Annotated in this window: 68 protein-coding genes and 2 pseudogenes (1 of these 70 running past the window's edge); 33 read left to right on the top strand and 37 right to left on the bottom strand. The window is 63.4% G+C overall.

The window, feature by feature from the left end:
* A protein-coding gene (locus ABIB95_RS26560; RefSeq protein ID WP_354243521.1) for a haloacid dehalogenase type II crosses the window boundary here: on the top strand, nt 1-215 show its 3' portion. 505 nt of this gene lie to the left of the window's left edge; only the last 215 of its 720 coding nucleotides appear in the window; its start codon lies off the left edge, out of view; it ends in the stop codon at nt 213-215.
* A 73-nt stretch (nt 216-288) separates the two neighbouring features.
* Nucleotides 289-1,182: a LysR family transcriptional regulator gene (locus ABIB95_RS26565; RefSeq protein WP_039149060.1), complete on the top strand. Its 894-nt coding sequence runs from the start codon at nt 289-291 to the stop codon at nt 1,180-1,182.
* Between the two features lie 18 nt (nt 1,183-1,200).
* Here ABIB95_RS26565 and ABIB95_RS26570 read toward each other — a convergent pair whose 3' ends face one another.
* From ABIB95_RS26570 to ABIB95_RS26600, 7 genes are all read right to left on the bottom strand, one after another.
* A complete protein-coding gene (locus ABIB95_RS26570) occupies nt 1,201-1,410 on the bottom strand; it encodes a hypothetical protein (protein ID WP_354243524.1) in 210 nt (69 codons plus the stop codon).
* A gap of 7 nt (nt 1,411-1,417) precedes the next feature.
* On the bottom strand, nt 1,418-1,543 hold the full coding sequence (locus ABIB95_RS26575; RefSeq protein WP_014495518.1) for an MFS transporter small subunit: 126 nt from the start codon (nt 1,541-1,543) through the stop codon (nt 1,418-1,420).
* A 4-nt stretch (nt 1,544-1,547) separates the two neighbouring features.
* Nucleotides 1,548-1,706, bottom strand: coding sequence for a hypothetical protein (locus ABIB95_RS26580; RefSeq protein WP_354243527.1), 159 nt, complete (start codon nt 1,704-1,706; stop codon nt 1,548-1,550).
* Nucleotides 1,707-1,733: 27 nt separating this feature from the next.
* Nucleotides 1,734-3,155: an L-lactate MFS transporter gene (locus ABIB95_RS26585; protein WP_354243530.1), complete on the bottom strand. Its 1,422-nt coding sequence runs from the start codon at nt 3,153-3,155 to the stop codon at nt 1,734-1,736.
* A gap of 266 nt (nt 3,156-3,421) precedes the next feature.
* The gene (locus ABIB95_RS26590; RefSeq protein WP_212094622.1) at nt 3,422-4,108 is read right to left on the bottom strand and encodes an alpha/beta fold hydrolase; all 687 of its coding nucleotides are present in this window, start codon (nt 4,106-4,108) and stop codon (nt 3,422-3,424) included.
* Between the two features lie 276 nt (nt 4,109-4,384).
* Complete coding sequence (locus ABIB95_RS26595) at nt 4,385-4,867, bottom strand: bleomycin resistance protein (protein ID WP_354243533.1); 483 nt, start codon at nt 4,865-4,867, stop codon at nt 4,385-4,387.
* A 110-nt stretch (nt 4,868-4,977) separates the two neighbouring features.
* Nucleotides 4,978-5,469 (bottom strand): GntR family transcriptional regulator, encoded by a 492-nt coding sequence (locus ABIB95_RS26600; RefSeq protein WP_354243536.1) that lies wholly within the window; start codon nt 5,467-5,469, stop codon nt 4,978-4,980.
* Here ABIB95_RS26600 and ABIB95_RS26605 point away from each other — a divergent pair.
* Nucleotides 5,417-5,554 (top strand): annotated as a pseudogene (locus ABIB95_RS26605) (4-hydroxythreonine-4-phosphate dehydrogenase PdxA); the annotation flags it as partial. The gene ABIB95_RS26600 and the pseudogene ABIB95_RS26605 sit on opposite strands and share 53 nt — an antisense overlap.
* 10 nt (nt 5,555-5,564) lie before the next feature.
* Here the strand turns inward: ABIB95_RS26605 and ABIB95_RS26610 are convergent.
* Entirely contained in the window at nt 5,565-5,978 is a 414-nt protein-coding gene (locus tag ABIB95_RS26610) for a cupin domain-containing protein (RefSeq protein ID WP_071914269.1), read from the bottom strand.
* Nucleotides 5,979-6,028: 50 nt separating this feature from the next.
* Nucleotides 6,029-6,772 (bottom strand): SDR family oxidoreductase, encoded by a 744-nt coding sequence (locus tag ABIB95_RS26615; protein WP_354243540.1) that lies wholly within the window; start codon nt 6,770-6,772, stop codon nt 6,029-6,031.
* 369 nt (nt 6,773-7,141) lie between these two features.
* Here ABIB95_RS26615 and ABIB95_RS26620 point away from each other — a divergent pair, with 369 nt between their 5' ends.
* Entirely contained in the window at nt 7,142-7,315 is a 174-nt protein-coding gene (locus ABIB95_RS26620) for a hypothetical protein (RefSeq protein ID WP_354243543.1), read from the top strand.
* Between the two features lie 74 nt (nt 7,316-7,389).
* Nucleotides 7,390-8,148 (top strand): sulfite exporter TauE/SafE family protein, encoded by a 759-nt coding sequence (locus tag ABIB95_RS26625; protein ID WP_354243546.1) that lies wholly within the window; start codon nt 7,390-7,392, stop codon nt 8,146-8,148.
* Between the two features lie 80 nt (nt 8,149-8,228).
* On the opposite strand, the gene ABIB95_RS26630 is transcribed toward ABIB95_RS26625, so the two are convergent.
* Nucleotides 8,229-9,305: a methyl-accepting chemotaxis protein gene (locus ABIB95_RS26630; protein WP_354243549.1), complete on the bottom strand. Its 1,077-nt coding sequence runs from the start codon at nt 9,303-9,305 to the stop codon at nt 8,229-8,231.
* A gap of 286 nt (nt 9,306-9,591) precedes the next feature.
* Here ABIB95_RS26630 and recJ point away from each other — a divergent pair, with 286 nt between their 5' ends.
* The 3 genes from recJ to ABIB95_RS26645 all read left to right on the top strand — a co-directional run bounded on the left by recJ (nt 9,592) and on the right by ABIB95_RS26645 (nt 13,240).
* Complete coding sequence (gene recJ / locus ABIB95_RS26635) at nt 9,592-11,433, top strand: single-stranded-DNA-specific exonuclease RecJ (protein WP_354243551.1); 1,842 nt, start codon at nt 9,592-9,594, stop codon at nt 11,431-11,433.
* 91 nt (nt 11,434-11,524) lie between these two features.
* Nucleotides 11,525-12,334, top strand: a complete 810-nt coding sequence (locus tag ABIB95_RS26640) for an SDR family NAD(P)-dependent oxidoreductase (RefSeq protein WP_063983487.1) — start codon at nt 11,525-11,527, stop codon at nt 12,332-12,334.
* A gap of 108 nt (nt 12,335-12,442) precedes the next feature.
* Nucleotides 12,443-13,240, top strand: coding sequence for an aldolase (locus ABIB95_RS26645; protein ID WP_166341112.1), 798 nt, complete (start codon nt 12,443-12,445; stop codon nt 13,238-13,240).
* A gap of 107 nt (nt 13,241-13,347) precedes the next feature.
* On the opposite strand, the gene ABIB95_RS26650 is transcribed toward ABIB95_RS26645, so the two are convergent.
* A complete protein-coding gene (locus ABIB95_RS26650; protein ID WP_354243555.1) occupies nt 13,348-14,577 on the bottom strand; it encodes a lytic murein transglycosylase in 1,230 nt (409 codons plus the stop codon).
* Nucleotides 14,578-14,710: 133 nt separating this feature from the next.
* On the opposite strand from ABIB95_RS26650, the gene ABIB95_RS26655 reads away from it, so the two are divergent.
* From ABIB95_RS26655 to ABIB95_RS26665, 3 genes are all read left to right on the top strand, one after another.
* Nucleotides 14,711-14,971, top strand: coding sequence for a hypothetical protein (locus ABIB95_RS26655; RefSeq protein WP_028151025.1), 261 nt, complete (start codon nt 14,711-14,713; stop codon nt 14,969-14,971).
* 73 nt (nt 14,972-15,044) lie between these two features.
* Nucleotides 15,045-15,296, top strand: coding sequence for a hypothetical protein (locus ABIB95_RS26660; RefSeq protein WP_354243558.1), 252 nt, complete (start codon nt 15,045-15,047; stop codon nt 15,294-15,296).
* A gap of 84 nt (nt 15,297-15,380) precedes the next feature.
* Nucleotides 15,381-15,569, top strand: a complete 189-nt coding sequence (locus ABIB95_RS26665) for a hypothetical protein (protein ID WP_038936126.1) — start codon at nt 15,381-15,383, stop codon at nt 15,567-15,569.
* 6 nt (nt 15,570-15,575) lie between these two features.
* Here ABIB95_RS26665 and ABIB95_RS26670 read toward each other — a convergent pair whose 3' ends face one another.
* Nucleotides 15,576-16,106: a MarR family winged helix-turn-helix transcriptional regulator gene (locus ABIB95_RS26670; RefSeq protein ID WP_354243562.1), complete on the bottom strand. Its 531-nt coding sequence runs from the start codon at nt 16,104-16,106 to the stop codon at nt 15,576-15,578.
* Nucleotides 16,107-16,159: 53 nt separating this feature from the next.
* On the opposite strand from ABIB95_RS26670, the gene ABIB95_RS26675 reads away from it, so the two are divergent.
* Complete coding sequence (locus ABIB95_RS26675; protein WP_354243566.1) at nt 16,160-16,639, top strand: carboxymuconolactone decarboxylase family protein; 480 nt, start codon at nt 16,160-16,162, stop codon at nt 16,637-16,639.
* 32 nt (nt 16,640-16,671) lie between these two features.
* Entirely contained in the window at nt 16,672-17,175 is a 504-nt protein-coding gene (locus tag ABIB95_RS26680; protein WP_354243569.1) for a cupin domain-containing protein, read from the top strand.
* A 30-nt stretch (nt 17,176-17,205) separates the two neighbouring features.
* Here the strand turns inward: ABIB95_RS26680 and ABIB95_RS26685 are convergent, their stop codons facing one another.
* Nucleotides 17,206-18,828 (bottom strand): M23 family peptidase, encoded by a 1,623-nt coding sequence (locus tag ABIB95_RS26685; protein ID WP_354243572.1) that lies wholly within the window; start codon nt 18,826-18,828, stop codon nt 17,206-17,208.
* Nucleotides 18,829-18,845: 17 nt separating this feature from the next.
* Complete coding sequence (gene efp / locus ABIB95_RS26690) at nt 18,846-19,412, bottom strand: elongation factor P (protein WP_063983478.1); 567 nt, start codon at nt 19,410-19,412, stop codon at nt 18,846-18,848.
* 162 nt (nt 19,413-19,574) lie between these two features.
* Here efp and epmA point away from each other — a divergent pair, with 162 nt between their 5' ends.
* The 3 genes from epmA to ABIB95_RS26705 are packed head-to-tail and all read left to right on the top strand — an operon-like array spanning nt 19,575 to nt 22,031.
* Nucleotides 19,575-20,639: an EF-P lysine aminoacylase EpmA gene (gene epmA / locus ABIB95_RS26695; RefSeq protein WP_354243574.1), complete on the top strand. Its 1,065-nt coding sequence runs from the start codon at nt 19,575-19,577 to the stop codon at nt 20,637-20,639.
* Nucleotides 20,636-21,730 carry a lysine-2,3-aminomutase-like protein gene (locus tag ABIB95_RS26700; RefSeq protein ID WP_354243577.1) on the top strand — a complete coding sequence of 365 codons (1,095 nt, stop codon included), beginning with the start codon at nt 20,636-20,638 and terminating at the stop codon, nt 21,728-21,730. Before epmA ends, ABIB95_RS26700 begins: the two co-directional genes overlap by 4 nt.
* A 43-nt stretch (nt 21,731-21,773) precedes the next feature.
* A complete protein-coding gene (locus ABIB95_RS26705; RefSeq protein WP_063983475.1) occupies nt 21,774-22,031 on the top strand; it encodes a hypothetical protein in 258 nt (85 codons plus the stop codon).
* Between the two features lie 58 nt (nt 22,032-22,089).
* Here ABIB95_RS26705 and ABIB95_RS26710 read toward each other — a convergent pair whose 3' ends face one another.
* The 8 genes from ABIB95_RS26710 to ABIB95_RS26745 all read right to left on the bottom strand — a co-directional run bounded on the left by ABIB95_RS26710 (nt 22,090) and on the right by ABIB95_RS26745 (nt 30,081).
* Nucleotides 22,090-23,175: a 3-deoxy-7-phosphoheptulonate synthase gene (locus ABIB95_RS26710; RefSeq protein WP_063986391.1), complete on the bottom strand. Its 1,086-nt coding sequence runs from the start codon at nt 23,173-23,175 to the stop codon at nt 22,090-22,092.
* Between the two features lie 232 nt (nt 23,176-23,407).
* Nucleotides 23,408-23,986 carry an HdeD family acid-resistance protein gene (locus ABIB95_RS26715; RefSeq protein WP_063983474.1) on the bottom strand — a complete coding sequence of 193 codons (579 nt, stop codon included), beginning with the start codon at nt 23,984-23,986 and terminating at the stop codon, nt 23,408-23,410.
* A 69-nt stretch (nt 23,987-24,055) separates the two neighbouring features.
* Nucleotides 24,056-25,096, bottom strand: coding sequence for a PrsW family intramembrane metalloprotease (locus ABIB95_RS26720; protein ID WP_354243580.1), 1,041 nt, complete (start codon nt 25,094-25,096; stop codon nt 24,056-24,058).
* A gap of 578 nt (nt 25,097-25,674) precedes the next feature.
* Nucleotides 25,675-25,932, bottom strand: a complete 258-nt coding sequence (locus ABIB95_RS26725) for a hypothetical protein (RefSeq protein ID WP_354243582.1) — start codon at nt 25,930-25,932, stop codon at nt 25,675-25,677.
* Nucleotides 25,933-26,069: 137 nt separating this feature from the next.
* Entirely contained in the window at nt 26,070-27,077 is a 1,008-nt protein-coding gene (locus tag ABIB95_RS26730; protein ID WP_354096872.1) for an acyl-CoA desaturase, read from the bottom strand.
* 122 nt (nt 27,078-27,199) lie between these two features.
* Nucleotides 27,200-27,826 carry a PilZ domain-containing protein gene (locus ABIB95_RS26735; RefSeq protein WP_071917472.1) on the bottom strand — a complete coding sequence of 209 codons (627 nt, stop codon included), beginning with the start codon at nt 27,824-27,826 and terminating at the stop codon, nt 27,200-27,202.
* A 141-nt stretch (nt 27,827-27,967) separates the two neighbouring features.
* Nucleotides 27,968-28,627 (bottom strand): hypothetical protein, encoded by a 660-nt coding sequence (locus ABIB95_RS26740; RefSeq protein WP_354243586.1) that lies wholly within the window; start codon nt 28,625-28,627, stop codon nt 27,968-27,970.
* A 1,223-nt stretch (nt 28,628-29,850) separates the two neighbouring features.
* Entirely contained in the window at nt 29,851-30,081 is a 231-nt protein-coding gene (locus ABIB95_RS26745; RefSeq protein WP_081369264.1) for a photosystem reaction center subunit H, read from the bottom strand.
* A gap of 1,411 nt (nt 30,082-31,492) precedes the next feature.
* Between ABIB95_RS26745 and ABIB95_RS26750 the strand changes: the two genes are divergently transcribed.
* The 8 genes from ABIB95_RS26750 (at nt 31,493) to ABIB95_RS26785 (ending at nt 36,229) form a co-directional block, all read left to right on the top strand.
* The gene (locus ABIB95_RS26750) at nt 31,493-31,693 is read left to right on the top strand and encodes a hypothetical protein (protein ID WP_354243589.1); all 201 of its coding nucleotides are present in this window, start codon (nt 31,493-31,495) and stop codon (nt 31,691-31,693) included.
* A complete protein-coding gene (locus ABIB95_RS26755) occupies nt 31,690-31,941 on the top strand; it encodes a hypothetical protein (protein WP_354243592.1) in 252 nt (83 codons plus the stop codon). The genes ABIB95_RS26750 and ABIB95_RS26755 overlap by 4 nt, the downstream gene beginning before the upstream one ends.
* Nucleotides 31,925-32,530, top strand: coding sequence for a bifunctional DNA primase/polymerase (locus ABIB95_RS26760; protein ID WP_354243594.1), 606 nt, complete (start codon nt 31,925-31,927; stop codon nt 32,528-32,530). Before ABIB95_RS26755 ends, ABIB95_RS26760 begins: the two co-directional genes overlap by 17 nt.
* Nucleotides 32,515-33,441: a hypothetical protein gene (locus ABIB95_RS26765; RefSeq protein ID WP_354243597.1), complete on the top strand. Its 927-nt coding sequence runs from the start codon at nt 32,515-32,517 to the stop codon at nt 33,439-33,441. Before ABIB95_RS26760 ends, ABIB95_RS26765 begins: the two co-directional genes overlap by 16 nt.
* Nucleotides 33,434-34,210, top strand: a complete 777-nt coding sequence (locus tag ABIB95_RS26770; protein ID WP_354243600.1) for a DUF3987 domain-containing protein — start codon at nt 33,434-33,436, stop codon at nt 34,208-34,210. Before ABIB95_RS26765 ends, ABIB95_RS26770 begins: the two co-directional genes overlap by 8 nt.
* Before the next feature lie 246 nt (nt 34,211-34,456).
* Nucleotides 34,457-34,621 (top strand): hypothetical protein, encoded by a 165-nt coding sequence (locus ABIB95_RS26775; RefSeq protein WP_354243603.1) that lies wholly within the window; start codon nt 34,457-34,459, stop codon nt 34,619-34,621.
* Nucleotides 34,622-35,074: 453 nt separating this feature from the next.
* Nucleotides 35,075-35,920 carry a hypothetical protein gene (locus ABIB95_RS26780; protein ID WP_354243605.1) on the top strand — a complete coding sequence of 282 codons (846 nt, stop codon included), beginning with the start codon at nt 35,075-35,077 and terminating at the stop codon, nt 35,918-35,920.
* A 78-nt stretch (nt 35,921-35,998) separates the two neighbouring features.
* Nucleotides 35,999-36,229 carry a hypothetical protein gene (locus tag ABIB95_RS26785; protein WP_354243608.1) on the top strand — a complete coding sequence of 77 codons (231 nt, stop codon included), beginning with the start codon at nt 35,999-36,001 and terminating at the stop codon, nt 36,227-36,229.
* Between the two features lie 571 nt (nt 36,230-36,800).
* Here ABIB95_RS26785 and ABIB95_RS26790 read toward each other — a convergent pair.
* From ABIB95_RS26790 to ABIB95_RS26825, 8 genes are all read right to left on the bottom strand, one after another.
* On the bottom strand, nt 36,801-37,118 hold the full coding sequence (locus ABIB95_RS26790) for a hypothetical protein (RefSeq protein ID WP_354243611.1): 318 nt from the start codon (nt 37,116-37,118) through the stop codon (nt 36,801-36,803).
* A gap of 193 nt (nt 37,119-37,311) precedes the next feature.
* On the bottom strand, nt 37,312-37,815 hold the full coding sequence (locus ABIB95_RS26795; RefSeq protein ID WP_354243614.1) for a YciE/YciF ferroxidase family protein: 504 nt from the start codon (nt 37,813-37,815) through the stop codon (nt 37,312-37,314).
* Nucleotides 37,816-37,870: 55 nt separating this feature from the next.
* A complete protein-coding gene (locus ABIB95_RS26800) occupies nt 37,871-38,176 on the bottom strand; it encodes a hypothetical protein (RefSeq protein ID WP_245285652.1) in 306 nt (101 codons plus the stop codon).
* Nucleotides 38,177-38,190: 14 nt separating this feature from the next.
* Nucleotides 38,191-38,826, bottom strand: coding sequence for a cysteine hydrolase family protein (locus ABIB95_RS26805; RefSeq protein ID WP_354243618.1), 636 nt, complete (start codon nt 38,824-38,826; stop codon nt 38,191-38,193).
* 63 nt (nt 38,827-38,889) lie between these two features.
* Nucleotides 38,890-39,441 (bottom strand): MOSC domain-containing protein, encoded by a 552-nt coding sequence (locus ABIB95_RS26810; RefSeq protein ID WP_354243620.1) that lies wholly within the window; start codon nt 39,439-39,441, stop codon nt 38,890-38,892.
* The gene (locus ABIB95_RS26815) at nt 39,438-40,586 is read right to left on the bottom strand and encodes a YihY/virulence factor BrkB family protein (RefSeq protein ID WP_354243623.1); all 1,149 of its coding nucleotides are present in this window, start codon (nt 40,584-40,586) and stop codon (nt 39,438-39,440) included. Before ABIB95_RS26815 ends, ABIB95_RS26810 begins: the two co-directional genes overlap by 4 nt.
* 119 nt (nt 40,587-40,705) lie before the next feature.
* Entirely contained in the window at nt 40,706-41,155 is a 450-nt protein-coding gene (locus ABIB95_RS26820; protein WP_038959795.1) for a hypothetical protein, read from the bottom strand.
* A gap of 11 nt (nt 41,156-41,166) precedes the next feature.
* Nucleotides 41,167-41,568: a hypothetical protein gene (locus ABIB95_RS26825; RefSeq protein WP_354243627.1), complete on the bottom strand. Its 402-nt coding sequence runs from the start codon at nt 41,566-41,568 to the stop codon at nt 41,167-41,169.
* 136 nt (nt 41,569-41,704) lie between these two features.
* On the opposite strand from ABIB95_RS26825, the gene ku reads away from it, so the two are divergent.
* The 3 genes and pseudogenes from ku to ABIB95_RS26840 all read left to right on the top strand — a co-directional run bounded on the left by ku (nt 41,705) and on the right by ABIB95_RS26840 (nt 43,559).
* Nucleotides 41,705-42,631 (top strand): non-homologous end joining protein Ku, encoded by a 927-nt coding sequence (gene ku / locus ABIB95_RS26830; RefSeq protein ID WP_354243630.1) that lies wholly within the window; start codon nt 41,705-41,707, stop codon nt 42,629-42,631.
* A gap of 80 nt (nt 42,632-42,711) precedes the next feature.
* On the top strand, nt 42,712-42,939 hold the full coding sequence (locus tag ABIB95_RS26835; RefSeq protein ID WP_071911122.1) for a hypothetical protein: 228 nt from the start codon (nt 42,712-42,714) through the stop codon (nt 42,937-42,939).
* A gap of 15 nt (nt 42,940-42,954) precedes the next feature.
* A pseudogene (locus tag ABIB95_RS26840) lies at nt 42,955-43,559 on the top strand (cell envelope biogenesis protein TolA).
* Nucleotides 43,560-43,577: 18 nt separating this feature from the next.
* Here the strand turns inward: ABIB95_RS26840 and ABIB95_RS26845 are convergent.
* The 3 genes from ABIB95_RS26845 to ABIB95_RS26855 form a co-directional block, all read right to left on the bottom strand.
* Entirely contained in the window at nt 43,578-43,841 is a 264-nt protein-coding gene (locus tag ABIB95_RS26845) for a hypothetical protein (RefSeq protein WP_038959800.1), read from the bottom strand.
* A 404-nt stretch (nt 43,842-44,245) separates the two neighbouring features.
* Nucleotides 44,246-44,596 (bottom strand): hypothetical protein, encoded by a 351-nt coding sequence (locus ABIB95_RS26850; RefSeq protein WP_354243634.1) that lies wholly within the window; start codon nt 44,594-44,596, stop codon nt 44,246-44,248.
* A gap of 77 nt (nt 44,597-44,673) precedes the next feature.
* Nucleotides 44,674-45,135 carry an Hsp20 family protein gene (locus ABIB95_RS26855; protein WP_354243637.1) on the bottom strand — a complete coding sequence of 154 codons (462 nt, stop codon included), beginning with the start codon at nt 45,133-45,135 and terminating at the stop codon, nt 44,674-44,676.
* 333 nt (nt 45,136-45,468) lie between these two features.
* Between ABIB95_RS26855 and ABIB95_RS26860 the strand changes: the two genes are divergently transcribed.
* The 4 genes from ABIB95_RS26860 to ABIB95_RS26875 are packed head-to-tail and all read left to right on the top strand — an operon-like array spanning nt 45,469 to nt 47,011.
* Entirely contained in the window at nt 45,469-45,690 is a 222-nt protein-coding gene (locus ABIB95_RS26860) for a hypothetical protein (protein WP_304489694.1), read from the top strand.
* Nucleotides 45,687-45,866, top strand: a complete 180-nt coding sequence (locus ABIB95_RS26865; protein WP_247302631.1) for a hypothetical protein — start codon at nt 45,687-45,689, stop codon at nt 45,864-45,866. The genes ABIB95_RS26860 and ABIB95_RS26865 overlap by 4 nt, the downstream gene beginning before the upstream one ends.
* Entirely contained in the window at nt 45,863-46,096 is a 234-nt protein-coding gene (locus ABIB95_RS26870; RefSeq protein WP_354243641.1) for a hypothetical protein, read from the top strand. Before ABIB95_RS26865 ends, ABIB95_RS26870 begins: the two co-directional genes overlap by 4 nt.
* 57 nt (nt 46,097-46,153) lie before the next feature.
* Nucleotides 46,154-47,011 carry a glucose 1-dehydrogenase gene (locus ABIB95_RS26875; RefSeq protein ID WP_354243644.1) on the top strand — a complete coding sequence of 286 codons (858 nt, stop codon included), beginning with the start codon at nt 46,154-46,156 and terminating at the stop codon, nt 47,009-47,011.
* 310 nt (nt 47,012-47,321) lie between these two features.
* On the opposite strand, the gene ABIB95_RS26880 is transcribed toward ABIB95_RS26875, so the two are convergent.
* From ABIB95_RS26880 to ABIB95_RS26890, 3 genes are read right to left on the bottom strand one after another with little or no spacing between them, the layout of a single operon-like run.
* Nucleotides 47,322-48,425, bottom strand: coding sequence for a DNA topoisomerase IB (locus tag ABIB95_RS26880; protein WP_354243647.1), 1,104 nt, complete (start codon nt 48,423-48,425; stop codon nt 47,322-47,324).
* Between the two features lie 44 nt (nt 48,426-48,469).
* Nucleotides 48,470-49,441, bottom strand: coding sequence for a non-homologous end-joining DNA ligase (ligD, locus tag ABIB95_RS26885; protein WP_354243650.1), 972 nt, complete (start codon nt 49,439-49,441; stop codon nt 48,470-48,472).
* A 3-nt stretch (nt 49,442-49,444) separates the two neighbouring features.
* Nucleotides 49,445-49,795 carry a hypothetical protein gene (locus ABIB95_RS26890; protein ID WP_354243653.1) on the bottom strand — a complete coding sequence of 117 codons (351 nt, stop codon included), beginning with the start codon at nt 49,793-49,795 and terminating at the stop codon, nt 49,445-49,447.
* Between the two features lie 116 nt (nt 49,796-49,911).
* Here ABIB95_RS26890 and ABIB95_RS26895 point away from each other — a divergent pair, with 116 nt between their 5' ends.
* Nucleotides 49,912-50,136 (top strand): hypothetical protein, encoded by a 225-nt coding sequence (locus tag ABIB95_RS26895; protein WP_354243655.1) that lies wholly within the window; start codon nt 49,912-49,914, stop codon nt 50,134-50,136.
* 58 nt (nt 50,137-50,194) lie between these two features.
* On the opposite strand, the gene ABIB95_RS26900 is transcribed toward ABIB95_RS26895, so the two are convergent.
* Nucleotides 50,195-50,347 carry a hypothetical protein gene (locus ABIB95_RS26900; RefSeq protein ID WP_155794997.1) on the bottom strand — a complete coding sequence of 51 codons (153 nt, stop codon included), beginning with the start codon at nt 50,345-50,347 and terminating at the stop codon, nt 50,195-50,197.
* A 253-nt stretch (nt 50,348-50,600) separates the two neighbouring features.
* Between ABIB95_RS26900 and ABIB95_RS26905 the strand changes: the two genes are divergently transcribed.
* Nucleotides 50,601-50,822, top strand: a complete 222-nt coding sequence (locus ABIB95_RS26905; RefSeq protein ID WP_141378549.1) for a hypothetical protein — start codon at nt 50,601-50,603, stop codon at nt 50,820-50,822.
* Nucleotides 50,823-51,291: the final 469 nt, after the last annotated feature.

A 51,291-nucleotide genomic window follows, 5' to 3' on the forward strand; every position in this document is an offset into this window, starting at 1 on the left:
CCGCGCGCCTGCTCGGCCTCAAGCCGGAGCAGGTGATGATGGTCGCCGCCCACAACGGCGATCTCGCCGCCGCCCAGAAGAACGGGCTGAAGACCGCGTTCGTGGCGCGGCCGACCGAATACGGCCCGCTCCAGAAGGTCGATTTCGAGGCGACCGGCAACTGGGACATCGTCGCTAAGGATTTTGGCGGGGTCGCCGACAAGCTCGGCTGCTGAGCGGCACTGCTTCTGTTTGACATCCTTCAAGGCAGCGCCCTTCATATCGACAATATCGATGTGAGGGGCGCCCGTGGATACCGAGCTCGCGCGTACATTCCTGACGGTGGTTGCCACCGGCAATTTCATCACCGCCGCCGACCGGCTTCACGTCAGCCAGTCCACCGTCAGCACGCGGATCCACTCGCTCGAGGAGCTGCTCGGCTGCACGCTGTTCGTGCGCAACAAGGCAGGCGCGACGCTTACGGTGGCGGGGCGGCAATTTCAACGCCATGCCTCGACGCTTGTTCGCACCGTCGAGCAGGCCCGCCACGACGTCGGCCTCCCCAAGGGCTTTAGCGGCGCGCTGGTGGTCGGCGGCCGCATCGGCCTGTGGGAGGAGTTCCTGCTGCTTTGGGTACCGCGCATGCAGGAGGCCAATCCGCAGATCTCCATCCGGGCCGAGAGTGCCCTTGAGCCCGAACTGATGCAGGGGCTGGTCGAGGGACGCATCGACATCGGCGTGATGTACACCCCGCAAAGCCGCCCCGGCCTCAAGGTCGAGTTGCTGATCGAGGAGCAGCTCGTGCTGGTGTCGACCAATCCCAGGAGCGATCCGGAGCCGCAGGATGGCTACGTCTATGTCGACTGGGGGCCCGAATTCTACGCCCGCCACAGTGCCGTCTTTCCCAATTTCGCGGGGCCTGCGCTGACCGCCAACATCGGCTGGCTCGGGCTGCAGCACGTTCTCGCCAACGGCGGCTCCGGCTATTTTGCGCACCGGATCGTCGAGCCGCTGCTGAAGGCGCGGCGGCTTCACCTGGTGGTGGGAGCGCCGAAATTCTCGATGCCGGCCTATGTCGTCTATTCGGTCGACCAGCCCGACGACCACGTGCAGAGCGCGATAGCGATCATGCGCGACCTCGCCGCCGAGCAGACCCGGCGCGTGACGGAAACGCCGGCGCGTGGCGCGCGCAAGCGCCGCTGACGGCCCGTTTGACTGGATCTATCCGCGCCGGTGCAGGCGGGTCTCGGCCAGCGCCGTCACCGCGCCAAGTGCGAGCGTCGCGACAACGATGTCCGCAGTCGCGTCGAAGCCGACGGCGAGAACTGCAGCGGCGATCACCGCGGCCAGCACGGTGATGGCGAAGCCTTCGTCGGTTATCAACCGTCGCGCGCCGCCGAGAAGCGTTGCACGCTTGTTCGTGGGACGCATTCGCCGCCTACTGAAACAGCTTCATGGCGTTAAGCAGGGTCTGGATCACGCCCGCGAGCAGGGGGATGCCCGCAAAGCTCCAGGCCAGCGCTAATTGCAGCGGGGTGGTCTTTGCCGTCTGAGCGGTCTGCATGATGTCAGGCCCCCGAGGGATTGTTGCTCGCCGCGGCTGCGGCCGCGATCTCGGTGGCTCGATGCACCGGCCGCATCGCCGCCATCGTCCGGGATACCCGCCAGGCGATCCAGCTCAGCAGCGATTGGGAGAATGACGCTTCGCTCGGTGATGTCGTGGTCATGGTCGCCTCCTTGTGTTCGTCCGGACGTCAGGCAGCACGCGCCGCCTCGAGACCTGAATTGTCCTCGTCCTGCATGTGATGACGCTTGTCGACGGCACGGACGCAGAGGTTGGCGAGGAAGCCGACCACGAGCAGTCCGGCCATGATGTACATGGTCGTGTTGTAGGCCTGCGCCTTCGGCACACCATGCGTGACGTTGTATTCGCGGATGTAGTTGATCAGCACAGGCCCGGCGATTCCGGCCATCGACCAGGCCGTCAGCAGGATGCCGTGGATGGCGCCGACATAGCGCGTGCCGAACATGTCGCGCAGATAGGCCGGCACGGTGGAAAAGCCGCCGCCATACATGCTGACGATGATCAGGAAGCACAGCACGAACAGCACGACATTGCCGCTCGCGCCGGCATAGGGCACGGTCACGTAGAGGGCGATTCCGAGCACCATGTAGACGAAATAGGTGCTCTTGCGTCCGATGAAGTCGGATAGCGAGGCCCAGCTGAAACGTCCGCCCATGTTGAACAGGCTCATCAGGCCGACGAGACCTGCGGCCGCCACCGCGGTGATATGGCCGGGGAACATCTCCTGGCTCATCGCTGAGGCCTGGCCGAGCACGCCGATGCCGGCGGTGGTGTTGCAGAACAGCACGATCCAGATCAGCCAGAACTGCGGCGTCTTGACCGCCTGGTAGACGAACACGTCGTTCCTGGTCATCAGCTTGGTGGCGGCCGCAGGCGGCACATAACCCTCCGGCTTCCAGCCCTGCGCCGGCACGCGCACGATGGCGGAGCCGACCATCATGAAGACGAAGTAGACACAGCCGAGCGTGATGAAGGCGCCGAGCACGCCGACGTCGCTCGTGGTCGCAAACTTGCTCATCAGCCAGACGGAGAGGGGGGAGGCGATCAGCGCGCCGCCGCCAAAGCCCATGATCGCCATGCCGGTGGCCATGCCCGGCCGGTCGGGAAACCACTTCATGAGCGTCGAAACCGGGGAGATGTAGCCGATGCCGAGCGCGCAGCCGCCGATCACGCCGTAGCCGAGATAGATGATCCAGAGATTGTGGAGATAGACGCCGAGGGCCGAGATCAGGAACGCACTCGCCCAGGCAACGCCGGCGGTGAACATCGCCTTGCGCGGGCCGCCTTCCTCGACCCAGCGTCCGAACACTGCGGCCGACAGTCCGAGGAACACCATCGCGATGGAGAAAATCCAGCCGAGCTCGGTGAGCTTCCAGTCGCCGGATGCCGATTGGGTGACGCCGATCAGCTTGGTCATCGGCAGGTTGAAGACGCTGAAGGCGTAGGCCTGCCCGATGCACAAATGCACGCAAAGCGCCGCGGGCGGCACCATCCATCGGCTGTAGCCCGGCCTTGCGATCGTGTGCTCGCGATCAAGGAAGGGCAGCTGCGAACGTGCAGGCATTCCCGATGCGTCGAGCGTCGTCGTCATCCAATCCTCCGGTGCCTCGCTGTTCTCGGGGGGCGGCCTTTACGGGCAGCCGGGCGATGGCGCGGGATCAGGCTACGCAGAAGGAGGATTTTGACAAACGAATAATATGCGCTGTTACAATCGGATTATTCGATATTAGAAAAAGCAGAAATCGGCATGGCGTTTTCGCGATGGACAAAAGGTCCGGGCGGTCTCGCGCCGCCCGGACCTGATCCGAAGAATGACAACGTCATCTGCCTTGGTTCGGTATGGTATGTCAGCCGATGCTACTTCGCTGTGACCGCATTCGCAGCCTTTCGGATCACATCCAGCACCACATCCGGCTTCGACAGCATGGGGACGTGGGACGAAGGCACTTCGGTCACGGTGGCGTTCATGCGCTTCGAGACGAAGTGTTGCAGATCGGGGTGAACCGTCTGGTCCTTGCTGGCGAGGATGTACCAGCTCGGCTTCGAGGTCCACGCTGTGCCATCGACCTTCTGGGTCAGGAGATCCGCAACCGGCGCCCCTTGCGTTGCGTAGACCAGCTTTTGCTCGGCTTCGGGCAGGTCGCCGGCAAAGTGCGTCAGGCCGCTTGGCTTGAGCCAGACACGGCCCGCCGGCGCGTCGATGTGGCCGAACACCTGCGTCGTCGGAAATTTTGCAATCTGGCTCTGCGAAGTTTCGTCGGCAGCGGGCGCGAGCGCGGCGATGTAGACCAGCGCGGCGACCCGCGGATCGGTTCCGGCATGCGTGATCAGTGTGCCGCCATAGGAGTGGCCGACGAGGACCACGGGTCCGGGAACACGGCCAAAGCACGCCGTCACGCAGGCGACGTCGGTTGCGAGTGAATCGAGCCCGTGCTGGCTCGCCAGGACCTCGTGGCCTTCGGCTTGCAGCGTCGGGATCAGCTTGCCGAAGCACGATCCGTCAGCCCAGAGGCCGTGCGCGAAAACGATGCTTGGTTTGGTCATGAGATGGTCTCCGTTGGCTGCGCAACGGCGAGCCGAGGTGCTCGCGGAGCGTGAAGCGGGGGAGCTTCACGTCTAACGCGCGACCACGTCAGCTGACAGAGGGTCGCAAGGATAATCGGGCGAATGCGAAATTGAGCAAGTTCGGCTCGTGAGCCGAATGCAGCTTACGTCCCACACGACAGAGAGCGTGCATCAGTTCAATGGTCCGGGCAGCGTGCACCGTCGCGATTGTGTCTCCTGATTGCGCGATGCGGCAGGACTGGACGAATCTTTGCGTCAGGATGGCGTGCGCATGCCCAGGCGTTCGACGAAGCGCACGAGGTAACCGTCCGGATCCTGGACGAGGAATTCGCGCTGGCCGAATTCCTGGTCGCCGACCCGATACCAGGCTTCGTTCGGCTGCTCGTAGAGCGGCCAGTTGGCATCGCCGAGAGCCCTCAGCATGGGATCAATGCGATCGACGACCATCTGGAAATTGACGCCGCGTCCGAATGGCCGCTGCATCTCGGCCGTCTCCCAGCGTCCATTCAATTCGCAGAGCATGACCTGCAAACGCCCCCTGACGAGATACGCAAATCGCGCATCGGGGCGATCGTAGGCGAGCTCGAAGCCGAGCAAGTCGCGCCAGAACGGCAGGCTGGCTTGAATGCTGGAAACGCCGAGTTCGGGAACGAGATCGGCAAAGCCGCCTTGCGGCGCGCTTCCCGTGCTGTCGGAGGTCGCACGCGCGGCGGGGTCTGAGGGCAGCGGTTTGTTCATTGCGGCGTCGCCTGATCTTATGACCGATCTTCGGGGCGGTTATCGCAGCGAAGCGGCGCGAAGGCCAGACGCGGAATGGGGCGAACGAGTGCTCGCCGGGCACGGCCGCCTCACGCGATCCGCAGCGCGAGGTCGTTTCCTTCCGTCTCGGCAAAGCCCGCCTGCAAAACCTCTTCGCGCTTGTGGCGCAGATGCGCACGCAGGATGTGGGAGAGGCCGGCGCCATCGCGCCGCTGCAGCGCGTTCAGGATCGCCTCGTGCTCCTTCACGGCGAACGCCCAGCGCTGCGGCGTCATCGGCGTGACATAACGCGCGCGGCGAATGCGCGCGGTCACGGAAGCATAGAGCCCGGTCAGCGCGGGATTTTCGGCTGCTGCGACAATGGCCTCGTGAATGGCGCGGTTGCCGCGATAATACTGGATCAAATCGCCCTCGCGATAATGCCGAACCATGTCGTCATGTGCGGCGGCGATTTCGCCGATCCCGGCGTCGCTGATGCGCTCGCAGGCGAGCTCGCCGGCGAGCGCCTCGAGACCCTGGCAGACCTTCGGTGGCTTCCCATTCCCGATCTGCACGCCAGCGCACGGCACCGCGTACGACATCGCAGGGCAAGGCAACGCGTCGATCGGCGCCAGCCGCGCCGCGTTGCTGCTGGCCGCTGAGATGGCCGCGCGCCGCGCTGCGTGACGAGGCGGCGCTACTTCGTGATCGGCGTGACCAGCTCCTTGTCTGCCGAATCCACGACGAAGACGGCCAGCAGCTTCGCAGGTTCGGTATCGCTGGCATTCGCGCTTATGGCGTGACGGTCGCCGGGCTTTTCGAAGAAATTCTCTCCTTTGCGATAGACCTTGGCGGGCTCGTCATTGACCTGACTGCGGATCGCTCCTTCCAGGATGGTCGCATAGATGAATGCGGAGCGCGGATGCATGTGGGCCGGCGAGGAGCCTCCGGGACCATACTCGACCAGCACGCCCTTCATGCTCTTGCCCGGGACGTTCGGCAGCGCCTGGTCGAACACGACCGTCACTTTGGCCAGAGGTGCCGGTTCGGCCGCATGGCCCGTCAGGACTGATGCGGCATAAACCGCCGTTGCGATCAGCAATCTGCGCATGGGATTTCCTTCATTGCAGTGGTTGTCGTGATGGAAGGTCTGGCGGATCCTCAGAGCCTTGCGAGCCACGTCGCGAGCGGCGTTTTTCCAAGCCGCGCCTCGCCGAGCGGGTTCAGTGATGTGTCGTCAATGGGGGCGCCGTAGTACGGTGCATTCGGGTCTCCCACCACCGGTCGGGTGTCGCCGGACGCCTTGAGGCGCCGCGCAATGAATTCATTGAAGGGGGCCTTCTCGGGTCCTGCGATATCAATGGTGCCGTTGAGCGGCCGGCCCATGGCGACCTCCGCGAGGCGATCAGCTACGTCTTCGGCGGCGATCGGCTGAAACAGTGCGGACGGGACGACGATCTTTCCTTCGACCACAGCCGTTTCGGCAATGGCGCCGAGGAATTCGAAGAACTGGGTGGCACGAACGATGGAGTAGGGGACCGAAGAGGATTTGATGATGGTCTCCTGGGCGAGCTTGGCCCGAAAATAGGAATTGTCAGGCGACCGTTCGGTCCCCACGATCGACAGCGTTACGTGATGCTTCACGCCCGCGACCGCCTCTGCCGCGACGAGGTTTGTGCTCGAGCGCTGGAAGAAATCGAGCACGGCGGCGGGCTCCCAGGACGGTGCGTTGGCAACGTCGACGACGACATCCGCCCCAGCCAGCGCTGCTGCGAGGCCTTCCCCGGTCACGGCGTTCACGCCTGATTTCGGCGAGGCTGCAACGGCCTCGTGGCCGTGTTGTTTCAACTTTGTCACGAGCTTGGATCCGATCAATCCGGTCCCGCCGATCACGACGATCTTCATGGCATGTCTCCTCGGCATGTGACGAGCGTGAGTGATCCCAATCCGTGGGCCGATCACGTCACGTCCGCCCAACGTGATGCGAAGCGCAGCGTAGTCGAGCAATGCGGCAAGCTCTTGCCTGTAACCGGCCTGCCTTGCCGGAAAATGCCAAGAAGACTCGTTGCGACGGGGTGGGCGCCGCGCCTGCCGCGGTCGGATTGAAGCCCAAGGCAAGAAGTTTGCTGCATCTGCTCTGCTCGCGCGGAGGCGGCAAAATTGCACCGAGATCAATGTTCTTATTGTACTGAGTAATGTACCGGTTCATATTGCGCCGCATCGACCCTCAAATGCACCGAGAGGTGGTCGCGCCCGACAAAGCGGAGCAACAGAATGAGCGTGAGTTATCTTGATGTGTTTCTGGCATTCCTCGGAATGACTTTTGGCCTGCCGTCAGTGCTGCCCGGTCTCTTTTTCCAGCCGAAGGCCGCGCCGCCTCGAACCTCGCAAGCGGCGTCGACCGACGCCGGCCCAACGGCAACCGATGACGACGTCACGGCGACCTGAGCCCGAGTCTCGCCCGCGATGTTTCGGCGTGACGCGAGCCGAGGCGCGAGCGTGCCGGTCATGGAGATGCGCAGATGGATTTGACTGTCGCCACGGTGATCATCGCCTTTTCCGGCGTCTTCCTGATCTGCTTCATGAAGGGCGCATTCGGCGGCGGCTTCGCCATCGTCGGCATTCCGTTGCTGTCGTGCGTGATGGATCCGGTCACGGCGGGCGGCCTGCTCGCGCCGCTCTTCATCGCCATGGACCTGTTCGCGTTGCGCTACTGGAAGCCCTCGACATGGTCGAAGCCGGACCTGGTGCTGCTGTTGCCCGGGCTCGTGATCGGCATTGCCCTCGGCTATCTCTTGTTCCGTGTATTGGACCATCGCGCCGTCGCGATCGTGATGGCGGTCGTGACGTTGAGCTTCGTTGGCATATGGCTCGTGAGTGACCCGAAGGTGGTCATTCGTCCGCGCTCCTCGCCGAAGGCGGTTGCTGCCGGTCTTGCCTCGGGTGTCACGACCATGGTCGCGCATTCCGGCGGACCGCCGCTGGCGATGTACCTCCTGCCGCTTGGCCTCAGCAAGGAGGTCTACGCGGGAACAACGAGCCTGTTCTTCACCGTCGGCAACGCGATCAAGGCGGTACCTTGGCTGCTGCTCGTGCGGCCGGCGGGCAACGTCTGGATCGTGATGGCGGCGTGCCTCTTTGCCATTCCCAGCGGCGTCTGGCTCGGCTGGCGGCTGCACGGAAAGCTGGACCAGCGGCAGATCTACCGGGCGTGCCATGGCTTGCTGGCCGTGACGGCGTTGAAGCTGTTGTGGGACGGCGTGTCTGGCTATCTCGGATAGGCTGCAAGTTGCGCCGCATCACGGCGCGACCATCGTTCGACGGTCACGCTGCCGCGCTCACAGATCACGCGATGATGTCGTCACGCCCCGCAGACGATCACGCCGTACCAGCCGAGGCCGCGATAGGTCTCGTAGCCTGGGGTCGCATGGAACGCGACCAGCGCGCCCGTGCGGTCGTGATAGAATCCGGACCGCTGGCCGTTCAGCGAGATCGAGATGCGCTCGCTCAAAATACCCTGGCCGTCGGAAGCTGCGATGACACGCAGATTGGAGTCGACCAGCAGCACGCGCGCCTTGTCGCCGTCGCCGACGCGCACGCCCTGCACGATGGCGCGGGCCTGCGCCTCCCAGTCGAAATGGATGGCGAGCACGCCGATCGGCGCGCCGTTGGCCTGGCCGCCGGCGCGGACGCTGGCACAATAGGTCGCGACCTGCGCATTGCCGAGCAGCGGCTGGTTCTCGACGTCACCGGCGACATAGTCGTCGCCGGAGCGCAAGGTTCGCGCCTCGCGAAACCACTTTGTGTGCGCGACGTTCTGGCCGACGACGCGAAAGCGGTCGCCGCGGCCATTGGCGATGACATTGCCGTCGAGGTCGCAGAGCCAGAGGTCGAGATAGACGGTGTAGGCGCCGAGGATCACGCCGAGGCGCTGCGAGGCATGGGAGACGGCTGCGGCGTTGGGCGAGGCCGCGCAATCGACCACGGCGGAATCGGTCGCCCACCAGCGCACGTCGCAGGTGCGTTCATAGAGGTTGCGATCGATCAGCTCGATGGCGTTGAGCGACAGGTCGACCATCCGCTCGCCGCGCGAGCGCTGGCTCATGCGGTCGATCGAGGCGACGAGATCGCCGGTGCGCTTCGTCAGCTGGGTTTCGAGCTCGCGCGCGATGGTTTCGACCTGCTGGCCGACGCCGCGCACCTCCTGCGCCACCACCGCGAAGCCGGCGCCTTGCGCGCCGGCGCGCGAGCTCTCGATCAGCGCGTTCAGCGCCAGCATCTTCATCTGGTTGGTGATCTGCTGAATCGCCTTGGTCTTGTCGACTGCGATCTGGTTGACCTCCGCGGTCAAGCGATTGATCAGTGCGGAGATATCGGAATCGTCATCAGCGGGTTCGGTGGCGATCGGCTTGGCTTTCAGACCCAGCGCAGCAGACATCGGGGAGCTTCCCTTGGCAATGAGGCGGCCTGATCTGCAACGAACCCGGAACAACTAATTACAGATCGAGTACGAGTCTTTTTCGAAGATTCCGCCTAACGCCCGCTTAATTTGCTGTTCCACGGAATGCCCAAATGATAGTCAGTCCGCGCAGCAAAGCGGCAATCCACCGCTTTGTGCGGCGTGGACATTGCAAATCCCGGGGGATTCCAGGTCAATCGTCATTGTCGGCCGATCGCCGCAACGCCCGGTTCGATTCCCGGGTTCCTCAAGCCAGTCTCGACTCATGACGCCGCCCGCAACCGCCTTGCCCGTCGAAGTGCCCCAGGCGTTTATGGGCGTCGCGCGCTCGCTCACCGACAAGCTCTGGCTCGACCGGCTGGATGCGCGCGGGGCTGCCAAGGCGCTCGCCATCGTGCAGCGGCACCAGCTGCCGGAGTTGCTGGCGCGGGTGCTGGCGGGCCGCGGCATCGACATCGATGGCGTCAGCGACTTCCTCGATCCGACCATCCGCAAGCTGTTGCCGGACCCGTACACTGTGACCGAGATGGAGGCCGCCGCGAAGCGGATCGCGGATGCGGCGATGCGCGGCGAGAAGGTCGCGATCTTCGGCGACTACGATGTCGATGGCGCGACCTCTGCGGCGCTGCTCGCCTGGCATCTGCGCCATTGCGGGCTCGATCCGCTGATCCATATTCCCGACCGGATTTTCGAAGGCTACGGCCCGAACATCGAAGCGATCCGCGCGCTGGCCGCGAAGGGCGCCACGCTGCTCGTCACGGTCGATTGCGGCACCACCAGCATCGAGCCGCTCGCTGAAGCCAAGCGCCTCGGCATGTCCGTGGTCGTGATCGATCATCACCAAGCCGGCACGGAGCTGCCGGAGGTCGATGCGCTGGTCAATCCGAACCGGCTCGACGATCTCTCGGGCCTCGGCCATCTCGCCGCCGTCGGTCTCGTGCTGGTGACGCTGGTCGCGGTCAACCGCGAGCTGCGCCAGCGCGGCTTCTGGACCAGCGAGATGCCCGAGCCCGATCTGCTCGGCATGCTGCACCACGTCGCGCTCGGCACGGTTGCGGATGTCGCGCCGCTGATCGGGCTCAATCGTGCCTTCGTCGCAAAAGGCCTGATCGCGATGCGGCGGCGCGACCATGTCGGCCACACCGCGCTGATGGACGTGGCGCGGCTCAACGGCCCGCCGGAGGCCTGGCATCTCGGCTTCATGCTGGGGCCGCGCGTCAATGCCGGCGGCCGGATCGGCCGGGCCGATCTCGGCGTGCGGCTCTTGCTCGAAGGCGACAGCGTCGAGGCGGCGCGGATTGCGGCCGAGCTCGATCGCCTCAACAGTGAGCGCCGCGTCATCGAGCAGGCGGCGGAAGCGCAGGCCGAAGCCGAGGCGCTGGCCTCGATCGGGCTCGAGGACAAGATTGGCGTGATCGTCACGGCCTCCGAAGGCTGGCATCCCGGCGTGGTCGGCCTCGTCGCGTCCCGCCTGAAGGAGAAATTTTCACGACCGGCCTTTGCGATTGCGCTGGAGCCCGGCGGCATCGGCACCGGCTCGGGCCGCTCCATCGCCGGCGTCGATCTCGGTAAGGCGGTGCGGCAGGCGGTGACCGACGGCATCTTGCTGAAGGGCGGCGGCCACGCGATGGCCGCGGGCGTAACGTTGCGGAAGGAGAAGCTCGCCGAATTCCGCGCCTATCTCGAAAATGCGCTGGCGCGGGACGTTGCCGAGGCGCGCCATGTCAACGAGCTCTATGTCGACGGCGCGGTGTCCGCGCGCGCCGTGACGACGGAGCTTGCAACCACGCTCAACCGCGCCGGTCCCTTCGGCAGCGGCAATCCGGAAGTCGTGCTGGCGCTGCCGTCGCATCAGCTCGTCTATGCCGATGAGGTCGGACAGGCGCATTTGAGGCTACGCTTCAAGTCGGGCGACGGCTCGATCGTCAACGGCATTGCGTTCCGTTCGGTCGGCCAGAAGCTCGGCAATGCACTTCTCGCCAATCGCGGTCAGCAATTGCATGTCGCGGGATCGTTGTCGGTCGACCGGTACCAGGGCGCCGAGCGCGTGCAATTCCGCGTCGTCGACGTCGCGCTACCGGACCAGGGGCCATCCGTGATTAGATGACGCAAGATCCCTCGCGACAAACGCGGTACGCGTTTGCGCGGAGATCATGCGTCAAAAATAAGCCGCTCAAACAACAAAAAAGGGAGTGAACATGGCAGGGCAGGTTGAGGGCAAGGTCGCGCTGGTGACGGGCGGCGCCTCGGGCATTGGCGAGGCTATCGTCGAATTGTTCGCGCGCGAAGGCGCTACCGTCGTCATCACCGACATCGACGAGCTGCGAGGCCCGGAGCTCGTCAAGCGCGTGACAAAAGCCGGCGGCAAGGCGATTTTCCTGGAGCAGGACGTCACCAGCGAGGAGCGCTGGATCGAGATCGTAGCCGAGATCGCCAAGCGCCATGGCCGGCTCGACATCATGGTCTCCAATGCCGGCATCGGCATTGCGGTACCCTCGATCGTCGATATGACGCTCGCTGACTGGCACAAGCAGAACGCGATCAACCTCGACGGCGTGTTTCTGTCCGTGAAGCATTGCCTGCCGCTGATGCGCAAGACGGGCGGCAGCTCGATCGTGATGATGTCCTCGCTCGCGGGCTTGCGCGGTGCGCCCGGCCTCTCGGCCTATTCGCTGACCAAAGGCGGCGTGCGGCTGTTCGCCAAATCGATCGCGATGGAGTGCGCGGCCGCCGGCGACGGCATCCGCGTCAACTCCGTTCACCCCGGCATCATCGATACCCCGATCTGGGGCAAGATTCCGACGGGGGCAACGGGCGCCGGCCAGAACGCCCCGATCGACCCCGAGGAGCGAGCCAAGGTCGCAACCCCGCTCGGCCGCGCCGGGCAGGCCGCGGAGATCGCTTCCGGTGTGCTGTATCTGGCCTCCGATGCCTCGCGCTACGTCACCGGCAGCGAGCTCGTCATCGACGGCGGCATGAACGCCGGCGGCGTGCCGCGGCGGCAATAAGCCGCCGCGCAAGACGCGAAGGGCAGGGTGGCGCCCGCAGGGGCTGACGCAGAGGCGTCGGCCCTGTACAACGCGGGCCTCTTCCGACCGAAAGAGGTTTCCTTCGCCATGGCGCACAGCCTTCAATCTTCCTCATCCGCACCTGCGCCGTTCCGCTCGAACCGGCCTGATCTCGCCACCGACGCGATCCGCACCGCGCGCGAGGATCTTGCGGCCTGCTTCCGCATGGCCGCGCGCAATGGTTTTGAGGAGGGCATCTGCAACCATTTCTCGGCCGTGGTGCCTGGCCATGACGATCTCTTCCTGGTCAATCCATATGGCTACGCCTTCCGCGAGCTGACGGCGTCAAAGCTGCTGATCTGCGATTTCCACGGCAACGTCCTCGACGGCGAGGGCGCGCCCGAGGCAACCGCGTTCTACATCCACGCCGAGATGCACAGGCTGCTGCCGCGCGCGAAGGTCGCCTTCCACACCCACATGCCCTACGCCACGGCTTTGTCGATGACCGAGGGTGATCCCCTGATCTGGGCCGGCCAGACCGCGCTGAAATTCTACGGCCGCACCGCAGTGGACCGCGATTACAACGGCCTCGCACTCGACAACCGCGAAGGCGCGCGGATCGCATCCGCCGTCGGCGATGCCGACATCGTCTTCATGAAGCATCATGGCGTGATGGTGCTGGCGCCGACCATCGCGGAGGCCTGGGACGATCTCTATTATCTCGAGCGCGCCGCCGAGGTGCAGGTGCTGGCGATGTCGACGGGACGAAAGGTGCTGCCGGTCGATCCCGCGATCGCGGCGGAAACCTACAGGCAGATGCGCGAAGGCGATTCCGAATCCGCGCGATTGCATCTCGCCGCGATCCGGCGCCAGCTGGATGCGGAAGAGCCGCAGTACCGGCACTAGGGTTGTTGCCGTAGCCCGGATGGAGCGAAGCGCAATCCGGGGCCGTCAACCACGGATGCGGCGTTCCCGGATTGCGCTGCGCTCCATCCGGGCTACGGGCTCGCGGCCTATGCCCCCTGCCGCAGCTTCGCCAGCACCTTCAGCCCGCCATAGCCGTCCGCGGGCGTGATCCCCGCGCGCTGCTGAAAATCCTTGATCGCCTTCATGGTGTCGTTGCCGACACGGCCGTCGGTGCCGCCGGTGTCGAACCCGGCCTTGGTCAGGCGCGTCTGCATCTCCTGCACCTCGGCGAGCGTCAGCGCGCGCTCTGAGCCGGGGAAGGGCTGGATGAAGGGCGGCGCGCCGAGGCAGCGGTCGCCCAGATGGCAGATTGCGAGCGCATAGTTCATCGAGGGATTGTAGCTCTTCACCGAATAGAAATTCGGTCCCAGCAGGAATGTCGGCCCGCCCGCAACCGGCGTCCACATCTGCGCGGATGCATTCGGTTGCGGAAACGGCTGGCCGTCGGCGCGGGTGACGCCGGCCGCCTGCCACGCCGCATAGGTCCGGTTGCCGCTCGCCTCGCCGGATGCGCGCACCTCGTAGCCCCAGTGTTCGCCACGGCGCCACTTGCCGCGATTGACGAGGTATTTTGCCGTCGAGCCTAGTGCATCGTCGGGCTTGCCGAACGGCGACACCTTGCCGTCGCCGTCATAGTCGATGCCGACATTGAGCCAGACTTCCGGCATCCATTGCGAATGTCCCATCGCGCCGGCCCAGGAGCCCTGCATCTGCTCCGGCGTGCTCCAGCCCTTGTCGACGATGCGCAGCGCGTTGATCAGCTCGGTTTCCCAATAGGCTTTGCGGCGCGGCTCGTTCCAGGCGAGCGCGGCGAGTGAGGGGAATACCGGCGTCATGTGGTTCTGCTGTACCAGCGGATCGCCATAGGCGGACTCCACGCCCCACAGCGCCAGCAGCGTACCGCGCTCGACGCCGAAATCGCGCTCGATGCGCGCGAGCAGCGCCTCGTTGTTCTTCAGCGCGATCTTGCCGTTGATGATGCGCCAGTCCGAGACGCGGCGGTTGATGTATTGCCAGACCTGCTCGTGGAATTCGGGCTGGTTGCGCATCTGCTTGAACACGCTCATGTCGGGCTCGACCCGCGCCATCGCGCGTTGCCAGGTCGCGGCCGAAATGCCCTTCGCCATGGCGCGCGCACGAAAACCCTCGCGCCATTCGTCGAAGCCCGGAGGCGCGGCGAGAAGCTGCGTGGGGAATGTGATGAAGGCGGCTGCGCCGAGCGTGGATCGAAGCAGGGCGCGGCGGCTGTGATTGGCCGAGGAATCAGCTTGTTTCATGGACCCATTCTAGCGGGAATCACGGCTGCTGTGGGCCGGTTCCTGGAACACCGGGAACAGGCCATCGCGCCGCGTTCCGCCGGAACAAAGTGTCGCAGTCCCGCATTCCCTCCGCATACACTGGAGGATGAAGATGAAAAGATATCTGTTTGCCGCCGCCATGGTCACGGCCATCGCCGCCCCTGCATTCGCCGACGAAGTCGGCGTTCACGTCGGCCCGGTCGGTGCCGGCGTGACGGTCGGACAGTCCCACGAATATCGTGAGCGGGACCGCGATCGCGACCGCACCACGGTCATCAGGGAGCGCGAGCCTGCCAACCGCACCACGGTGATCAAGAAGGAAGATGAATTCGGCAATCGCAGCAAGACCGTGATTCATCACGACAACGACTGACGGAGCAGGGCCCCGGCCGAGCGCCGGGGCCCGCCGTCTGCACGTAGTCTGCTCATCGAGAATTCGGGGTGGAATGAAGATACGGGCACATGCGGAAAGCCATGTCGTCGAACTCGACGACGGATCGCAATGGCGGATCTATCCCGGCGATCTCGCGACCACGTTGAGCTGGAAGCCCGAAACCGATTTGCGTATCGAGCCGAGCGGTGATCGGACGAGTTCGCATGTGCTGGTGAATGCCGCCGATCAGAGCCGTGTGCGCGTGAGCGCGGCGGGCGATGCCTGGCCCGACGGCGAGGTTAAGAAAGCGTTGAAAGGCGGCTGAGCGTTCTTGCGGCTGCCCGGATATCCCCAATTTCAAGCCTGTCGCTTTACGGTCGGTTTGCTTCCGTCTGCACAGAATGCGTGCATGCGGGAGCTGTTCGACATCATCCGTAGCAATCCCTGGCCGTTCGGCGCCGGACTGTTTGTCGTGATCCTGATGATCATCGCCGAGAACTTTGGCCGTGGCATTCAGGGCGACGGCGCCGTCAGCGATTTCTCGGATGCCGATGGAGGCGACGGCGGCTGCGGTGGTGACGGGGGCGGCGGCGACTAAAGCCGGTTAGTCCTCCTGCAAATCGGCGGCGATGCCGGCGAGCCAGCGCCGGATCGCGGTCTCTGCCTTGGCGTCCAGACTTGCGGCAAGGCGCTTCTCCAACGCGATCACGCGCTCCCTGCACGCCTTCAACAGCGTCGTGCCCCGCTGCGTCAGCGTCCATTGCTGGATCCGGCCGTGGACCGGATGAGGCGTCATCATGATCGCACCGTCGCGATCGAGGTTGCGAATGATCACGCCCACCGTCTGCGGGGTCAGGAAGGTGAGCCGGGCGACGTCGGCGCCGGAGAGGCCTGGATAGGCGTTCAGCATGGTCAGCACGGCAAATTGCGGCGACGTCACGCCGAGGTCGGCAAGCGTCCGTTCCATCGTCAGGCGGACCGCGGCATGGGCCTGTCGCAGCAGATAGCCGAGATAACCTTGCTCGCCGCGCTTGCCTTCTCCGGGCGCGGGCACGCGAACGGCAGCGATTTCGGCAGGCGCGGCCGGCTTCCGCAAAGCCTTCGATTTCGTGATGGCAGCGGTCTTGCGTGTCATATAAGAGCTCTTATAAGATGTAAGCAGTCTTACAATACACGAGGTGAACGCCAATGTCACACGCCCGCAGCGAGTACGAGGATTTCAAGAAGATCGCGCCCGATGCGTATGAGCTGGTGCTGGCGCTCGGCCAGGTGGCGGCCAAGGCGGGCCTCGACAAGCAGCTGCTCGAGCTGGTCAAGCTGCGCGCCTCGCAGATCAACGGCTGCGCCTTCTGCGTGCAGCACCACGTTCTGTTGTCGGAGCGGATCGGCGTGCCCGTGGACAAGCTCAATCTGGTCGCGGTCTGGCGCGAGGCGCCGGTCTTTTCCGCACGCGAGCGGGCCGCGCTGGCCTGGGCGGAGGCGCTGACCTTCCTGCCCGATGGCGTCAGTGAAGAGGTCTATGCGGAGACTTCCCGCGAATTCTCCGAGACCGAGCTGATGTACCTGACCTCGGCGGTCGCCTCGATCAACGTCTGGAACCGCTTTGGCGCCGCGTATCGCTGGACGCCGGCGAAGCGGCCGGTCGCAGCGAGCGCCGCGGTATCTTGATTGCAACAACGATAAAACAAGGGGAGGTTATCATGACTGCAATGAGTTTGACCCATGCTCAGCGTCCGGTGCCATCGCGCTCGATGGCGCTGGCCGTCGTCGGCGGGCTCGCCTGCGCGCTTGCGATCGGCAAGGCGTTGCCCGTGACGATGGATGCGGTATCCGGCGCGTTGGCGCCGCTCTGCGCGACCGCGGCGGAGAGCTCGCCGCTCGACAAGGTCGAACCGATCGGCTCCTACGCGCTGCCGAACGTCCCGGGCAAGCGCGTCACCATCGTGCGTGTGTTCTACGGTCCCGGCGGATTCTCGCGGCCGCATCGTCACGCGGGTTCGGTAACCGCCTACATCACCAAGGGTGAAATCCGTTCCCAGCTCGGCGGCGGTCCTGTCGAGACGTTTGGTGTCGGCCAGTCCTTCTTCGAGCCGCCGGGATCGACGCATCTGGTCTCGGCCAATGCCAGCGCGACCGAGCCGGCGGAATTGATCGCGGTATTCGTGGCGGACGAGGGCGCGCAGCTGACGACGCTGTTGGAGTAGTCCGTAGCGGCCGCATGAGCGAACTCGCCCTCAATTCTCCTCGCCGCTCGATCCCTCGCGCAGGTCCGGCTTGATCACGTCCTCCGGCAACGCATGCGCCACCGGCTGCGGCGTGCCGGCGATCTCGGGGCCGACTTCGCGGCCGCGGGCGTGGATCAGGCGTTCATAAGCCGAGACCAGCGTGACGTAAGGACTGACCCAGATCCAGCCGTCGCGAGTAAATACCTGCACGTCGAAATGCAAATGCATCGATGTGCCGGCGGGATGGTCGAGATAGTTGGAGACCACGCCGATCTTCTCGCCTTCGGTGACGATGCGGCCGTTGAGCATGCCGTCGCCGGTCAGCGCCTGCGGGTTCATGTGCATATAGCGGAAGCGAATATGCTCGGTGCGGCTGTTGACCTCGAGCGTCGCGGCCTGATCCTTGGCGCCGCGGATCACGATGGCGTCGCGCACCGCGACGACGCCGCGCTGCTTGCGATCGCAAGGTTCGTGGCCTTCGCCGGGCGGTGGGCATTCGGCGGCGCGGATGTCCTCGCCCTGGTGGCCATAACCGCCGCCGCACTGCCAGACCTCGAAACTGCGGGACTCGCAGAAATTGTCGCGCCAGGGATAGGCCGTCGGGCCGTCGCTCTTGTCGCGCTTGCCGTAGGATTGCGAACGCACGAAGGCGGGCGCCTTTTCGAGCGGAAAACGGATCTGCGCATAGGCCATCACATCCGGATGGCCGGCCTTGTTGCGATAGCCGGTGTTCGGGATGATATCGCCGCTCGGTCGGTAGGTGAAATCCGGCGACCGCGCTGAAGGACGATCGATGATGCTGGAGGCCATGTCCGTCAGCGGCCGCATGCGCTGGCCGCCGGCGATGCGGAGCCCTTTCAGGAAGCGCTCAGCAACCGGATAGGCTTCCTTGCAGGCGAGCCTCCGCGGCTTTGCGATGCTGTCCAGGCACTGGATGGAGACGACATAGGCAACGCCGAAGCGGGTGAAGGCGTAGCGCACATAGCCTTCCCGGATGAACCTGCGCAGGTCCGGATAAGTTGCCGCAAGCGGCTTGACCTGCTCGCCCTTGCCGCCGGCGGGATCGGCGACGTCGTAAACGAGTGCCGAGCCCGTGATCTGCACCTCGACCGGCCTTGTGTAGACGCGGCTCGGCATGCCGTCGCCGGCACCGGGTTCGAGCGAGAAGCTGGCACTGTAACCTGAGGGGCCGGCATCAAACATGTCGACGGGATTGAAATCGGCCTGATAGTGCGAGAGCGCGAGTGTCCCCGGCGCGCGATTGCGCTGCGCCTCGAGATAGGCGGCAGCATCGAACGGCAGCAGCACGGGCACGGAGCTGCGGGCGATACCGGTGAAGAATTGCGATGAGACCGCGTTGAGCTGCACCAGCGCAGGCATCGCGCGCGGATCGTAGCGTGGCACCGAACGGCGGGGTGCGAAGATGAAGTCGCCCGCGATCTGGGGACGACTGTTGACCTCGGTGCGGAACTGGTCGAGCGCTGCGCGCCAATCGACGCGTAGCGCCGTGAGCGAAGGGCTGCGGATTTCGTCCGCAGCGAGCGGAGTGGCGGTGAGGAGCGAAAGCGCCGCCAGAAACAGCGAGACGAAGCGGAAACTTTTCCCAACCACTGCCTCGGCCCCCGGCGGCACCTGCTCTGATTCCTCGCTTAGTCCTTGGCGCGCTCGGAGTAGGAGCCGTCTTCGGTCATCACCACGATACGGGTGCCGACGGCGATGTGCGGCGGCACAGTAGTGCGCAGGCCGTTGGAGAGCACCGCAGGCTTGTAGGAGGAGGAGGCGGTCTGGCCCTTGGTCACGGGCTCGGTCTCGACCACTTCCAGCGTCACGCGCTGCGGCAACGCGATCGACACCACGTTGACGTCATGCGTCGACAGCTTGACCGTCATACTCTCCTGGAGATAAGCGGCCGCATCGCCGATGACGTCCTTGGACACCTGGACCTGGTCATAGGTTTCCGGGTTCATGAAATGGAAGCCGTCGCCATCTTCATAGAGGAAGGTGAAGTTGCGCTCTTCGATCGTGGCCTTCTCGACCTGGTCGGTGGTCTTGTAGCGCTCGGAGATCTTTACCCCGTCCGAGATTCGGCGCATTTCGATCTGGCTGACCGGAGTGCCCTTGCCGGGATGGATGTTCTCGGCGGTCACAACGACATAAAGCTTGCCGTCTTGCTCGATCACGTTGCCCTTGCGAATAGAACTGGCGATGACTCTCAAAGCTATATTTCCTGCTTGCTTGGCCCGGCTCCGGCCAGGACGTGGTCAAATTGATGGGGGACCTGGGGCCTCAAATCAGACCGCGGCACCCGTTTCGGGCCGCAACATACGCATTTTGTCGTTGAATGCCAGCATTTTGCTGGCCTGCGGGGCGGCCGGTTGATGGTTGGGGACAAGCCGATTTCGCCGTTCTGGTCCCCCTCGCGGCACCTCGACCGGCGGCCGTTCCTCCAGGCCAGGGGGGCCATTACCGGGTCTCTCAGGGGCTTTTTCGCCGAGCAGGGGTTCCTTGAGGTCGAAACCTCGGTCCTCCAGGTCTCCCCGGGCAACGAAACCCATCTGCACGCCCCCCGGACCGAGATCATGCGGCCCGATGGCAGCCGTGCCAGCCGGTACTTGCGGACCTCGCCGGAATTCGCCTGCAAGAAGCTGCTGGCGGCGGGCGAGGAGCGGATTTTCGAATTCGCACGGGTGTTCCGCGACCGTGAGCGCGGCGACCTGCATCTGCCCGAATTCACCATGCTGGAATGGTACCGGGCCAGCGCCCCCTATGATGCCATTATGGCGGACACCGTCGTCGTCATCGCCCGCGCGGCGCAGGCGACCGGGATCGGGACGTTCTCCTTCCGCGGCCGGACCGCCGACCCCTTCGCTGAGCCGGAGCTGGTGACGGTCGCCGGCGCCTTCGAGCGGTTTGCAGGGATCGACCTGCTGTCGACAATCTCGGGCGGCGAGGGTAACCGTGCCGCGCTCGCGCAGGCGGCCGGCGCGAAGGTCCGCGTGGCGGAGGACGACACTTGGTCCGACATCTTCAGCAAGGTCCTGGTCGAGCATGTCGAGCCGCATCTGGGGCAGGGGCGTTTGACCATTCTGTTCGAATACCCATCTCCAGAGGCGGCGCTGGCGCGCGTGAAAGCCGATGACCCGCGGGTCGCCGAGCGGTTCGAGGTCTATGCCTGCGGCGTCGAACTCGCCAACGGCTTTGGCGAGTTGACCGACGCCGAGGAACAGCGCAAGCGCTTCACGGAGTCGATGGCGGAGAAGCAGCGCCGCTATGGCGAGGCCTATCCGCTGGACGAGGATTTTCTGGCCGCGGTCGCCCAAATGCCGGAGGCGAGCGGCGTCGCGCTCGGCTTCGACCGGCTGGTGATGCTGGCGAGCGGCGCAGCGCGGATCGATCAGGTGGTGTGGACACCGCCTCCAAATGAAACGTTAAGTGAGACATGACGAAGATCAACCTTGCACGCACCCTGCGTGAGCCGGCCGAGCTTGTGGCCGCGCAGCTTGCACCGGCCGAAGCGCTGCCCGCGCTTGAGCGTGTCGCCGCGCGCTACGCGGTGGCGATCACGCCGGCGCTGGTCGAGCTGATCGACACGTCCGATCCCGACGATCCGATCGCGCGGCAATTCGTTCCGACCGCCGCAGAACTGGAGATGCAGCCGGGCGAGAGCGCCGATCCGATCGGCGATCACCCGCACTCGCCGGTGCAGGGCATCGTGCATCGCTATCCCGACCGCGTGCTGTTCAAGCTCGTTCACGTCTGCGCGGTCTATTGCCGCTTCTGCTTCCGCCGCGAGATGGTCGGGCCCGGCAAGGAGAACGCGCTCTCGGACGGCGCATATCGCGCGGCGATCGACTACATCCGTTCGCACAGCGAGATCTGGGAGGTGATCCTGACCGGCGGCGACCCCTTGATGCTATCGCCGCGCCGGATGAGCGAGATCATGGCCGATCTCGCGGGAATCGATCACGTCAAGATCATCCGCCTTCACACCCGCGTGCCGGTAGCCGATCCCGCGCGGATCAGCGACGAGATGGTGGCTGCGTTGAAGGTCGAGGGCGCGACCACCTGGGTCGCGGTGCATGCCAACCATGCGCGCGAGTTGACGGGGCCTGCGCGCGCGGCCTGCGCACGGCTTGCCGATGCCGGAATTCCCATGGTGAGCCAGTCCGTGCTTTTGCGCGGCGTCAACGACAGCATTGCCGCTTTGTCGGATTTGATGCGAGCTTTCGTCGAATGCCGGATCAAGCCCTACTATCTGCATCACGGCGATCTCGCGCCGGGCACCGTGCATTTGCGAACGACGCTGGCCCAGGGGCAGGATTTGATGCGGCAGTTGCGCGGACGGGTGTCAGGACTGTGTCAGCCCGATTATGTCATCGACATTCCCGGCGGCGCCGGCAAATCGCCGGTGGGGCCGAATTATGTGTTGGCGGTGCAAAATACCGCAGCCGACGCGCGTGAAGCGGAAACGGAAACGCGCTATCGTATCGTGGATTATTGCGGCGACGTTCATCTCTATCCGCCCGAGACGTGAGCGGCGATGCAGAGAACGTGGGTTTGAGAATGGAGGAACGGACATGAAGAAGATCATGGTGGTGGCAGCGTCGCTCGTGGTCTTGCTTGGCGGCGCGGCGGTTGCACAGCCCAGCGGCTCCAAGGGGGCGACATCCGGCGGCGCGACGTCCGGGTCGGTGCCGCAGGCACCCATCGGTCATCGCCAGCCGCGCGCCGGCGATGTGCCGAACGAGAAGAATCTGAGCGATCCGAATAATCCCGTGAACAAGGAAGACGCGGCGCTCGACAAGAAGATCAAGAGCATCTGCCGCGGCTGTTAGCTTGTGGCTAGCGGCGGGCAGGGCGCGACAGCTCGCCCCGCCCGCGTTGGCTTTGGCCTTACGCCGAGCGTTCGTGCAGCCCCGCGCGCTTCGTGTTGCGCCGGATCTCGACCGCGTCAGCGAGTTGCTCGAGCGCGGTTGCCGTGGTCGCCCAGTCGATGCATCCGTCCGTGATGCTCTGGCCGTAGGTCAGCGGCTTGCCCGGCACCACGTCCTGGCGGCCGGCAACGAGATTGCTCTCGATCATCACACCCATGATACGGTTCTCGCCACCTGAGATCTGGCCGGCGATGTCGGCCATGACCAGCGGCTGGTTTTCCGGCTTCTTGCTCGAATTGGCGTGGCTTGCATCCACCATCACCAGCGGCGCGACGCCGGATTTGGCCAGATCGTTGCAGGCCGCCGCGACGCTTGCCGCATCGTAATTCGGCTTGCTGCCGCCGCGCAGGATGATGTGGCAATCCTCGTTGCCCGCGGTCGAAGCGATCGCCGAACGGCCGAGCTTGGTCACTGCCATGAAATGATGCGGATGCGAGGCCGACTTCACCGCGTCCGCAGCGATGCGCACATTGCCGTCGGTGCCGTTCTTGAACCCGACCGGGCAGGACAACCCCGAGGCCAGCTCGCGATGGATCTGGCTCTCGGTCGTGCGCGCGCCGATCGCGGCCCAGGACACGAGGTCCGCAATGTATTGCGGCGTCGTCATGTCCAGAAATTCTGCGCCGGCGGGCAGGCCGAGATTGTTTACCGCGGACAGCACGTTGCGCGCCAGCCGCAGGCCCTTGTTGATGTCGAAGCTGCCGTCCAGGTCAGGATCGTTGATCAGGCCCTTCCAGCCGACGGTGGTGCGCGGCTTCTCGAAATAGACCCGCATCACGATCTCGAGCTGGTCGGCCAGCTCTTCGCGCAAGCTCGCGAGGCGCTCGGCATATTCGAGCGCGGCCTTGGGATCGTGCACCGAGCAGGGGCCGACCACGACCAGCAGGCGGTCGTCCTGGCCGTTGAGGATGGCATGGATGGCGTTGCGCGCCGCCATCACCACACGCGTTGCGGTGAGCGTGCGCGGGACTTCCCGCATCACCTCTTCCGGTGTGCTCAGCTCTTTCAGTTCGCGGATACGAAGATCGTCGGTCGTGCTCAGCACGGCAGGCTCCTGTTTGTTTGAACCTGCCGGCAATAAAAAAAGCCGCCAGGTCTGGCGGCTTGTTCGGACGTTTGCTTCAATATTCAGATTGAGCGCGATCCTCCTGCCGCCAGCGAGCTGTCGTAGCTAAAGTACCAAAAATAGCTGGTGACGAGGGTGATCATGGCTGCCCATATAGCGCGCGATTGGCGGGTTGTCACCCCCCAATCGGCGCGAGGAGCCACGAGGCGCCTCAACTGTTGCTCTTGCGTGCAGCCAGCGCCATGCCGATCAGGGTGGCGCCGCCGAACAGCAAATTGATACCGACGAGGATGCCGATCGCCCATTCCGCCGAGCTCGGCAGCCCCGTGATCACCATGAACGCGATGGCGATGTCGACGAGGCCCGAGATCAGGAGCCAGGACCAGCGGCTGCTCAGCTCGCGGCGGTGCTCCAGCGCATACATGATGGTGGCGACGCCCTCGGCGAGGAAGTAGGCGCCGAGCACGATGGTCAGCGTCAGCACGGCCTGCATCGGCCGGGCCAGCAGGAGCATGCCTGCGAGCACGGCCAGCGCGGCCGAGATCAGCGACCACCAGAAACCCGGCGAGCTGCGCGCCCAATAGGTCACGATCAGTCCGCCGATGCCGCTGATCAGGAACATCCAGCCGAGAAAGATCGTGATCGCAAGGCTCGCGAGCGGCGGCAGGATCAGCGCGGCGACGCCGAGAACGGCAAGCAGGATGCCTTCGAACAGGAAAGCCTTCCAATGCGCCTTGACCGTTTCGCTCATGGCGGATTGCAGCCGGGAAAAATCCTCAGGCGATGTCATCGGCAGGCTCCAGATCGAAAGATGTGTGCTCAATCTAGTATGCACACACCGCGCTTGCCATCCCGGGGCTCAACCGCCGCCGTGCGCTGACGAAAAACCTTCGCCGCTGGTGCGAACGCGGTTGCGGCCGAGAATGTAGATCGCGATCGTGACGATCAGGAGCGCGAGGCCGAGCAGGATCGAGACGAAGCCGATCGGGATCAGGGCCAATGTCAGATTGCGCTCGGGGTTGATCAGCCAGTGATGGATCGAGGTCAGCACGAAGGCGAGGCCGAGGAAGCCGACGCCGCCGCCGGCGAGCAGCAGCGCCCACATCCGGCGCAGCTGGCTGAGCCGCTCCCGCGCGATATCGGTCCTCGGCGCGTGATGGCGCGCGACCCGCCGCACCAGGCGGATGGCGAAGGCGATCGAGCTGAAGCCGATCAGCAGGCTCGCTGCGCCCAGCCACATCCGCAGCGTCGGATCGAGATCGGGCATCCGCTGCAAGGTCAGCAGCGGGAAGTCGAAGGCCGAATGCAGCGCGACCGGGCCTGCGAAGATCAGCAGGCGGCTGGACAGGCGGGCCCAGTCGCGATGGTGGCGGTTGGCACCCAGCGCCGTGCCGGCGCGCGCGATCGTCAGGTAGGCGCCGGCGATGATGCCGAGCGCGCCGTGGAACGGCACGGTCAGCACGCTGCGCAGGGCGGCCAGCGAGCGCCACATCTCGGCGTGCTGGACGAGGTAGGCGAGGTTCTCGTAGGCGGCGAAGCCGAGGCCGACGGCGGCGCCATAGACCACGGTATCCATCGGATTGGCGAAGGTCCGCCGCTTGGTCGAGGAGACCAGCACGATGGCGATCACCTTGACCGCTTCCTCGGGCAGCGCGACCCCGAAGACCGAATGCATGGCGAGCGCCGCCCAGGGGTTGTCGGGGGCTGCAACCATCTTGGCGAAGGGCGCGCGAGCAAGGCCCAGCAGCGAAATGCTGGCCGCTCCGAGCAGGAACGCAGTCCAGACCTGGGCCGGCGGTCCCGGGCGCTCCTCGGCGGCAATGACGAGCCACAGCATCAGCAGCGCCGGGGCGATGGCGGCAGTTCCGATGACGGTGGGCAAAGCTTCAATCAGGTACATCGGCGCCGAAAATAGGTTCCCTTGATCTGCTTATCTACGTCTACCGATGCGACCATGTGTCATGCATTTGCTGTCGCGTCACTTAACAGGCGCGACAGCCAGCGTTCATCGGGATCGGCACCGAACGTGTAGAAGGCGAGCGCAATCAAGCGCATGACAGAACCAATTCGTCATTGACAGGAGCGGTCCGCGCTCGTCACCGGATCGCGATTGGCAAGTCAGATCAAGGCACTGCGCAGGTTTCTTCGATTCACGATGCACCTGGCTGAACCGCGAGTCCAGAGGCGGCGTGGCTGCCGCCCGGACAACGCTGGGCCGGGCCAACCGGCCTAGTCACGCTTCCTTGTGCGCCCACGTGGCGGCGCAGCGACCCGGCGCGCCCGCACCTGCTCCAGTTCCCAGAAGGCGCGTACGAGGCACGTGCCAAGGCAGAAGACGATGAGCAGCAGCAGGAAGGCCTGGTCGACGGCGGGGATGTGTATCATGACGTTGATTAAGCAACGTGCATGCCATGTGTTCCCGCAGCCGCCTGCGCCGCGCGCAGCCCGCAAGGCGATTTGGGCCGGCGTTCCCGCCCTTCAATGCGTGGTGAACGGCGGTGGGGTGTCCGGCGCGATGTCGAAGGCGCCGAGATGGAATTCCTCGCCGACGACCTCGTCCGGCTCGGCGTGGTGCGCGAGCAGCGTGAAGGCGGCTTGCGGGTATTGCTTCCAGATATCGAGATCGCCGGCCGTAATCGTCAGCCAGCCAAAGGTGTACATGTAGCGTCCGGGCTCGGTGACCCGGCCAACCCTGTCCCAAGTGATCTTATCAATCCTAATCTTGTTGACTGCCATTCGGTCCCCCGATCGCAAGTCTGCAAATGAGGTCCGGCACGAGGCACAGACCCTCAAAAGCTGATCCCGCAATGGGGCCGCGATAGGGCAGCGGAGCGGAGGCAAGGCGGCCGGAAGAACGCACGTCGCCTGCCGCCTTAGCGCGCCGTCGTGGCTGCCCGCGCCTCCGCTTCGGACGCCAGCTCGAGCTGACGGTGCGAGGCGTGGAAGACGTCGTGGACGAGGCCGATCTTCTCCATGCCCAAAATGATCAGGCCGTTGAGATCGATCTCCCACCAGGCGTGCGAGATATAGGCGTCCCGCGGGAAGCGGTGATGGTTGTTGTGCAGACCCTCGCCGAAGGTGAGGATCGTTGTCACGAACTCGTTGGTCGAGGCGTCCTCGACCTCGAAGCGGCGATAGCCGTAGGCGTGGCAGACCGAGCCGGTGAGCTGGCTGGTGAGGATCAGCAGGTAGCAGCGGAGCAGGCCGGAGAACAGCACGCAGCCGATCATGGTGTGCACGCCGCCGAAGGTGTAGCCGATCACGCCGGGAATGAAGACGCCGGACATCCCGTACCAGACCCAGCGCGTGCGCACGAAGAACATCGCGATCGGATCGGCGAGGATGTCCTTGGCATAGTATTCGTTGTCGGTGGTCGCCTGGTCGAACACCCAGCTGCCCTGGGCGTGCAGGAAACCCTTGAGCGCGCTGACATAGCGATTGCCGAAGCCGTCGAATTGCGGGCTGTGGGGATCGCCGACGTCATCGGCATAGAGGTGATGGCGGCGGTGGTTGGCAACCCATTTCGCGATCGAGCCCTGCACCGCCATCTGGGCGATGGCGCAGAAGAAGACGCGCATGATCGGGCCGGTGCGGAAGCTGCGATGGACGAACAGGCGGTGCATGCCGGCACCGATGCCGAACGTCGTCAGCGCGAACATCCAGGCGAAGGTAAACAGCTCCACCTTGCCGACGCCCTGCGTGATGGCCCAGATGATGCCCGCGACAGCGCCGACATAGAGAATACCGAGGAGGAGATAGCTTTCGCGCAATTTGGCCTGGACGAGTGGGCCTTCAGTGATGACGCCGGGCGGGAGTTGCGGCTTTGCGGCGGCGGGCGCGTTTTGGGCGGTCTCTGCCGGGGCGAACTCAGCGATGGACATTCCAGGACTTCCAATAAGTCGAGGCCCGCAGTGATTGCGGACGTGCTGGGTCACACCCTACCGTGCGGGGATCGGCACCTCCAGTATTTAGTTAAAGTTGAGTTAAAATCGATCGGGCCGATTCAGGCCGATTGCAGCATGGGCGTGCGGACGACCAGGCGGACGAGGTCGTCCCGCTGCTGCTTCTCGGCGAACTTGACCGCAAAGCCGTTGTCGAATTTGCGAATGACGCGCCCGACGCAGGCGCCGACCGCAAGCGGGGTTCCGATCGCCGGGTCGTATTCGCAGGATATCGCGACGCCGGCCGTGGAGACGTCGATGATGAAGCAGGCATGGGTGCTGCCGTCGGCGAGCGTCAGAAAGCTGTGCGAGACCTGGGGAACGAACCGCGCGTCATTGCGCAGTTCCAGAATGCTGGCGTCCTTCTGCTTCTTCTCCAGCCAGGTCAGCTTTTCCGACATCCAGGCGCGCCGCTCCCGCGTCATGTCGAGTTCCATCAGGAAGCCCGCCTTCAGCGTCGCGCTGATGGTGCACTGGAATTCGCCAAAGTCCTGAAAATAGGAGGTCACGCGCTCGCCGACCTTTCCGACAACAGGCACGTCGACGATCATGCGGAACGGGGAGACACGCTTGGTGCGGCAGGCGAAGGTGCGCAGCTGGCCCTCACAATCGTACCAGCGCGGCAGCGAGTAGCTGCCGCTCACGCTGACTTCCACTGCACGCTGCCGGAGGAACTCTGAGACGGACATGAACGCCAATCGTGTTTCGGATTGTTTCCGTAGATTCACGGTAGGGCGCAACGTCTAAGCAAACGATACGCCGATCAAATAGCAGGGGTAAATTTCCGGTAAACGCCCCGGCCGTCTCACGACATCGTCATTGCGCGCCGCTCAGAGAGATCCGAGCAGCACCAGCAAGGCGAGCAGGCCAAGGGCCATGAGGAGCTTGATCGTCGTCGCGGTCAGGCTGTCCGGCCTGATCTGAAATCCGAACCACGGCAATGCGTGCCGCATCGCCAGCCCCGCAGACGCTTCGACGGTCGCGAACACGACGGCGATGCCGGCAATGGCGGACCAGGATGTGTCCGGCGGCATCCATGCCGCAAGCCAGGCCGGGACGGAGCCTTGCAAGCATGCGAGCAGCACGAACCATCCGAACAGGGATGCGAAGCCCTTGATGATGTCGGGACCGACCGTATCCGGCTCGAACCGGATGCCGACCACTCTGAGCGCGTGCTCGATGCGCTCGCCGTCGGTGAGGAAGAGATAGGCGCCGAGGTAGAGCGGAACGCGCGACTGGAAGAGCAGGGCGATGACACCGAACAGGACCGTGTAGCCCAAGGCATCGCCGAGAATGTCCACGCCGCTCGTGTGCGACGGCGTCGGCACCGTCGCGGCCTGGGGCTGCGGAAGCGATCGGGCGCGTGCCATGTGCTCCAGCATTCTGGCGCGCCGCTCCGGCGCGTAGGGCGCGGTACGGTGCATCCAGGACGGCGGTGCCGGCGAGGCGGCGCCGGTCTGGCGGTCCGAGGGGGATTTGCGCTGCGCCATGGGCCTGTACCGGTTCCAACGGGACATTGGTCGTCGGTCAGGGGCGGGGAGGTTCATGGAGGGGCGGCGGATTTCGCCGCATCACCCGACCCGATGGCCCGGATGATGGCGCTCCCTGGCGGAATCGAACCGCTCTCTCCACCGTGAAAGAGATGGGATGATGTCCATGGTCGTTTATCCCCGTCTAAAAATGCGTGCTGCTTCGGCTTCCTCGTCGAGCTTACGCATCCGCTCCTGGTGGTAGGCCCTGGCGGCCGCTCGGTTCTCTGCCTTGGTCATTGCGCCATCGAAGCCTGGCGCCGCGAGAGTCAAATTATCAATCCCTTGGGCCGCGGAACGAACGCGGGCTACTGCGCATCGTGGGTGTGGAAAAGCAAAGGCCCCGCCGGTTCACGCTCGCGGGCCCCAGCCTTGTTGCATGCGCTAATCATTCGTGAATTGCCCAGCCCTGACGCCGTAGAAATACTGATCCAGCTATGATGGCGGTGGCGTTGATTACCGGCTGTGTCAGCGTTTTGGCTCTAGGCGCCACATTCGCGGTGGTCATCTATTTCGATGCTAGAGCGGATCGCAGGCGCCAACAGTAAGGCCGCGCCAGAAGTTGATTGCCTGATGAACAGGATCACTCAAACGTTGGGCCGGACGGGGATGTCCCTTGTTGTCGTCTCTCTCGTCTCTGCCTGCTCCAGCTCAGAACATGCCGCTCCGAAGTCAGTTGCTCGATCTGGCGCGCCGTGGGCCCGAGACCTCAATGAGCCGCCCCCAAATCGAGAGCCCGCGAGTGCCGCAACTGCACAGACAAAGGCAGACCTGAATGCTGCGCGCCAGAAGGCGGTTACCGGGCGGTAGGGGGCTTTCGCGCTGAGTCGTCCGCAAGCTTACCTGTGCTGGCAGAACTTCACGAGCGGCGGGGCTTTGGTCCCGCGCCTAGATCAGCGGAAAATGGTTGTTCCTATATTGAAGGGCTGACGGATCCGCAGGGCTCGTGGGTTAGGAGCACGTGCCCGTGCCAACATTCATGGTGCGTTTGGGCGAAGCCAATCAAGGCCAGGATAATCGAAGCCACTGCGACGCATCCGGCTACAACGTTCTGCATCATGGCTGCCACTCCAGGTAAACTGTGATTGGCTTACTCGGCCAGGCACCGGCGAGCAGGCCTTCGAAGTCCGCGCTGGGCGCCCGGTCACCGAGTGATCACCGCGGACGGTGACCGGGCGGACAAGCTATCTGGCGAAACCGGAGTCTAGAAGCTTCAGAGTCGAAATCGGCCACTTGCCGTCGTGGCCACCGATCGAGATCCGGAGCCCGTGCACCTCGTCAAGGAAGACGTGATCAACCGTCCCCGCCTTACCGTCGGTCAGGATAACACCCCTGCCGATTAGCTCCGTCTCGGCAGCATGAAGTTCTCGAAGGATGTTCGTCGCTCGTTTGGTCCAGTCATCGGACATGGTCATGCCCTACGCGGCTGGCGGATTAGTGAAGATCAGTCAGAGCGGCAGATGCATTGAGGCCATCGCCGCTTCGCGCGAGTCAGTGCCGCCAACCGTCCTTGTCGAGCTCGACCCTGAAACCTTCCGGCAGCCGCGGCGTCTCGCCTTCGGTCACGACTTGCAGCGCGGGTTACTTCGGTGGGCGCAAATCGCCTTGAAGCCAGCGGCCATTGGAATGCATGGGATCTTCATGCGTTGCGAATGTCGTAAGTGCGTGATTGCAGACAGCGCAGCGAAACCTGTGCAAGTCCACGCTTAGGCTTTTTGGCTCGATGCTGACGAGCATCATCTGGGCCTTGCACCTCGGACAGGCTGGGCGCGCAAATGGAGCCGGCGGAATGGGCCGCGCCAATCTGGCGGCCCACCGTTGTTCGAACTTTCTTTCGAGGTCCGCAGGGATCGTGCTCATGATCCGAACTCCGGGGTTCGCGATCCTGCCCCGGTGCTAACGCCTCAACGCTCACCGCGCCCTAAAGGTCCCAAACAGCACCAGAGGGAACCATCGCGTCCGCAGCTGCGCGGTAGTCGGCCGCCAGCGCGTTCAGTCCGTCGCGCGCGAGAACGAGATCGTCATCGTCCGCCCAATCCGAGCAAAGGCGCTCCATTTCGCGCAGCTCCGCGACCCGGCGCTGTGTACGAGTCCATACCCGTATATTGGACAGGTGTTGGACACGGCGGCGGAGGAGGGCGGCAAGTGATTGATTTTGTTGGCGCTCCCTAGCGGAATAAAACCATAGGGAATGATAAAATTTCCGATTATATTTCAATATGTTAAAATCTTTTCGTTTCGACGTGTATCTACGCGGTGTATCTACATTTTGGGTAGCGGTAGCCGACTTGGCTGCCGAAACTAACGATTCGATGAGGGTCGGTAGAGCGCAAACCCATAACTATACATCGTGCAACAAAACTTGATTTGACTTTTCGTATTGCGGTTGAGGTCCCGTTCTGCTATGTGCGACTCATGGCGACGTTGCGCGATTCGAGGGCGCGCCCGTGACTGCCCGGCGGACACCTTGTCCGTCATCGGCTCATAGCCGAGGTAATGCAGCCGCTCAGCGGCAACGCTAACCGAAAATTCCCACACCCATGACCACCCTAAATGCGCCTGCCGTAATCGCGGAGCGCCTTAACGCAGCCCTCGACATCATTGCCGAGGTGATGGTGCTGCACGACCGGCCGGGCTTTGCGCCCTACGTCGAACGCCTTGAGCGGGAGCTAGCCGCTCTGCGGTCAAGTGATGACGTAATGGCTCGGGCTCGACGGCGGCTCGCTGCCCGCGGCGCCAACGACAATTCAAAGAGCGGCACCCAATCCGCCATCAGCACGATCGGCCTTTCTGCCGAGTGCGGTTTTTCAACCGGGGACTATTACAGTGAAAACCTCTGCCGAGATATTGGCCGAGATCGATGCCTTTGACGCAAGGGTCTGGGCATCACTCAACATCGATAGCAACGAACGCCCGAGCACTTGGCTCGACTACACGTTCGATGAGCAACTTGCATTGGAGCACCAGCGGCGCGAACAGCTTTGCGAGCAACTGGCGGAGGCAATTGAGGCGGGGACCAAACAGTGAAGGTCATCGACATCCGCCCCAGCCCTCCGGGCTCGACGACGCTTGCGCGCTTCGACCTGCAGCTAAACGAGCACCTGCGGCTTTTTAACTTGGCGCTTCGCCAGCGTGGTGACGACCACTGTTGGACAGTAGCGCCCAACGCCTTTGGCGAACGCACTGCTGCGTTCGGCGAACAATTCAACCGCGCAATTTCTGATATGGCCCTCGCGGCCCTCATGGAGCTTCCGGCCAATGCAGCCCACAGTTAAGAACAACGACGATACGAACGATATTACCGGCCTTCGCAGCCTGCTCTGCGAACAGGGCTACCAGCACATCCCCGTTCTGGATAAGGGGCCGCGCATTGCTGGCTGGGCGAAGAAGCGCATTACCGCCGGTCAGGTGGACGGATATCTTCGCCAATACCCGGACCACCTCCGCACCGGCATCCTATGCGGTAACGATCTCGTTGCAATCGACATCGATGCGCCGACAGAGGCGGTCAGCGATAGGCTGATTGAGCGGCTGACCGAGATCGCGCCGGCCGCCGCCCGCGCGCCGCGCCGTACCGGTAAAGCCCCCAAACTCATAGTCCTTCTTCGCGCTACTGAGCCGGGCGAGAAGAGCGCCACGTCGGAGTTTATGATCGGTGGTGCGAAGCACCAGGTCGAGGTTCTGCGAGATGGCCAACAGTTTGTCGCTTTCGGCGATCACGTCGAGACCGGCAAGCCATATCGTTGGGACAACGGCTCGCCGCTCGATATCAAGCCGGCGGACCTTCCAGCCATTACCAATGATGAGATCGCCGCCTTCTTTCCGACGCGGAAGCCATTCTCGCTGGTATGGGCGAGCGCGTAAAAGAGAAGCCTAAAACGAAGCGCACCCATAGCGGGGACTCGTTCTGGCAGCAGGTCAACACAGCGGCTATTGCCTCGCCAGACCGATGGGTGAAAACGCTCTTCCCCCGCGCACAGTACCAACCCGGCACTGGAGCGTGGCGAGTCTCCAGCGAAGAGCTTGGCCGGAAACTCGAAGAGGACATCTCAATCCATCCCGATGGGATTCAAGACTTCGGCCGTGAGCACGGCATCAACCCGATTGAGTTGGTCCGCGAGTATGGTGGTGCCCCGACGACAAAGGACGCTGCATTCTGGCTCTGTGAGCGCATGGACATTGCGCCGGCCGACCTCGGATGGGAGCGGCGCCAGGCCGTTGCGATTATTACCGGTCGCACAGCGTTACCGAAGCCGGCGAACGATGACATCAGGTCTTCCACGAGCCGTCGCAGTGATGGGGATCCATTCACCCCGGAGGCTTGCGGCGGTCTCATGGCGGGCATCTCTCGGTGGATACTCGACACGTCTCGGCGTAAGTCACCCGAGTTTGCGGTCATGTCGGCAATCGCCTTCATGTCCGTTTTCTATGGGCGGCGCGTCATCAGCCCGACCGGATGTGGCGTGAACCTCTACTTGGCCGGCATCGCCGGCCCCGGGTTCGGCAAAGAGGCGCCGCTGCAACGGTTGGTGAGGTTGCTACAGGATGCCGACATGGCGTTTCTCGTGGGTGCCGGTGAAGTATCCAGCGCCAGTGCGATCGAGAAGATACTGCGCCGTAAGCCGGTCGTCGTAATGCCATGGGACGAAGTTGGCGACGTTCTGGAGTCGATAAACGCAAGGAAATGGGAACTGGGCGGCGACAATACGCAAGGCGATGTTGGAACTATACTCAAAATCGACCGGTGTCTGGTTCGGCAAAGAAACCATGGATGACGATCGGATCGGCGCCCCGATCCATTGCCCGTCGTTGACCGTGGTGGGCGCATCGACACCAACGCGGTTTTACGGCGGGCTGTCGGATAAGAACCTGTCGGACGGCTTCGCCGCCCGCATGGTCTTTATTGCTCCGACCAAACGTCCAGAGCGAGGTAATCCCCGCGACAACGGGCTGGCCGTGCCCGAGCCGTTGCGGAACGCGATCAAGGAAGCGCAGAAGACGTTCCCGTGGCCGTCCATGAACTCGCAGGGGAATTGGCGGACGCCCGATGTTCAGCCTCATCTGTACGAAGTCCCCTGGGCCGATGATGCGGCCGAGGCCGAGTGGCTGGCAATCGAAGATTGGCAGGAAGCTGAGATTGACCGCGATGAAACCAGGGATGGTCTCGTTGGACGACTGGCAGAGAACGCAATCCGGTTGGCCACCTTACGTGCGCTCAGTCGCGGCCCCTCGCAGCCTTCAGTCAACGTCGAGGATGTGCGGTGGGCAAACGCCATCATGTTGGCTTCCGTTCGATCACTCGATGACGGCGTCGATAAGTATATGTCTAGCAGCCAGTTTGAGCAGCTCTGCCAAGCTATTCTTTCTTCGCTTCGCAGCAGCCGTGGTGGCTCCATGTATCGAGCTGAATTGCTAAAGCGGCGCGGCATCAGTGGCTCAGATACCAGGACGTTTGATGCTGCGATCCTCAGGCTTCAGGAAACCCGCGAGATCGAAAAGACGGATGGCAAGCGGTTCGTTCTCTCGCCCGCCAGTAGTGGGTGAGAGACTTGCAGAACCCTTGCAAAAGCACGGCAATTGCAACGAGCTGGTACGTGAGATTGTGCCAGGGTGTTGCAATTGGCAAGAGTTTCGCAAGTGGTGTAGTGGTTGTAAGTATATGATATATATACGTATTATCTATTCACTTGCAGATCTGCAGCATTTGCGATCACTCCCGATTTTTTCGGATCACTCCGAAAATCCGTATGGGTTGCAAATCTGCAAATCGGGTGTCGAACGGGGGTTGCGATGATTGATCCGGACACGATCGAAGATGCCGACGAATGCGACGGCGAGAGCCTGCACGCGTACGGCTACGACCGCGAGAAGGGCGAGTGGCGGTGGCAATGGGTGCCAATCGAGGCGCTGCTGGAGGCCGGCCGCGGCGATCTGTTGCCGTGGGGGCAGGGGTAGGGGCCATTCCGAAGTTGCCAGCCCACGTTCCCGCCTACCGGCCCCAAACTCGCACGCTAAATCCCGCAGATTTCGAGGAAAATTTTGGCCCGTGTCATTTTTCGGCGGGATGACGCGTGCAGCTTGGCGAGCGGTCGGGGGTGACCGCGCCAGAGCCTGAACCACCCCTGGGTGTTCTTATCCCTTGGAGCCCGGCGCCAAACAAACCAGTGGCCCAGGCACGCGCAAACTTTTTTGATTGTTTTGATTATTTATCAAAAACCCGCAGGCCGTGCGGATTTTCGAATAGCCGGCTTTTGGTGTTCGGCGCCCAAAGGCTCACTAGCCCCAGACGGCCAGATATCGTCACGTACTGAGGTCTATATATAAAGCACACTCCTCTCGAATCCCGCCTGGCGCGCTCGGGCCCGCACGCTCCAAGAACACGCCGCGCCGAACGCGCCTTCGGCGTGGATGCCGGTCAACGATAACGAGGTGGGTAGCACGCAGATTGACCGAGTCGTGGAGATCCGGCCCTCGCCCAGGGAGCAGATCCGCGTTGTCGCGGAGGACGCTATCCGTGCCCGCGGCACATACGGCCCGATTACGCCACAGGAGCTTGATGCTGCGGCCGAGCGCAATATTAAGGTCGAGGGTGGGCGGATCAACGAAGGGCGCGGCAGCGACGGCAAGTGGCGTGACGCTGCTAAACTGCATAGACAGCAGAAGGGCGCTCGCCGCAAGACCGATGAGGAGCGGAAGGCGGACAATCAGCGGCACCTCGCCATTCGCGGCAGCGGCGGGTTTCCAGTGGCGTCGGCATATCGCGAGCGTGGCAGCGAGGGAGAGGACTATCGTCGCCTTGGCGCGGCCCATTGGGCGCAGAGCCTATGTGCCTGCAACGACAATCGCCGAGTTGGAATAGACCGCAAGGGTTTAGGCTCGCGCGCTACCTTCACTCAGGCCCGCGCCGCTGCCGGCCTTGCACCCGCCGAACGGTGCCCCGATGGCACTGCGCGCGGCGCGGAGTTTCTAGGATATCGCCAGCACCGAAACGTCACCGCGACGCCAGGATCCTTCGTTGCTCCTGCTAGCGGACCCGAGGATGCCCTGATCGCCGTGTTGGATGCACCGCAGGTGAAGGCTGGCCTTGGGGAGCACTTCGCGGTGCTGGAGGCGAGCTTGGACGGCCTGACAGCACGCCAGATAGCCGATACAAAACGCTGGGGCTCCGGCAAGCCCGGGGAGCGTAAGGCCGTGTGTGCGCAGGATATGGCCTTGGAGCCGCTGGCTGCGATGGAGAAAAAGCTCGCGGCCTAGCAATGAAACCATGGTCTAGCCTCATTTGAGACTGGAACGCCGATCAACGTCTCCCCGCTATAGCGGGGGGAGCGAGACGTGGCGAACGAGCGGCGACGCAATGTCTATGCTGCGCAGATATTGGTCGACGGCAGTCCCGTGCGATGCAAGGTCCGCCACCTCACGGATTCCTCTGCGATCGTCCAGATCGATAACGCGCCTTTCGTACCCGCGGCCTTCGGCCTGCGCGTTCCAAGTGCTGGCTTGGATATTGATTGCTCGGTTGTATGGCGTGATGGGCGCCATCTGGCCGTGAAGTTTCTGAACTGACCGCCAACGTCTTTGTAGACGTGCGTCCCTCGACCCTATCTGGGAACGTATACAAGTGTAGGGATGCTGATCCCGACGTGACGTGCAAAATGGCGCCGGTTTTGGCTGGCTTGAGTGACGTGAGGCTGCTGCATGCCGTGTTCTCCCGCCGATTAGGCGAGCTTCACGAGGTATCGATCTTGGCAAATCCCGCTCACTCGGTGACTTTTAGTTCGCGCGCCTCTATCGCCAATACTAACAATCTAGCCGCGCGCCGCAGGATTGAGGCTGCCATGTGCCGTCGTCGAATTCCGCTTTGGACCTGAGGCGCATGGACCGGGGAGGGGGTGAATCGATCCCTCCCGCCGTCGCCGTCAACGACCGCCCTCGAAAATTCGCGCATCCACAAATCAAAACATGGGGTATCTCAGGTTGCATTGTATAGTAACGCACCTGACGAGAAGACCCATGCCGCGCGAAAGCGCGGCGAGATCAGTGCTCCGTAGTCGAAGAATAGATCCTTCATGAACCCCCTAGCAACGCGCTCCGCTTTTCTTTGGTCGTCGACAAGTAAATCAGTTGCGGATGCCGATTAGTCGCAAGCATGGGACGGCCGCCTCATCAATGATAGCCATATCGCCGACAGCATCATCGCCTGCGCGAGGAAAGGGCAGACATCGATCGGCGGTTTGACGGAGGCGGGAGAAGCCGCGCTCGCACGCCGGGCCATTTCAGACAGGAAGCAGGCCTGATCTTCTCTACCGGGCCGCGTGATCCGCAGGCTGAGACGCGGCGGCTTCCTTGTCGGCGCGCGGTAGCCAGCGCCGTACGCCAGTACGTTGATCAGAAGAAGAACGGCGTTCTGGATGATGAGCGAGTTCTTCGGTTCATTATCCCGTCGGCGATCCATGCGATGGATCCTGGGATAAAGAGAGCGAACCCGCACACGGTGGAGCGCGCGTTCCAGTTCGCCGCCACCATGGCGGCTGCGATAATCGTCACGGCGGCTGCCACCGTCCTCAATACTTCAAGGCTCATGCTTTCCTGCTCAAAGCAAGGGCCGCCTTCCGGGCGGCCCTCTTACTTGCCATGTGGCTAAAGGGTTAAGCGGCTTTTCGGTTCACGCTGCGCAACGCCATCGTATTTAGCTTCTCGTCCGTTGCCTTTTCCTCATCGAGGTTCTGCTGCAGGACGGAGGCGCAGTCATCGCGGCCAAGCATCTTGGCCCATGCGATCAGGGTGCCGTACCTCGTAATTTCATAGTGTTCGACGGCCTGGGCCGCCGCGATCAGCGCCGCATCCAGCACCTGCTTGTCGTCGATATCGCCCGCGACTTGGCTTGCTTCCTCGAGGATTCCGTCGATCGCAGGGCAATCGACGCCCTTGGCCTCGACACCGTGCATCTCGAACACTTTTTCAAGCCGGGTGATCTGGCTCTTGGTTTCGGAGAGATGCGTCTGGAATCCGTTCTTGAGGCCGGGATCGCTCGCCTTCTCGATCATGTCCGGTAGGTTCTTCGCGATCTGCTGCTCGGCGTAGTAGATATCCTGCAGCGTATGCACGAAGAGGTCGTTCAGCGTTTTGATGTCTTTGGTGAAGAATCCCATGGCTTTCCTCCTAGTTGGATCCAACCGGAAAACTTGCGGCGCATGAGGACGGTTCCTAAGGATTCAGAGCGGGATGATTTCCTAAGGCGCGGATGACGATTTCCTCCTGCGACAATTCCCGCTGGAGCCGTTCGCGCAGAAACCGCCAGAATTCCGGGGCCAGCTTCGTGGCCATCACTTCTACGACCGCGATCGTGTCCCGCTCGGTCGTAACGTCGCTTCGCCACAGGCCTTGTCCAGGCGCGCGGACGAAACTCGTCGCCCCGCCGAACTTATCAGTCAACTCCTGCAGGAAATTGTCGAACCATTCCTTGGAAACCGGCTCGCCGTTGCCGGTCTCCGTCGGAACGAGGATCTGCACGACATAGGAATGGTTCATGAGAGGGGCCTAGCCCGGCCGTCGGCCGGCCAGTTGGCGAGAAGCGTTTCGGTCGTGACGCACTCCACCTGCTGGGCGAACCGGTTCATGTAGATGTTCATCATGGAATCATGCGTCTCGTCTGCCGAGCTGCAAAGCGCGTCGGCGACGAGGATAACGCGAAAGCCCCAGTCGACCGCGCCCAATACGGTCGCGAGGACGCAGACGTCGGTTTCGCCGCCTGTGACGACGACCGTTTCGACGCCGGCTTCGCGAAGCTGCGCGTGAAGCGCGCTCCCCGTCCAGAGCGAGTAGACGTACTTGTCCAAAGTGCGCGCGGGCGGGACGAAGCGGGCGAGCTCCTTTACCAGGTCGATCATTTCCGGACCGAGCGTGTCGATGGTCATCGAGCTCCAGCGCTCGTAGTAGCGCCGCCACATGCCGGCGCCCTGGCCTGGGCTTTGCGCCGGGATGAAACGCGTGAAGATTGTCCGCTCGGGATCGGCGGAGGTGATCGCGACGACGTTCGGCAGGACGCGCGGCAGCCACGGCATTGTCCAATCCGTACCTCCCGCGAACATCTGCTGCATGTCTACGCAAAGATGGACCGCATTCCGGGGAGCGCCGTAGCGGAGTTCGTCACCCTTCGTCATGGACCTGTCCTCAAAAGTCACCTCCAACTGTGACGTAGAGGCTTGGTTCCTTCTTGCCTAAGGCTACAGCGAAGGAAGCGGCTTCTGACATCCGTCGGACAGAATGACGCGCGCGCAATCGCCGGCTGCCACCTGTCCGCCAGCTCGCACCACGCCCAGGACGCCGCATCTGAATGCAGGGTCCGTTTTTGCCGACGACAAGACCTGTCTTTTTAGGCCGGTTCTGAAGCGGTCGATGAGCACGCAGGGCGTCCGCAGGCCGATCAGCTCGACCACCGCCGTAGGCCCGAGTTCGATGCGCGTGCCGAGCGGCATCTTTTCAAGGTCCAGGCCGGCTGTAGTGATGTTCTCGCCCAGTTGTCCGGGCCCTATGTCGTAACCCGCCTCACGGACAGTCGCGAAGAGTTCGCTTGGGATGAGATGGACTTGACGTAGGTTGGGCAGGCAAGGGTGGCGCCGCGCAAGATATCTATGCCGCACATACTGGCCGGCGTGGGCGTCACCGTCGACGCCGTGCCCTTTCACCAGTGTGATCTGGTCCTGCACCGGCTTGCTGAAACGGTGTCCGCTGTCGGCAGCCACTGCCACGACCGCGCCCTCGAGGGTGTGCCTCAAGATCGGGGCGCTCCTACGGTGTCTGCCATCTTGGCGCCTCTGTCGCCGAGCGGCTTAGCCTGTCCCGTCGTGGTGTCGCGCGCCGTCTGGTGCTCCATCTCCGCGTTGAGCTCGGCTCCGAGCAGGATCACGATCGCCGAGATCCAGAGCCACGTCATGAAGCCGATGACCGCGCCCAAGGACCCATAGGTGGCATTGAAGGTGCCGAAGTTCGCGGCGTAGAACGAAAACAGACCGGATGCCGCGAGCCAGAGCAAGGCCGCAGCCGCGCTGCCCCAGGTGATCCACGTCCACCGCGGCGCCTGGCGGCTGGGGCCGAACCGGTAGATGCAGGCGAGGGCAAAGGCCAGAGCCACGAAGAGTGCAGGCCAGCGTCCGATCCGGACAAGCAGGTCCGCCGCATTCGACAATCCGACGTATTGCAGCACAACGGGAACGACGACGACGGCGCCAAGCGCCGCCACGACGAAGGCGATCGCGCCGACGGTGAATCCCAGCGACATCGCGTTCAGCTTGACGAAGCCGCGCTTCTCCTGTTCGCCGTACACGATGTTCAGGGTGTCGAACAACGACTTCATGGCGGCGTTCGCGCTCCAGAGCGAGATCGCAAGCCCGATCGCGAAAGTAAAACCGAGGGTTCGGTCGCCCTTCGTTGCGACGCGTGTCAATTGCTCGCGCGCCACTTCGACGGCGCCCCCCGGAATGAAGCCCGAGACATCATCGAGGTGCTTGGCGATGCTGCCGGGGTCGGAAAAGAATCCGTATATCGCGACGAGGGCGGCCAACGCGGGAAAGATCGCGAGGATGCTGTAATAGGTCATGCCGGCGGCCAGAGCCAGAATCCGGTGGTCGCCGATGTTGCCGTAGACGCGCAACAGGATGTCCTTCCATCCCTTCGCCGGGATCTCCGCCGGAGAGGTGGCTTGGCGTCCGTGGTCACCGTTCTCGGTCGCAAGGCGCGAAGGCGAGGTGTCCCGCTCTGCCCCGCGATGTTCGGGGAATGCGTCATCGCCCTTAGGCGGGCTGGCTTGGTCGGGTGGGATCATACGGTCCCACAGAAACGCGACGGCCATGAGGCCGAGCGCCGCTGCGAGACTCAAGCTGGTTCCATCCGTGCGTGCAGCTGTTTTTTCGATTTCGGCCATGAACGTTCTCCCGCACTTCCAATCATGGCCGGGAAAGAGCGTTCCTGTCCGGTGTCCGCGAGCGCTGCCTAGCTCAGGTTATTCGCGCGGCGGGAGTGATCGAGGAGAGATTGCACATGTCAGGTCGGTTCAGTCGTGTGACGGGGCCGCTGCGCCAGCTGCCGCAGCGTCGCAGTGGGACGCCGGCCGGCCTTTGCACATTTGGCGCAGCGCAGCCGACCCGCCAGGTCATGGATGAAGGTCGTAGGCACATGGGGCAAACTCGCCAGATCGACATCCCGCTGTGTTTTGCAGCGCGAGCATTCGATTTCAAGCCATGAAAAACCACCGTTGATCGCCTGATCGACGGTTGGCGACGGATCGATCGGCTCCCCGTCGGCCCACATGCGTTCGTTCCAGCTCTCGGACAGAAGCCGGTCAGCCTGGCGGATGAGCGCCTCGCCCTTGGCGCGGGCCTCGGCCGCCTGTGTCGCCAAAATGGTGGTCATGGCCCGGGCGTGGCCGAGCTCCTTCTGCAGCGCCTTGCGGTCGCCTCCGGACAACGGCGTGGGATGGTGCTTCGGAGCCATCGGCCCGCGGCCTACGGCACGTCGTAGGACGGCCAGCAGCCGTCTTCCTCATGGCGGCCGGTCCGCTGCGTGCAGTTGTTGTCCAGCAGGCGCTGGCCGACGTCTTTCCAGACGGCGTCCGGTCCATACAGGCGGGCGGCATCGGCCTTCTGGATCTCGACGAGCCGGGCGCAGCGGCGGCAACCGACTCTCAGGACGTGCTGGTTGATTTGGCTGAGCCGTAGCGTTGCTCCAGAGGGGGCCGATCGGGTCTCGGCGCGAGGGTCCTCCAGGAGGGCTTGCCAGTATTCCGGAGGCAGGTCGGCGTCCGGAGCCAATCCAGGCTTCGTAGGTACGCTTCTGCCGACGGCAGCGGCCATCTTGTCCATCTGCGTTGGGTTCGGCATGCGCCAGCTCGCGGGTCGGTCCGTCATTGCTCCATAGAACATAACAAGAACAAAAGAGTCGATAGAGGGCGAAAAAGATTCTCCCTGATCGTGAGCCATCGTGTCGGAACCGGCCGCCGCCGTTCGTCTTGAATCCGCGGTCCCCAACCGGAGTTCTGCGTACATGGCCCCCCGCGCCAACTGGAAAGGCTTTCTGCGTCTGTCCCTCGTGACCTGTCCGGTGGCGCTGTATCCGGCCACGTCCGAGAGCGAGAAGATCTCTTTCAACCAGCTCAACCGGACGACCGGCCACCGCATCAAGTACCTGAAGGTCGATGTGGACACCGGCGACGAGGTGCCCAACGAGGACATCGTCAAGGGATACGAGGTCGAGAAGGGGCAGTTCATCGAGGTGACAAAGGAGGAGCTCGAGGAAGTCGCGCTCGAGTCGACGCGGACCATCGAGATCGACGAGTTCGTCGACCGCAGCGACATCGATCCGCGCTACCTGATCCGGCCCTATTACCTGCGCCCGGACGGCAAGGTCGGGCACGACGCCTTCGCCGTGATCCGAGAGACCATCCGCGAGATGGACAAGGTCGCGATCGGGCGGCTGGTGCTGACGAGCCGCGAGCACATCGTCGCGCTCGAGCCGCGCGACAAGGGGTTGATCGGGACGCTGCTGCGGTACCCCTACGAGGTTCGGGATCCGGCGGAATACTTCGATGAGATCCAGGATGTGAAGGTCACGAAAGACATGCTGGATCTCGCCAAGCACATCGTCAACCAGAAGGCGGGCCGCTTCGATCCGGACAAGTTTGAAGACCACTACGAGACCGCCCTGGTCGACCTCATCAACCAGAAGAGGGCAGGCAAGGTCATCCGCCCGAAGGAGCGGCCGAAGGGCGAGAACGTCGTCGATCTGATGGACGCGCTGCGCAGGAGCGTCGGCGGCGCAGCGGCCGAGGCGGGGACACAGAAGAAACCCGCCAAGAAGACGAAGAAAGCTTCCGCTGGCCAGAAGGAAATGCTGATGCCGATCGCCGGCAAGAAGCCGAAGGAAGCCGCAGCGAAGAAGCCGGCGGCCGGGGCGCGGCGGAAGTCGGCGTAAGCCGTTGCCGTGCTCATGCTCGCCAGGTCGCGACGAGCTTCCGAGGGCCGGTTGCTTGGCTGCCAACACGGGAGAATGCCATGGATGAGCGCGAAACGTCTGCGATGACCGAAGCCTCCGGTCTCGTCACCGACCCGGCGGGCGCCGCGGCCCCGTCCGGAACGAGGTCTTCTCACCCCCCTCGCGTCAATTCCGGGGAATTCGCAACGGACCTGGCGGAGCGGTTGCGCGAGATCACCGTGAAGGCCCCACTGCAGACGCTTTTTGCCGCGTTCCTGCTTGGGGTGTGGATGGCGCGCCGGCGCTAGGAGAGCTGCCGGCTGATGCCGAGGAAGCTGAAGACATTCCAGACGTCGCTCGGATTCTACGATCTCGCGATCGCCGCGCCTTCGATGAAGGCCGCGCTGGAGGCGTGGGGCGCCGGCAGCAATCTCTTCCATCAAGGTGTCGCCAAGGAGACCGATGATCCGGATGTCGTTGCGGCCACGATGGCGAAGCCGGGTGCAGTCCTGAAGCGCCCGGCCGGCTCGAGCGGTCGCTTCGCCGAGCAAGCGGACCTTCCCGATCTCGATGACGAGGAGAGCGGTCGGAAGAAGGCTCGATGGCCGGAGTCCAAGAGGCGGATGGTGCCCGCGATCAGCGTCGAGGATTCGCGCAAGGCCGCTGCGGAATTCGAGCGGGAACAGAAGCGGCGGGATGCGGAGCGCCGCAAGGAAGAGGCGGCGCGCGAGAAGGAGCGGGCCAAGCGGGAGAAGCTGGTCACGAAGGCGCAGGAGTCGCTGACACTGCGCGGCGTGAGCACGAAGCGCGCTCGGAGACCTTGATCGCCGAACGGGCAGCGATCGAAAAGAGGATCGAGGCCGAGGACGCGCGGTGGGAGAACGAGAGGGAAGAGCTCAAGGATGCCCTGCGCCGCGCTCGGGAATAGAAGCCCCGGCTGCTGCGCCTATTCCGGCAGGCACTCGGGACAGGTGTCGCCGATCGTTTCCAAGACGGCCCGGACTTCAGCGGCCGCTTGATCGGATGAGACGCCGGTCGGCGGATCCTGACGGGCAAAATCTAAAGCGCGCTCGCGAGCATGCGGGTCGGCCCGGTCACGCGCCCAGCCGTGCTCTTCGCACTCGTGGATGGCACCGGCCTCCTGCAGCACATTTATCGCCCATCCTCGCAGCGTCCGGATCGTTCGCGGTCTTTCCTTCGTCATCAGCATCGGATTCTCCTGCCCAAATGAATCCTCGGGTCGCCTGAGCGTTCCCGGCAGTTAGCACGGAGCAGGGATTCCAAAACGGCGAGGCTGGGGCTTGTCCACTTGTTCCAATGCCTTGGTACGGCATGCGGAAGTGTCGGCCTAGGAGGGGCGGTCGCCGCGCCGGTCGTTCGCTTCGAAGCCGCCCTGCGCTCCGCGATGAAGCGCACGAGAAAATCCGTCGCCGATCCGGGAGCGAAGCCGGAGCCGATGGATTCCAGCAGCATCCGGTGCGCGCGCCTGTCCGCTTCGCTTTCCCAATGCTTGGCGTAGGTCTCCAGGAGTTCGGCTCCAACGCCGTCGACCGTTTCGATGAGCCGCCGAAAGATCTCGGAGGCGGAATGCAACGTTGCCGAGCAACACCATCGTCAGGACGGCTGGCGTGAGCATCGCGTTCCGAAGGCAACCGCGGCGGCCCAAGGCCGCCGCAACCGCATCGGCACCCCGCCGCCGCGGGGCGGGTCGTCGTCGTCGCCGTCCAATTTGCGCAGTGCCGCAAGGATTCCCGCGAGCCGGACCGGGCGGCCCATACCGGGAATCTCGCGCAAGGCCGGCGAGGATTCGACTGCGAACATGTCGGAGGCCCACGACGACAGGACGACCCGCTTCTCGGGAGCGGTCAGCTCCTGGTCGTTCAGGACGTCGTCCGGAGACGCGTAGTGCGCGGCCGGATGGAATAGAGGGTGGTGAGTGCAGGAATTCGTGTTGGCGTTGGTCATTGGTCGTCTCCCTTTTACGCTCCTTTCCAGGGAAGGTTTGAATGCGGGCGGCGGACCAACCACCGCCCGCATGGCCGTCAGGCGGCCTTTTTCTGCTCGATCTGGGGCGAGGAAGCCGTCGCGCCCGCGATCTGGATCCGGCGGGGTTTCATGGCTTCCGGGACCTCGCGGACGAGATCGATGATCAGGAGGCCGTCGCGGAACGCGGCCTCCTTCACCTGGACGTAGTCGGCGAGGTTGAAGACGCGGCGGAAGGGGCGCGCGGCGATCCCTTGGAAGAGATATTCGCTCGCCGGCTTCTCCGGCTTCCGGCCCTCGATGGTGAGCGCGTTCTGCTCGGCCGTTACGCTGATATCGTCGGCGCCGAAGCCCGCGACGGCGAGCGTAATCCGGTAGTGGTCTTCGCCGGAGCGCTCGATGTTGTAGGGCGGATAGTTGTCGTCGCTCGCCTGACGAAGCGTGCTATCGACCAGGCCAGCCAAGTGGTCGAAGCCGATGGTGGAGCGCCACAGGGGCGCGAAGTCGAAGGTCGTCCTCATATCCAAGTCCTCCTAGGAGCAAGATGGTTACGAAGGGACGCAAGTCGGCGGTCCGAGGACCTGCCAGCCGGCGCCCGCGCCGGGCCCAACCTGGCGTCCGGCACACCACTCTCGCGGCGAAAAATGAATTAGAAAAACGACAAGAGGTCTCAAGAGGACCGTCGGAAATTTTTTCGGCCAACGTGATTTGGTTAACCCGGTGGCACAAGCATTCGCACGCTGCACCACTGCCATCTTGACAGCGATTTTGCGCCGAATATTTTTGCAACGGGGAATTCGTTTTCCCGTTTCTCGCAGCTGAAAAGGACAAGAAGACCGTCAGGAGTGGCGACGATGCTCGATGAAGATTTTGCCCGTATCCGTGCGCACCGCAACAACATCCACCGCTATCGCAGCCTGCTGAAGACCCGTCTCTCGGACCTCGAACGCCAGTTCATCGAACGGCGCCTCTCCGAGGAGAGCTCGGCGCTGGAGGTATTGACCTCCAAGACCTTCCCCATGGCATTCACGTTACCCCCACAATCGTCGCCGGCGACCGCGGGGGCGGTATCGTGACCGCCGTCACAGATCTGCTGATCCGCGGCAGCGAGAAGGTCATCGCCCACTACCGCCTGCTCCTTGCCAGCGCGAAGACCGAAAGGGAGCGCGAACTCTACTGCAGCCGGATCGAGCGCGAACAACGGCTTCTGGACCAGCTACGCGACGGATTTCCGGAGCGGTTCGCGGCATGAAGTTCGAAACCGACGAGGACCGTTTTGCCGGCTACGACGTCGTGCTGAAGCAGCGGGGACGGGGCCGCTGGAAATGGGCCGTCTGCACCGCCGCGGGCGAAGTCGCCATGTCCGGCTCGGAGTGCAGTCGCGCAGGCGCGAGATACAAGGCGGAGCGGGCGCTGTTTCTTCTTCTTTGCGCAAGCGCGTCGCGGATGCCTACAGCCGGTGCGAGGCGGGCAACGGGCTAGGAACCTTGGTTGTCGTCAGTTGGTTGTCGCGCTCTCAACCCGCGGAGACCGATTCCGATGCCCGACTATCCGAAGCCGCCTTACCCCAGTCAGAAGCAGTCAATGCCCGGGTTGACCGCTAAGATGGACCCACGCCCCGATCACGGCGAGGCCAGCTACAAAGGGGCGGGCCGCCTGAACGGCAAGCGGGCTATCATCACCGGTGGCGACAGCGGAATAGGGCGAGCTGTCGCCATCGCCTTTGCCCGCGAGGGCGCCGACGTCCTGATCGCCTATCTCGAGGAGCACGAAGACGCCAAGGAAGTTGCGGCCCTCGTCGAGGCGGAGGGGCGCAAGGTTGTTCTGGTCGAGGGCGACCTGAGGTCCGCGGACCACTGCAGGAAGGTCGTCGATCGGGCGGTCCGGGATCTTGGCGGGGTCGACATCCTCGTCAACAATGCCGCGCATCAGGCGACCTTCAAGGATCTTGGCGACATCAGCGACGAGGAATGGCGAATGACGTTCGATGTGAATATTCACGCCATGTTCTTCCTCGCGAAGGCCGCCGTGCCGCACATGGAGCCGGGCGGCGCGATCATCAATACGGCATCCGTGAACTCGGACATGCCGAACCCCACGCTCCTGGCCTATGCGACGACCAAGGGCGCTATCCAGAACTTCACAGGGGGGCTGGCCCAGATGCTAGCGGAGAAGGGCATCCGCGTGAACGCCGTGGCGCCCGGGCCGATCTGGACTCCGCTGATCCCATCGACCATGCCCGAGGATACCGTGAAGAATTTCGGCAAACAGGTGCCGATGAAGCGGGCCGGGCAGCCGGTCGAGCTGGCGACGGCCTATGTGATGCTCGCCGATCCGCGGTCGAGCTTCACCTCCGGCACCACGGTCGCGGTGACCGGAGGGAAGCCCTTCATCTGATGCCGGGGCCTGCAGCATCCAGTCACGCCCGACGGGCGCTATTTCGTAGTCCGCGGTCGACTCTGGCGGATGAGCGATCCCGACCTTGCTGCCCAAGACAAGGAGCGGCTGGTGAAACAGCTGATGGATGCGCGGCGAGCCGTGAAGGACGCCAGGGCGGCTATAGATCTAGACGCCGTCGCCCATCGCCTCGTCGACGAAGCTAAGCGCCGGCTGGGAGAGCGGGGACCGGTGTGGTGGAAGGATGGCGCGCCCGACTTCAACCGACACGCGGTCAAGAACACGCCTTATGCCGACTGGTACGCGGGGCTCAGGCGGCGGCCTTCAGGGCATCGAGACGCTTGCGGAGAAATGCCAGCACCATGACCTCGTCGGAGGTGAGCTTCGCGTACTGGCGCTTGAACTTCTGCGCGATCTTGGCTTCGATCATCTTCACGAGGTCGCCGGACACGTAGGCGTCCAGAACCTCGGGATGCACGTAGCATTTGCGGCAGATGGCCGGCGTGTTGCCGAGTTGCTTCGAGACGCTCTCGATCGCGGCGACGACGTTGCGCTTTGCCTCGGCTTGGCTGTCGTACTTCTTGAACTCGGACAGCGCCAGCGCCGCCAGCACGGTCCCGGCCCAGGTGCGGAAATCCTTGGCGCTGAAGTCCTCGCCCGTAACGTCTTTGATGTAAGCGTTGACGTCGCCGGAATCCACGCTGCGAGGCTCTCCGTCGTCGTCGAGGTATTTGAAGAGCTCGTGTCCCGGGATCTCCGCGCAGCGTTTCACGATTGAGGCGATCCGCTTGTCTTCAACGCGGAGCTTCCACTGCTTGCCCGACTTGCCCGTGAAGGCGAACCGAAGAACGCCGCGGCCGACCGCGATGTGCTTGCGGCGCAGGGTCGTAAGCCCGTAGGACTTGTTCGTCTCGGCATACTCGGCATTGCCGACCCGGATCAGCGTCTTCTCCAGGAGGCTGACGATGGTGGCGAGCACCTTCTCGCGAGGCAGTCCGTCCCGCTTCATGTCGGCGGCGACCCGGTGCCGTAGCGCTGGGAGGGCGGCCGCGAACTGGATGATGTGCTCGTACTTGTTCTGGTCGCGCAGCTCGCGCCATTTCGGGTGATAGCGGTACTGCTTGCGCCCGCGTGCATCGAGCCCTGTCGCCTGGATATGGCCGTTGGGTGAGGGGCAGATCCAGACTGACTCGTAGGCCGGCGGGATGCCGATCGCCTTGATCCGCCGAACGACGGCGGCATCGGTAATGCGCTTGCCGTCCTTGTCGTAGTAGGTGAACGTCGTGCCGGTCCGCTTGCGCGTGTAGCCTGGCGAGGAGTCGCTGACGTACCGGAGGCCTTCTTCCGCGATGGTCGCCGCCAACTCGACGGTACGATCCAGAACCTGTTCTTCGTTTCCGGTCTGACGGAGCATTGGCCTGTCCCTCGGAAGCACCCTGGGATCGAGGCTCCGCTTCCTCATAAGGACCGAAGGCGCCTGTTCGTTCCGTTCGGAGGTCGGGCCAGGCTACAGAGATCCTCGCGCAACCCTTTGTAGAACGGATGCCGCACCTTTCCCTCGGCGGACTTGGCGCGGTACTCGATCTCGGCCAGCAGCTTCGGCTCGACCCAGATGCCTTTGTGCTCAACCCGCTTCGCATAGGGCTGTGTCTTCCGGACCAGCGGCTCGAGGCGCCGCCGCAACTCGGCGGCTGACGTTTTGTCGAAGCCGTGGTCGACCTTGCCGGCATAGATCAGGTCGTCGCCCCTGCGCCGCGCGAGATAAATGCCGTCCCATTTGCCATCATCGAGCGCGAAGCCGGCAATCGTCAGCGTCTCGCGTTGGGCGCAGGTCTTCTTGACCCCGTTGTTGCCCCGGCCGCTCGCGTAGATGCTGTCACGCACCTTCGAGACCACGCCTTCGAGCCCGACCTTGCAGGCGTGCGTGAACATCTCGCGGCCGTCGATCTCGAAGCTTTCGCTAAATTGGACGTCGCTGCCGGCTATGATCTTCTTCAGCGCGGCCTTGCGCTGGAGCAGGGGGACTTTCCGTAGATCCCGGCCGTTGAGATACAGCAGGTCGAAGGCGACGAGCACGATCTTAGTCGAGGTGCCCTTTAGCTCGTTCTGCAAGACGGAGAAATCGGTGCTGCCGCCGGCGGCCGGCACCACGGCTTCGCCGTCGATGATCGCCGAGCTCGCCTTAATGTGCCATGCGTCGTCGGCGACCTTCTTAAAGCGTTTGGTCCAGTCGTGCCCGCGGCGGGTGAAAACGGTGACAGCTTCTTTGGCGAGATGCACTTGGACGCGATATCCGTCGAACTTGATCTCATGAATCCAGCGCTCGCCGGATGGCACGCGGTCGATCGAGGATGCCAGGGCCGGCTCGATGAAGCCGGGGAAGGGTGCCTTGACGCCTAGCGCTTCTGGCTTTTTTCGCTGGAAGACCACGATCTAGACCAGGCGCAAACTGTACTGCCGGGTGTCCTGGGCAGCGTAGCGATCGACGAATTCTTGGAGATGCGAAGGAACGTCGGTGAGCTGCAGATTGCACCGATGCTGGATCTCGCGAGCAACGTCCTCGGAAACGTCTTCTGACCAGCGCTCGGACGTGTTGAAGGCAATAACCTTGATCGGACGTCGATACTCGCCGGCGAGGAGGTCCTGGATGACCGTCTCGAGGTCTGCCGACTCCATGTCGTTTTCGCGCCAGGCGCTGCCTGCGCGCCCGAAGTCGTCCGCCACTAGATACACGGTCGGTTCATCGGCCGGGACGATGGAAGGGGTCCACCGGGACTGACGCATACGCAACTCCACGCAACAGAACCGGGATTCAATTTGATCCGCGCCGATTTGTTCCTCTGGTTGGAACTGCGAGTTACGCTGCGCTTTTATAGCGAGAGGCAACCAGCGGAGAAAACATGGCAGTCAATAAACCGACCGGCGACAACGCTCGCAAGGGCGCGTTGAAGAAACGCTCGCAGACCAAAACGACAATTGGCGGAGCTACCGGATATACAAAGCGCGACAGAACGTCCGGCGAGTTCATGGCCGTGAAGAAACCGAAAAAGGCGAAGAAAGCTGCCAAGAAATTCAAAGGCGTGCGGGTCGAGAGAGCCAAGAAATCCGCCAAGCGGGGGCGCTAGACGTCGATGGCCGAGGTTTGATCGTCTGATGGACACCGAGGCCGCCGACTGACGCGGCCTACTCGTCGATTTCGCGGAGCTTGTCTTCCAGTTCCCGAACGAGCGTCTGGATACGCTCATAGGTCTGTGGGTCATGCGCAAAACGTCTGGCTATTTGCCGATAGCGGAGTATCCGCATTTCCAGCTCAACGCGTTCGTTCTTGGACTGCACGGCACCAATTCCATCACCTTTCTTTAAGTATGCCGGAACAGCCGTTTAGTTTCGATTTAGGCCACCGCCCGTTTGCCGAACGCCAAGCCGTCGCGCTTGGGACGAGGCGCTCTGGATATTTAGGAGTACTTCCGCGAAATCATCAGAAGTTGCGCCGAAAGATGATGCAAGGCCGCCTCGGTGGTGGCGCCGCCCGTTAGTCATCGACCTTCGCCCATGTATGTTTACAACCATGAAGTGAAGGGCGATCCTCATGGCAGACCGCTTTGTCGTTCGGTACGAGCACCCCAAGAACGGCCGATTCACAGTGCTGGACACTTCAATAGATCAGCCTGCAGTCACGCCGGACGGGACGCCTTTAACTGGACTCTCTCATTCAACGGCAGAGGTTGTGGCCGAGAACCTGAACAAGGGCGACGCTCCGCCCGCCCTCAATCGTAAAAAAGGCAGCAGGCTGCGCCTGCACATGACTTGAAGAATCAAAAGTTGAGCGCTGCCTGGGCCCCAGCATCGGGCCGGGGGGCTTAATGATGCTGGGGCCTCCGGACAGGCTCTTGTCTCTCAAGGAAACAGTCACCGCAAACACAAGCCGATCACTGACAGAGCGTTCCTAAGTGGGGTTGCTTGACGCACTCGTGGATGCAGCTCGTGAAGCAGTCATCGAAGGGTCTCTGGATCAGCGCTTTGCTGTCGAGGTCCGCAATGGAATGGGGCCTGTTCTCGAAGTAACGGCCATCTTCAATTCCAGGATTGTTAGAAGGCAATGAAGAGGCCGCCTCAGTTGGCGGCCTCTTCATTCGCGCTGTTGGCTTATTCGCCAACAGCGGCGCAGAAGCCCGACGCTTCATGAAGACCGCTTGGGGCCAAGTGGGGACACGCTGCTAACGCGACGAGCGCGGTTCTAGCGTTCGACTGGCCGGAAAGAGCAAGCACTGTGCTCCGGA

It is taken from the genome of Bradyrhizobium sp. LA2.1 (assembly GCF_040547725.1).
GTDB classification, from domain to species: Bacteria; Pseudomonadota; Alphaproteobacteria; order Rhizobiales; family Xanthobacteraceae; genus Bradyrhizobium; species Bradyrhizobium barranii.

Excerpts from the sequence above, each read along its gene's own strand:
- ABIB95_RS26570 (WP_354243524.1), bottom strand. The coding sequence starts at position 1,410 with ATGCGTCCCACGAACAAGCGTGCAACGCTTCTCGGCGGCGCGCGACGG.
- ABIB95_RS26575 (WP_014495518.1), bottom strand. The coding sequence starts at position 1,543 with ATGCAGACCGCTCAGACGGCAAAGACCACCCCGCTGCAATTAGCGCTG.
- ABIB95_RS26580 (WP_354243527.1), bottom strand. The coding sequence starts at position 1,706 with ATGACCACGACATCACCGAGCGAAGCGTCATTCTCCCAATCGCTGCTG.
- ABIB95_RS26585 (WP_354243530.1), bottom strand. The coding sequence starts at position 3,155 with ATGACGACGACGCTCGACGCATCGGGAATGCCTGCACGTTCGCAGCTG.
- ABIB95_RS26590 (WP_212094622.1), bottom strand. The coding sequence starts at position 4,108 with ATGACCAAACCAAGCATCGTTTTCGCGCACGGCCTCTGGGCTGACGGA.
- ABIB95_RS26595 (WP_354243533.1), bottom strand. The coding sequence starts at position 4,867 with ATGAACAAACCGCTGCCCTCAGACCCCGCCGCGCGTGCGACCTCCGAC.
- ABIB95_RS26600 (WP_354243536.1), bottom strand. The coding sequence starts at position 5,469 with ATGTCGTACGCGGTGCCGTGCGCTGGCGTGCAGATCGGGAATGGGAAG.
- ABIB95_RS26610 (WP_071914269.1), bottom strand. The coding sequence starts at position 5,978 with ATGCGCAGATTGCTGATCGCAACGGCGGTTTATGCCGCATCAGTCCTG.
- ABIB95_RS26615 (WP_354243540.1), bottom strand. The coding sequence starts at position 6,772 with ATGAAGATCGTCGTGATCGGCGGGACCGGATTGATCGGATCCAAGCTC.
- ABIB95_RS26620 (WP_354243543.1), top strand. The coding sequence starts at position 7,142 with ATGAGCGTGAGTTATCTTGATGTGTTTCTGGCATTCCTCGGAATGACT.
- ABIB95_RS26625 (WP_354243546.1), top strand. The coding sequence starts at position 7,390 with ATGGATTTGACTGTCGCCACGGTGATCATCGCCTTTTCCGGCGTCTTC.
- ABIB95_RS26630 (WP_354243549.1), bottom strand. The coding sequence starts at position 9,305 with ATGTCTGCTGCGCTGGGTCTGAAAGCCAAGCCGATCGCCACCGAACCC.
- recJ (WP_354243551.1), top strand. The coding sequence starts at position 9,592 with ATGACGCCGCCCGCAACCGCCTTGCCCGTCGAAGTGCCCCAGGCGTTT.
- ABIB95_RS26640 (WP_063983487.1), top strand. The coding sequence starts at position 11,525 with ATGGCAGGGCAGGTTGAGGGCAAGGTCGCGCTGGTGACGGGCGGCGCC.
- ABIB95_RS26645 (WP_166341112.1), top strand. The coding sequence starts at position 12,443 with ATGGCGCACAGCCTTCAATCTTCCTCATCCGCACCTGCGCCGTTCCGC.
- ABIB95_RS26650 (WP_354243555.1), bottom strand. The coding sequence starts at position 14,577 with ATGAAACAAGCTGATTCCTCGGCCAATCACAGCCGCCGCGCCCTGCTT.
- ABIB95_RS26655 (WP_028151025.1), top strand. The coding sequence starts at position 14,711 with ATGAAAAGATATCTGTTTGCCGCCGCCATGGTCACGGCCATCGCCGCC.
- ABIB95_RS26660 (WP_354243558.1), top strand. The coding sequence starts at position 15,045 with ATGAAGATACGGGCACATGCGGAAAGCCATGTCGTCGAACTCGACGAC.
- ABIB95_RS26665 (WP_038936126.1), top strand. The coding sequence starts at position 15,381 with ATGCGGGAGCTGTTCGACATCATCCGTAGCAATCCCTGGCCGTTCGGC.
- ABIB95_RS26670 (WP_354243562.1), bottom strand. The coding sequence starts at position 16,106 with ATGACACGCAAGACCGCTGCCATCACGAAATCGAAGGCTTTGCGGAAG.
- ABIB95_RS26675 (WP_354243566.1), top strand. The coding sequence starts at position 16,160 with ATGTCACACGCCCGCAGCGAGTACGAGGATTTCAAGAAGATCGCGCCC.
- ABIB95_RS26680 (WP_354243569.1), top strand. The coding sequence starts at position 16,672 with ATGACTGCAATGAGTTTGACCCATGCTCAGCGTCCGGTGCCATCGCGC.
- epmA (WP_354243574.1), top strand. The coding sequence starts at position 19,575 with ATGGTTGGGGACAAGCCGATTTCGCCGTTCTGGTCCCCCTCGCGGCAC.
- ABIB95_RS26700 (WP_354243577.1), top strand. The coding sequence starts at position 20,636 with ATGACGAAGATCAACCTTGCACGCACCCTGCGTGAGCCGGCCGAGCTT.
- ABIB95_RS26705 (WP_063983475.1), top strand. The coding sequence starts at position 21,774 with ATGAAGAAGATCATGGTGGTGGCAGCGTCGCTCGTGGTCTTGCTTGGC.
- ABIB95_RS26715 (WP_063983474.1), bottom strand. The coding sequence starts at position 23,986 with ATGACATCGCCTGAGGATTTTTCCCGGCTGCAATCCGCCATGAGCGAA.
- ABIB95_RS26720 (WP_354243580.1), bottom strand. The coding sequence starts at position 25,096 with ATGTACCTGATTGAAGCTTTGCCCACCGTCATCGGAACTGCCGCCATC.
- ABIB95_RS26725 (WP_354243582.1), bottom strand. The coding sequence starts at position 25,932 with ATGGCAGTCAACAAGATTAGGATTGATAAGATCACTTGGGACAGGGTT.
- ABIB95_RS26730 (WP_354096872.1), bottom strand. The coding sequence starts at position 27,077 with ATGTCCATCGCTGAGTTCGCCCCGGCAGAGACCGCCCAAAACGCGCCC.
- ABIB95_RS26735 (WP_071917472.1), bottom strand. The coding sequence starts at position 27,826 with ATGTCCGTCTCAGAGTTCCTCCGGCAGCGTGCAGTGGAAGTCAGCGTG.
- ABIB95_RS26740 (WP_354243586.1), bottom strand. The coding sequence starts at position 28,627 with ATGGCGCAGCGCAAATCCCCCTCGGACCGCCAGACCGGCGCCGCCTCG.
- ABIB95_RS26745 (WP_081369264.1), bottom strand. The coding sequence starts at position 30,081 with ATGACCATGTCCGATGACTGGACCAAACGAGCGACGAACATCCTTCGA.
- ABIB95_RS26760 (WP_354243594.1), top strand. The coding sequence starts at position 31,925 with ATGCAGCCCACAGTTAAGAACAACGACGATACGAACGATATTACCGGC.
- ABIB95_RS26765 (WP_354243597.1), top strand. The coding sequence starts at position 32,515 with ATGGGCGAGCGCGTAAAAGAGAAGCCTAAAACGAAGCGCACCCATAGC.
- ABIB95_RS26770 (WP_354243600.1), top strand. The coding sequence starts at position 33,434 with ATGGATGACGATCGGATCGGCGCCCCGATCCATTGCCCGTCGTTGACC.
- ABIB95_RS26775 (WP_354243603.1), top strand. The coding sequence starts at position 34,457 with ATGATTGATCCGGACACGATCGAAGATGCCGACGAATGCGACGGCGAG.
- ABIB95_RS26780 (WP_354243605.1), top strand. The coding sequence starts at position 35,075 with ATGCCGGTCAACGATAACGAGGTGGGTAGCACGCAGATTGACCGAGTC.
- ABIB95_RS26790 (WP_354243611.1), bottom strand. The coding sequence starts at position 37,118 with ATGGATCGCCGACGGGATAATGAACCGAAGAACTCGCTCATCATCCAG.
- ABIB95_RS26795 (WP_354243614.1), bottom strand. The coding sequence starts at position 37,815 with ATGGGATTCTTCACCAAAGACATCAAAACGCTGAACGACCTCTTCGTG.
- ABIB95_RS26805 (WP_354243618.1), bottom strand. The coding sequence starts at position 38,826 with ATGACGAAGGGTGACGAACTCCGCTACGGCGCTCCCCGGAATGCGGTC.
- ABIB95_RS26815 (WP_354243623.1), bottom strand. The coding sequence starts at position 40,586 with ATGGCCGAAATCGAAAAAACAGCTGCACGCACGGATGGAACCAGCTTG.
- ABIB95_RS26820 (WP_038959795.1), bottom strand. The coding sequence starts at position 41,155 with ATGGCTCCGAAGCACCATCCCACGCCGTTGTCCGGAGGCGACCGCAAG.
- ABIB95_RS26825 (WP_354243627.1), bottom strand. The coding sequence starts at position 41,568 with ATGACGGACCGACCCGCGAGCTGGCGCATGCCGAACCCAACGCAGATG.
- ku (WP_354243630.1), top strand. The coding sequence starts at position 41,705 with ATGGCCCCCCGCGCCAACTGGAAAGGCTTTCTGCGTCTGTCCCTCGTG.
- ABIB95_RS26835 (WP_071911122.1), top strand. The coding sequence starts at position 42,712 with ATGGATGAGCGCGAAACGTCTGCGATGACCGAAGCCTCCGGTCTCGTC.
- ABIB95_RS26845 (WP_038959800.1), bottom strand. The coding sequence starts at position 43,841 with ATGCTGATGACGAAGGAAAGACCGCGAACGATCCGGACGCTGCGAGGA.
- ABIB95_RS26850 (WP_354243634.1), bottom strand. The coding sequence starts at position 44,596 with ATGACCAACGCCAACACGAATTCCTGCACTCACCACCCTCTATTCCAT.
- ABIB95_RS26855 (WP_354243637.1), bottom strand. The coding sequence starts at position 45,135 with ATGAGGACGACCTTCGACTTCGCGCCCCTGTGGCGCTCCACCATCGGC.
- ABIB95_RS26860 (WP_304489694.1), top strand. The coding sequence starts at position 45,469 with ATGCTCGATGAAGATTTTGCCCGTATCCGTGCGCACCGCAACAACATC.
- ABIB95_RS26870 (WP_354243641.1), top strand. The coding sequence starts at position 45,863 with ATGAAGTTCGAAACCGACGAGGACCGTTTTGCCGGCTACGACGTCGTG.
- ABIB95_RS26875 (WP_354243644.1), top strand. The coding sequence starts at position 46,154 with ATGCCCGACTATCCGAAGCCGCCTTACCCCAGTCAGAAGCAGTCAATG.
- ABIB95_RS26880 (WP_354243647.1), bottom strand. The coding sequence starts at position 48,425 with ATGCTCCGTCAGACCGGAAACGAAGAACAGGTTCTGGATCGTACCGTC.
- ABIB95_RS26890 (WP_354243653.1), bottom strand. The coding sequence starts at position 49,795 with ATGCGTCAGTCCCGGTGGACCCCTTCCATCGTCCCGGCCGATGAACCG.
- ABIB95_RS26895 (WP_354243655.1), top strand. The coding sequence starts at position 49,912 with ATGGCAGTCAATAAACCGACCGGCGACAACGCTCGCAAGGGCGCGTTG.
- ABIB95_RS26905 (WP_141378549.1), top strand. The coding sequence starts at position 50,601 with ATGGCAGACCGCTTTGTCGTTCGGTACGAGCACCCCAAGAACGGCCGA.